This is a genomic window from Pararhodospirillum oryzae, assembly GCF_007992075.1.
Lineage (GTDB): Bacteria > Pseudomonadota > Alphaproteobacteria > Rhodospirillales > Rhodospirillaceae > Pararhodospirillum > Pararhodospirillum oryzae.
In genome coordinates this window covers 1-55,624 of sequence record NZ_BJZO01000016.1, presented here as the reverse complement: position 1 = coordinate 55,624, position 55,624 = coordinate 1, and the positions used below count along the sequence as shown (strand labels likewise).

At 67.9% G+C, this 55,624-nt stretch carries 41 protein-coding genes and 2 riboswitches; of the genes, 16 read left to right on the top strand and 25 right to left on the bottom strand.

Annotated features, from left to right (window positions below):
• From ROR02_RS04650 to thiC, 3 genes are all read right to left on the bottom strand, one after another.
• Positions 1 to 699 (bottom strand): right-handed parallel beta-helix repeat-containing protein (locus tag ROR02_RS04650; protein WP_147162847.1); only part of this gene is annotated, 699 nt, incomplete at its 3' end.
• Positions 700 to 980: 281 nt separating this feature from the next.
• On the bottom strand, positions 981 to 1,799 hold the full coding sequence (thiM, locus tag ROR02_RS04640) for a hydroxyethylthiazole kinase (RefSeq protein ID WP_147162846.1): 819 nt from the start codon (positions 1,797 to 1,799) through the stop codon (positions 981 to 983).
• A gap of 4 nt (positions 1,800 to 1,803) precedes the next feature.
• Complete coding sequence (gene thiC / locus ROR02_RS04635) at positions 1,804 to 3,690, bottom strand: phosphomethylpyrimidine synthase ThiC (RefSeq protein ID WP_456152346.1); 1,887 nt, start codon at positions 3,688 to 3,690, stop codon at positions 1,804 to 1,806.
• Positions 3,691 to 3,793: 103 nt separating this feature from the next.
• A riboswitch (TPP riboswitch) is annotated at positions 3,794 to 3,913 on the bottom strand.
• 399 nt (positions 3,914 to 4,312) lie between these two features.
• Here thiC and ROR02_RS04630 point away from each other — a divergent pair.
• The gene (locus ROR02_RS04630; RefSeq protein WP_147162845.1) at positions 4,313 to 6,118 is read left to right on the top strand and encodes an LTA synthase family protein; all 1,806 of its coding nucleotides are present in this window, start codon (positions 4,313 to 4,315) and stop codon (positions 6,116 to 6,118) included.
• Between the two features lie 112 nt (positions 6,119 to 6,230).
• Here the strand turns inward: ROR02_RS04630 and meaB are convergent, their stop codons facing one another.
• From meaB to ROR02_RS04615, 3 genes are all read right to left on the bottom strand, one after another.
• The gene (meaB, locus tag ROR02_RS04625) at positions 6,231 to 7,226 is read right to left on the bottom strand and encodes a methylmalonyl Co-A mutase-associated GTPase MeaB (RefSeq protein WP_147162844.1); all 996 of its coding nucleotides are present in this window, start codon (positions 7,224 to 7,226) and stop codon (positions 6,231 to 6,233) included.
• A 192-nt stretch (positions 7,227 to 7,418) separates the two neighbouring features.
• Complete coding sequence (gene scpA, locus ROR02_RS04620; protein WP_147162843.1) at positions 7,419 to 9,617, bottom strand: methylmalonyl-CoA mutase; 2,199 nt, start codon at positions 9,615 to 9,617, stop codon at positions 7,419 to 7,421.
• On the bottom strand, positions 9,614 to 11,710 hold the full coding sequence (locus ROR02_RS04615; RefSeq protein ID WP_147162842.1) for a methylmalonyl-CoA mutase family protein: 2,097 nt from the start codon (positions 11,708 to 11,710) through the stop codon (positions 9,614 to 9,616). Before ROR02_RS04615 ends, scpA begins: the two co-directional genes overlap by 4 nt.
• 210 nt (positions 11,711 to 11,920) lie before the next feature.
• Here ROR02_RS04615 and ROR02_RS04610 point away from each other — a divergent pair, with 210 nt between their 5' ends.
• A complete protein-coding gene (locus ROR02_RS04610) occupies positions 11,921 to 13,468 on the top strand; it encodes a bifunctional metallophosphatase/5'-nucleotidase (protein WP_246135399.1) in 1,548 nt (515 codons plus the stop codon).
• 147 nt (positions 13,469 to 13,615) lie between these two features.
• Here the strand turns inward: ROR02_RS04610 and ROR02_RS04605 are convergent, their stop codons facing one another.
• Positions 13,616 to 14,431 (bottom strand): helix-turn-helix domain-containing protein, encoded by an 816-nt coding sequence (locus tag ROR02_RS04605; RefSeq protein WP_147162841.1) that lies wholly within the window; start codon positions 14,429 to 14,431, stop codon positions 13,616 to 13,618.
• A 20-nt stretch (positions 14,432 to 14,451) separates the two neighbouring features.
• A complete protein-coding gene (locus tag ROR02_RS04600; RefSeq protein WP_147162840.1) occupies positions 14,452 to 14,829 on the bottom strand; it encodes a cupin domain-containing protein in 378 nt (125 codons plus the stop codon).
• A gap of 909 nt (positions 14,830 to 15,738) precedes the next feature.
• Between ROR02_RS04600 and acuR the strand changes: the two genes are divergently transcribed.
• From acuR to ROR02_RS04585, 3 genes are all read left to right on the top strand, one after another.
• Entirely contained in the window at positions 15,739 to 16,398 is a 660-nt protein-coding gene (gene acuR / locus ROR02_RS04595) for an acrylate utilization transcriptional regulator AcuR (protein ID WP_147162839.1), read from the top strand.
• A gap of 1 nt (position 16,399) precedes the next feature.
• Positions 16,400 to 17,386 carry an acrylyl-CoA reductase (NADPH) gene (acuI, locus tag ROR02_RS04590; protein WP_147162838.1) on the top strand — a complete coding sequence of 329 codons (987 nt, stop codon included), beginning with the start codon at positions 16,400 to 16,402 and terminating at the stop codon, positions 17,384 to 17,386.
• Between the two features lie 637 nt (positions 17,387 to 18,023).
• Entirely contained in the window at positions 18,024 to 19,538 is a 1,515-nt protein-coding gene (locus tag ROR02_RS04585; RefSeq protein WP_147162837.1) for an MFS transporter, read from the top strand.
• Positions 19,539 to 19,639: 101 nt separating this feature from the next.
• Here the strand turns inward: ROR02_RS04585 and ROR02_RS04580 are convergent, their stop codons facing one another.
• From ROR02_RS04580 to ROR02_RS04565, 4 genes are all read right to left on the bottom strand, one after another.
• Complete coding sequence (locus ROR02_RS04580; protein WP_147162836.1) at positions 19,640 to 21,088, bottom strand: tryptophanase; 1,449 nt, start codon at positions 21,086 to 21,088, stop codon at positions 19,640 to 19,642.
• 168 nt (positions 21,089 to 21,256) lie between these two features.
• Positions 21,257 to 22,882: a glycosyltransferase family 39 protein gene (locus tag ROR02_RS04575; RefSeq protein WP_170244961.1), complete on the bottom strand. Its 1,626-nt coding sequence runs from the start codon at positions 22,880 to 22,882 to the stop codon at positions 21,257 to 21,259.
• Positions 22,883 to 22,944: 62 nt separating this feature from the next.
• The gene (locus tag ROR02_RS04570; RefSeq protein ID WP_147162834.1) at positions 22,945 to 23,400 is read right to left on the bottom strand and encodes a GtrA family protein; all 456 of its coding nucleotides are present in this window, start codon (positions 23,398 to 23,400) and stop codon (positions 22,945 to 22,947) included.
• Positions 23,397 to 24,392, bottom strand: coding sequence for a glycosyltransferase family 2 protein (locus tag ROR02_RS04565; RefSeq protein ID WP_147162833.1), 996 nt, complete (start codon positions 24,390 to 24,392; stop codon positions 23,397 to 23,399). Before ROR02_RS04565 ends, ROR02_RS04570 begins: the two co-directional genes overlap by 4 nt.
• A 202-nt stretch (positions 24,393 to 24,594) precedes the next feature.
• Between ROR02_RS04565 and ROR02_RS04560 the strand changes: the two genes are divergently transcribed.
• The 4 genes from ROR02_RS04560 to ROR02_RS04545 all read left to right on the top strand — a co-directional run bounded on the left by ROR02_RS04560 (position 24,595) and on the right by ROR02_RS04545 (position 30,103).
• Positions 24,595 to 25,494 (top strand): ChbG/HpnK family deacetylase, encoded by a 900-nt coding sequence (locus ROR02_RS04560; protein WP_147162832.1) that lies wholly within the window; start codon positions 24,595 to 24,597, stop codon positions 25,492 to 25,494.
• 74 nt (positions 25,495 to 25,568) lie between these two features.
• On the top strand, positions 25,569 to 27,224 hold the full coding sequence (locus tag ROR02_RS04555) for an AMP-binding protein (RefSeq protein ID WP_147162831.1): 1,656 nt from the start codon (positions 25,569 to 25,571) through the stop codon (positions 27,222 to 27,224).
• 493 nt (positions 27,225 to 27,717) lie between these two features.
• Positions 27,718 to 29,193 (top strand): sensor histidine kinase, encoded by a 1,476-nt coding sequence (locus tag ROR02_RS04550; protein WP_218032764.1) that lies wholly within the window; start codon positions 27,718 to 27,720, stop codon positions 29,191 to 29,193.
• Positions 29,194 to 29,320: 127 nt separating this feature from the next.
• Positions 29,321 to 30,103, top strand: coding sequence for an undecaprenyl-diphosphate phosphatase (locus ROR02_RS04545; protein WP_147162849.1), 783 nt, complete (start codon positions 29,321 to 29,323; stop codon positions 30,101 to 30,103).
• Positions 30,104 to 30,251: 148 nt separating this feature from the next.
• Here the strand turns inward: ROR02_RS04545 and ROR02_RS04540 are convergent, their stop codons facing one another.
• The 4 genes from ROR02_RS04540 to ROR02_RS04525 form a co-directional block, all read right to left on the bottom strand.
• The gene (locus ROR02_RS04540) at positions 30,252 to 30,761 is read right to left on the bottom strand and encodes a DUF2141 domain-containing protein (protein ID WP_147162829.1); all 510 of its coding nucleotides are present in this window, start codon (positions 30,759 to 30,761) and stop codon (positions 30,252 to 30,254) included.
• Positions 30,731 to 31,774 carry a M23 family metallopeptidase gene (locus ROR02_RS04535; protein WP_147162828.1) on the bottom strand — a complete coding sequence of 348 codons (1,044 nt, stop codon included), beginning with the start codon at positions 31,772 to 31,774 and terminating at the stop codon, positions 30,731 to 30,733. Before ROR02_RS04535 ends, ROR02_RS04540 begins: the two co-directional genes overlap by 31 nt.
• Before the next feature lie 21 nt (positions 31,775 to 31,795).
• A complete protein-coding gene (locus ROR02_RS04530; protein WP_147162827.1) occupies positions 31,796 to 33,577 on the bottom strand; it encodes an EAL domain-containing protein in 1,782 nt (593 codons plus the stop codon).
• A 479-nt stretch (positions 33,578 to 34,056) separates the two neighbouring features.
• Positions 34,057 to 35,688 carry an acyl-CoA synthetase gene (locus ROR02_RS04525; RefSeq protein ID WP_147162826.1) on the bottom strand — a complete coding sequence of 544 codons (1,632 nt, stop codon included), beginning with the start codon at positions 35,686 to 35,688 and terminating at the stop codon, positions 34,057 to 34,059.
• A gap of 130 nt (positions 35,689 to 35,818) precedes the next feature.
• On the opposite strand from ROR02_RS04525, the gene ROR02_RS04520 reads away from it, so the two are divergent.
• Positions 35,819 to 36,979, top strand: coding sequence for an MFS transporter (locus tag ROR02_RS04520; protein ID WP_147162825.1), 1,161 nt, complete (start codon positions 35,819 to 35,821; stop codon positions 36,977 to 36,979).
• On the opposite strand, the gene ROR02_RS04515 is transcribed toward ROR02_RS04520, so the two are convergent.
• From ROR02_RS04515 to gph, 6 genes are all read right to left on the bottom strand, one after another.
• Positions 36,976 to 37,938, bottom strand: coding sequence for an energy transducer TonB (locus ROR02_RS04515; RefSeq protein ID WP_147162824.1), 963 nt, complete (start codon positions 37,936 to 37,938; stop codon positions 36,976 to 36,978). The two genes, ROR02_RS04520 and ROR02_RS04515, sit on opposite strands and share 4 nt — an antisense overlap.
• On the bottom strand, positions 37,935 to 38,717 hold the full coding sequence (locus ROR02_RS04510) for an ABC transporter ATP-binding protein (protein ID WP_147162823.1): 783 nt from the start codon (positions 38,715 to 38,717) through the stop codon (positions 37,935 to 37,937). The genes ROR02_RS04515 and ROR02_RS04510 overlap by 4 nt, the downstream gene beginning before the upstream one ends.
• Positions 38,714 to 39,706, bottom strand: a complete 993-nt coding sequence (locus ROR02_RS04505; protein ID WP_147162822.1) for a FecCD family ABC transporter permease — start codon at positions 39,704 to 39,706, stop codon at positions 38,714 to 38,716. The genes ROR02_RS04510 and ROR02_RS04505 overlap by 4 nt, the downstream gene beginning before the upstream one ends.
• Positions 39,703 to 40,665 carry an ABC transporter substrate-binding protein gene (locus ROR02_RS17380; protein WP_147162821.1) on the bottom strand — a complete coding sequence of 321 codons (963 nt, stop codon included), beginning with the start codon at positions 40,663 to 40,665 and terminating at the stop codon, positions 39,703 to 39,705. Before ROR02_RS17380 ends, ROR02_RS04505 begins: the two co-directional genes overlap by 4 nt.
• 54 nt (positions 40,666 to 40,719) lie before the next feature.
• Complete coding sequence (locus ROR02_RS04495; protein ID WP_170244960.1) at positions 40,720 to 42,675, bottom strand: TonB-dependent receptor plug domain-containing protein; 1,956 nt, start codon at positions 42,673 to 42,675, stop codon at positions 40,720 to 40,722.
• Between the two features lie 259 nt (positions 42,676 to 42,934).
• Positions 42,935 to 43,144: riboswitch (cobalamin riboswitch) on the bottom strand.
• A 139-nt stretch (positions 43,145 to 43,283) separates the two neighbouring features.
• Positions 43,284 to 43,979, bottom strand: coding sequence for a phosphoglycolate phosphatase (gph, locus tag ROR02_RS04490; protein ID WP_147162819.1), 696 nt, complete (start codon positions 43,977 to 43,979; stop codon positions 43,284 to 43,286).
• A 153-nt stretch (positions 43,980 to 44,132) separates the two neighbouring features.
• On the opposite strand from gph, the gene glmU reads away from it, so the two are divergent.
• The 3 genes from glmU to ROR02_RS04475 are packed head-to-tail and all read left to right on the top strand — an operon-like array spanning position 44,133 to position 48,044.
• Positions 44,133 to 45,470, top strand: a complete 1,338-nt coding sequence (gene glmU / locus ROR02_RS04485; RefSeq protein WP_147162848.1) for a bifunctional UDP-N-acetylglucosamine diphosphorylase/glucosamine-1-phosphate N-acetyltransferase GlmU — start codon at positions 44,133 to 44,135, stop codon at positions 45,468 to 45,470.
• Between the two features lie 58 nt (positions 45,471 to 45,528).
• Positions 45,529 to 47,352 (top strand): glutamine--fructose-6-phosphate transaminase (isomerizing), encoded by a 1,824-nt coding sequence (glmS, locus tag ROR02_RS04480; RefSeq protein ID WP_147162818.1) that lies wholly within the window; start codon positions 45,529 to 45,531, stop codon positions 47,350 to 47,352.
• Positions 47,353 to 47,354: 2 nt separating this feature from the next.
• Positions 47,355 to 48,044, top strand: coding sequence for a hypothetical protein (locus ROR02_RS04475; RefSeq protein WP_147162817.1), 690 nt, complete (start codon positions 47,355 to 47,357; stop codon positions 48,042 to 48,044).
• 143 nt (positions 48,045 to 48,187) lie between these two features.
• On the opposite strand, the gene ROR02_RS04470 is transcribed toward ROR02_RS04475, so the two are convergent.
• From ROR02_RS04470 to ROR02_RS04460, 3 genes are all read right to left on the bottom strand, one after another.
• Positions 48,188 to 48,445, bottom strand: a complete 258-nt coding sequence (locus ROR02_RS04470; RefSeq protein ID WP_147162816.1) for a YjhX family toxin — start codon at positions 48,443 to 48,445, stop codon at positions 48,188 to 48,190.
• A 372-nt stretch (positions 48,446 to 48,817) separates the two neighbouring features.
• Entirely contained in the window at positions 48,818 to 49,819 is a 1,002-nt protein-coding gene (locus ROR02_RS04465) for an SLAC1 anion channel family protein (RefSeq protein WP_147162815.1), read from the bottom strand.
• 189 nt (positions 49,820 to 50,008) lie between these two features.
• Positions 50,009 to 51,181, bottom strand: coding sequence for a 2-aminoethylphosphonate--pyruvate transaminase (locus tag ROR02_RS04460; RefSeq protein ID WP_246135397.1), 1,173 nt, complete (start codon positions 51,179 to 51,181; stop codon positions 50,009 to 50,011).
• Positions 51,182 to 51,574: 393 nt separating this feature from the next.
• On the opposite strand from ROR02_RS04460, the gene ROR02_RS04455 reads away from it, so the two are divergent.
• From ROR02_RS04455 to ROR02_RS04445, 3 genes are all read left to right on the top strand, one after another.
• The gene (locus ROR02_RS04455; protein ID WP_147162813.1) at positions 51,575 to 52,606 is read left to right on the top strand and encodes a putative 2-aminoethylphosphonate ABC transporter substrate-binding protein; all 1,032 of its coding nucleotides are present in this window, start codon (positions 51,575 to 51,577) and stop codon (positions 52,604 to 52,606) included.
• 94 nt (positions 52,607 to 52,700) lie between these two features.
• Positions 52,701 to 53,909, top strand: coding sequence for an ABC transporter ATP-binding protein (locus ROR02_RS04450; protein WP_147162812.1), 1,209 nt, complete (start codon positions 52,701 to 52,703; stop codon positions 53,907 to 53,909).
• Positions 53,906 to 55,615 (top strand): putative 2-aminoethylphosphonate ABC transporter permease subunit, encoded by a 1,710-nt coding sequence (locus ROR02_RS04445; protein ID WP_147162811.1) that lies wholly within the window; start codon positions 53,906 to 53,908, stop codon positions 55,613 to 55,615. The genes ROR02_RS04450 and ROR02_RS04445 overlap by 4 nt, the downstream gene beginning before the upstream one ends.
• Positions 55,616 to 55,624 lie beyond the last annotated feature (9 nt).

The window sequence follows — 55,624 nt, the reverse complement described above, 5'->3', positions numbered from 1 at the left end:
TTTGGAATCCCGCGCCACCGCGATGCCGTGGATTTTGTTCGCGCCGCAGTCGTTGCGGTCCAGGGTGGTGGTGTCGGTGGAGAAGAGGGCAATGCCGATCCCGTCATTGTCGTGGCAAGTGTTGGCGTGGAGGGTGGTGTGTGTGGCGGGGGTATCGGGGCTTCGGGGATCCCGCGCAATCTCGATACCGTTGCCCTTGTTCGCGCCGCAGTCGTTGCCGTCCACGGTTGCGGTTGTGGTGGAGAGAAGGGCGAGGGCCGTTCCGGCGAAATCCGAGGCGGTGACGGTGCGGATTTCGATGTTGGTGCCCTGGCGGCAGAGCACGCCGGCCGCATGTGTTCCTCCCCCGGTGAGGCGCCCGCCGTGAACCCGGGCGTTGGTCACGCTATCCAACAGAATCAGGGCCGACCACAACGGGTCTTCGTCCGGGCCTGGGGGCTGGGGGCGGCGGGCGTGGATAACGAGGTCGCGCAGGTGAACGCCGGTAAGGCCCCGGGCCAGGAAGACCGGGCCGGCGCCGGCGTGGAGGATTTCCGCCCCCGGCTCGGCGATTACGCTGAGTCCCGCCGACAGGGCTATGGGGATGTCGCCTTCGTATATCCCGGGGGCGAGAACCACCGTGTCGCCGGCCGTGGCGCGGGCCACCGTTTCTTGAATCCCGGCGGTTCCTTCCGCCGGCGCGCATCGCCAGTGTGCCACCCGCGCGTTCCCCCGTCCGAAAGCGTGACTTTCAATCTACCAGGGAATCAGGGGAGTCGCGCGCCTTTCTTGTGTCCGTCGGGCTCCCCTATCGCGGAGTAGTCCGGGCGTGGGCGAGGGCGTCGTGGAAGGCGCGGGCGGCGGCTTCCGGGTCGGGCTGGCCGCACAGGGCCGAGACAACCGCCACCCCCCGGCCACGGCCCGCACCGCCGTTTCCACCATCGAGTGCCGGCGGCATAAGTCGGGATCAAGCACCAGATAAAGCGAAAGATCGATCGGGTTCACGGCTGGTCGGGGGCCGCGAGGGAGGCGTTTTCATATGTCACCAGGGCATCGAGGGCCGCGCCGTTCACGCCGGGCAGGGCGTCGAGGAACGCAACGGCGAACGAGCCCGGGCCGGCGGCGGCTTCGTGGGCGATCCGGCCGGCGGCGCCAAACAGCGCCAGCGCCGCCACCGTGGCCGCGAACGGCTCGCGCGGGGCCACGGCGGCGAAAGCGGCGCACAGGGCGGAGAGCGCGCAGCCCAGCGCCGTGACCCGGGGCATCAGGGGCGAGCCCCCGGCCACCCAGGCGGCGCGGGTGCCATCGCTCACGTAATCCACCGCGCCGGTCACGGCCACCACCGCGCCGTGCTGGCGGGCCACCGCGCGGGCCAGGGCGGCGGCGTGTTCCACCGGGTCGCCGCTGTCCACGCCCTGGCCCTGGCTGCTGCCCCCTCCCAACGCGATGATTTCCGAGGCGTTGCCCCGGATGAGGGTGGGGTGCAAGGCCAGCAGCCCGGCCACCGTCGCGCGTCGGAAGGTGGTCGCCTGGTGGGCCACCGGATCCAGCACCCAGGGCTTGCCGTGGGCCCGCGCGGACTCGGCCGCCCGGTGCATTCCCTCGCGCCAGTCGGCGGAAAGGGTGCCGATATTAATCAGGGTCGCGCCGGCCAGGGCCGCGAACTCGCCCGCTTCCTCGGTCGCGTGGACCATGGCCGGCGAGGCCCCGGCCGCCAGCAGCACGTTCGCGGTGATGTTCATGGCCACGTAGTTGGTGATGCACTGCACCAGGGGCGCGGTGTCGCGCAGCCGGGCGAGCAGAAGGGATGGGGGCGTCATGGCCTCAAGTCTCCTCCTTCACGGGCATGTACAGATCCCCCCCCTTGCGGTATTTCGCGGCCATGGCCGCCATGCCTTCCTTTTGGGTTTGGGCCTTTTGGGTTTGGGCGCGCAGGTCGTGGGACAGGCGCATGGAACAGAATTTCGGCCCGCACATCGAGCAGAAGTGCGCGACCTTGTGGGCTTCCTGGGCCGGGGTCTTGTCGTGGAAGGCGTGGGCGGTGTCGGGGTCCAGCGACAGATTGAACTGGTCTTCCCAGCGGAACTCGAAGCGCGCCCGCGACAGGGCATCGTCGCGCGAGCGCGCGCCCGGATGGCCCTTGGCGAGATCGGCGGCGTGGGCCGCGATCTTGTAGGTGATGACCCCGGTTTTCACGTCGGTGCGATCGGGCAGGCCCAGGTGCTCCTTGGGGGTCACGTAGCACAGCATCGCGGTGCCGAACCACCCGATCATCGCGCCGCCGATGGCCGAGGTGATGTGATCGTAGCCGGGCGCGATATCGGTGGTCAGGGGGCCCAGGGTGTAGAACGGCGCCTCGCCACAGGTGGCCAGCTGCTTGTCCATGTTCTCCTTGATCTTGTGCATCGGCACATGGCCGGGGCCCTCGATCATCACCTGACAGTCCTTGGCCCAGGCGATTTGCGTCAGTTCGCCCAGGGTTTCCAACTCGGCGAACTGGGCGGCGTCGTTGGCATCGGCGATCGAGCCCGGGCGCAGGCCATCGCCCAGCGAGAACGCCACGTCGTAGGCGCGGGCGATGTCGCAGATCTCTTCGAAATGCTCGTACAGGAAGCTCTCGCGGTGATGGTGCAAGCACCAGCGGGCCATGATCGAGCCGCCCCGCGACACAATGCCGGTCACGCGCTCAATGGTCAGCGGCACATGGTGCAGGCGCAAGCCGGCGTGGATGGTGAAATAGTCCACGCCCTGTTCGGCCTGTTCAATCAAGGTGTCGCGGAAAATCTCCCAGTTCAGATCCTCGGCCACGCCCCCCACCTTTTCCAGGGCCTGGTACAAGGGCACCGTGCCAATCGGCACCGGCGCGTTGCGCAAGATCCATTCGCGGGTGTTGTGAATCTGGGGGCCGGTGGAAAGATCCATCACCGTGTCGGCGCCCCAGCGCGTGGCCCACACCATTTTTTCCACCTCCTCGGCCATCGACGAGGCCACGGCGGAATTGCCGATGTTGGCGTTGATCTTCACCAGGAAATTCCGCCCGATGATCATCGGTTCGGCTTCCGGGTGGTTGATGTTGGCGGGGATGATGGCCCGCCCGCGCGCCACTTCATCGCGCACGAACTCGGGCGTCACGATGTCGGGCAAGGTGGCGCCAAAGGCCTCGCCATCGCGCGCACCCGCCGCCCGGGCCGCCTCGCGCCCCTGGTTCTCGCGGATGGCCACGAATTCCATCTCGGGAGTAATGATCCCGGCCCGCGCGTAGGCCAGTTGGGTAACGGCCCGCCCGCCCTTCGCCCGCAGCGGCGGGTGCGACACGGGAAACGCCGGCGTTGCCGGGCCCTCGGTCTCGTTGGTCGCATCCGGCTCCGAGGAGGGGGCCGTGCGTGTCGGGCCGGGCTCCACGTCGCCCCGGGCGGCGATCCAGCCGGCGCGCAGGCAGGGCAGGCCCCGCGTGATGTCGATCACGGCATCCGGGTCGGTGTAGGGGCCCGAGGAATCGTACACCAGTACCGGTGGCTCGCCCGAACTGGGGTGGAGCGCGATGGAGCGCATGGGCACGCGCACGTCGGGGTGGCGCGAGCCGGCCAGGAACACCTTGGTCGAGGCGGGCAAGGCGCCCGTGGTGACCGCCGGACAGGAGTTCGCGGGGTGGGAGCCCGAGGGATCCAGATCCGAAGGCGTGGCGGCGGGCGGGGTCGGGGGACTCATCATGACTCAAGGCTCCTTGCTGGCGAGGCATGGGAGACCCAGTTTCGGACGGGAGGAAGACGGGGAAAAACCAAGGACACCAGCCAGAAAACAAAGGGCATCAGGCCCGCCAGCGTCCGCACCGTCCCTACGCCAGTATGAACTGGATCAGGTTCAACGGGTCGCTGCGCTGCCTTTCGGCCCAGCAGACTCTCAGCCCCTTGGCGGGACGCCCCTGGTGAAGCCCCCACTGTGCCCGCCCCCCGGAGGCTTGTCAATCAACGCCGGGAAGGCGCACGCAAGGGTGGTGGCCAGGGCACTCGGGTGAAGCCCTGGATGCCCTTGAAAGAGGGGTCCTCAACGCCGCGACGGCGGCGCGCGGCCCCTGCCGCATGAGTCAAGCGCACGGAGTGCGCGCCCAACGCTTGAGGGCATCGGACAAACGCCATGACAATCGGTTCACTCGATTGCCATGGCGTGATGGCTTTCCCCGCTATCCTGGGGGCGCGGGGTGGCGTATGGTCGGGGCGTCATACTTCTGTAATATTCAAATGGGTACCGAGTTGCGGATATCGGGGCAAGGGCGATCAGCGCCGGCGGTCCGGGAACGCGCTCAGGTGTTTTTACGAACAACAGAGGGGTACTAATGTCCTTTTCCTGGCGTCCGGTCGCGCGGTTTCTTGGTCCCCTGGCCGCGATCGCGGTGATTTACCTTGTGTTGCAAGCGGGGATTGACAGCGTTCTGGGGGTGGCCTTGTGGCGCGGGGCCCTGATCCGGGATCTGGGGCTGACCCTGGCGCTGGCCGCGCCGGCGCTGCTGCTCGCGCGCTCGCGGGTATGGTTCGTGGGGCTGGCCGCCGTGCTGTTGCTGGCCCTGCACGGGGGCAACGCCCTCAAGATCCGCATTCTTGGCGGGCCGATCATGCCCGACGATCTTTATGCCCTGCGTTCGCTGGTGCTGATCCTTGATAACCAGCGGCTGGCCCTGGCGGCTGTGTTCGTGGGCATTCTGGGGCTGGTCGGGGCCCGCGCCCTGACCTTTCGCGGGCGCCGCGCCCGGGCCGGGCTGGTCGCCTTGTGCCTCGTTGCCCTGCCGGTGGTGGCGAGCCCCAAGGCCACGGTGGGCGCGCTTGATGACCTGCTGGGCAACATCGTGTGGGACCAGCGCACCAACTACGAAAGCCGGGGGCCGCTGTTGCACATGGCCCAGGAAACCGCGCGTCACCTGGCCCACCTGAGCCCGCCCCCTCGCTGGGAGGCCGTGCGCACGGCCCAGGCCTTCTTGCATTCCAACGTGGTCAGCGCCCATTCCTCCGAACCCGCGTTCCAGGCCCAGGCCCCGTCGCGCCCCGTGGTCATGGTCGTGCTGGAATCCTTCTGGGATCCCTCGGTGCTGAAGAACGCGGGGCTGAGCCGCGATCCCCTGGACGAACGCTTCCGGGCATTGTGGGAGGCGGCCGGACACTCGCAGGCCCTGGTGCCCGTGTTTGGCGGCTATACCGCCAATTCCGAGTTCGAGGCCCTGTGCGGGTTTCCCATCGCCGAGGACACGGTGTTTTTCGAAACCCGGCTGCATAACAAGGTGCCGTGCCTCCCCCGTCTGCTGAGCGAGGCCGGCTACGCCGCCACCGCGTCGCACCCCAACATCCCCGTGTTCTGGAACCGGGTGAACGCCTACGACCGGGTGGGCTTCAACGCCTACCGTTCACGCGATGATTTCGTGCTGGACGACATGCACGGCGATTACCTGAGCGATGCCTCGTTGTACCGTCAGGTCCTTGACACCTTGCGGCCGATGCGCGAGTCCGGCACGCCTACGTTCACCTATATCCTTACCTTGTTCGGCCACCTGGATTTTCCGCTCAACGACGCCACGCCCCGGGTTGTGCGCGCGGCCGGCGGCGACGAACTGGTCGAGCGCTACGCCAATACCGTTTACGAAAAATCCCGGGCGTTCATGGCCTTTCTGGAAGAGGTCTACGCCCGTGATCCCGAAACCCTGGTGGTGGCGTTTGGCGATCACCTGCCGTACCTGGGCCCGGATTTCCAGGCCTATCAGGCGTCCGGGGTTCTGGCGGCCGACCGCGCCGAGTTCGACGACCGCATGTTCCGCGATCTGGTCGCCACGCCCTTGCTGATCATCGATGGCTCGCGTGGGCCGCTGCCCGTGGGCGCGCTGCCCTTGTACCAGGTGCCGGGCCTCGTCCTTTCCCTGCTCGGTCTCGACGCCTCGGCCCCGCTGGCCCTCACCCGCCCGCCCGACGGCGTGGCGCTGCGCCCCTTGCCCGGGCTCCACGTGGCCCTGGATTCCGACGGCACCGTGCACGTGTGCCGCCCGCCCGTGTTGTCGGAAACCTGTTTGGCCGAACAGGCGTGGCTCGACAAGGTCGATACCCTGTCGCGCGACCTTTTCCTGGGCCAGCAGCACGTCTTGCAGATCCGGGGGCAGTAGGGGAGGGGCCCGGCTTCCCGGGTCCCGGGGCCGAGGCCCCGGGCTCGGGAGCGCGAGGGGCGGGACGCCTCTCGCCCGGGCGAAGGCCGGACCTCGCGGATCCGGCCGCCCCTTACCCTTCCGCCGTGACGCCGAAGGCTTCCAGGATGCGGGTGGCGGCCAGGGTGGCGGTGGTGGTGCCGGAAACCACGCCTTGCGACAGGGTGGGGAGCAGGGCCCGCACATCCGGGTGGGCGCGCACGGCGTCCTTCAGGCGGTCCTCGACCATGGCCCACATCCAATCCACTTGCTGGGCGCGGCGGCGGGCGGCAAGGGCGCCGTTGGCTTCCATGCGGGTGCGGTGTTCGCGCACCATGTCCCACAGCTCGGGGAGGCCGGCGCCCGACAGGCCGGCGCACGACACCACCGGCGGCGTCCAGTCAGGATGCGCCGGGGTCATGATCGACAGCGCTGCCCGGTATTGGGTGACGGCAAGGCGGGCCTTGTCGCGGTTGGGGCCGTCGGCCTTGTTGACCGCGATCATGTCGGCCAGTTCCAGAATGCCCTTCTTGATGCCCTGCAACTCGTCGCCGGCCCCGGGCAGCATCAGCACAAGGAAAAAGTCCACCATGTCGGCGACCAGGGTTTCCGACTGGCCGGTGCCCACGGTTTCCACCAGCACCACGTCGTAGCCCGCCGCTTCCACCACGATCATGGTCTCGCGGGTGGCGCGGCCCACGCCGCCCAGGCGCCCGCCCGAGGGCGAGGGGCGGATGAAGGCGTTGGGGTCCACCGACAGGCGTTCCATGCGGGTTTTGTCGCCCAGGATCGAGCCGCCGGAGCGCGACGACGACGGATCGACCGCCAGCACCGCCACCTTGCTGCCCTGGGCGGTGAGCTGGCAGCCCAGGGCCTCGATGAACGTGGATTTGCCCACCCCGGGCACGCCGGAGAGGCCGACGCGGTGGGCGTGGCCCGAGAACGGCAGCAGGTGGGTGAGCAGGGTCTGGGCCAGGGCCTGATGGTCGGGACGGCGGCTTTCCACCAAGGTGATGGCACGCGCCAGGGTGGCCCGATCGCCGGCGCGCACGCCGTCCACGTAGGCCTGGAGGGAAAGGGGAGCAGCCATGACGATCCGTGAGGGGGGAGGAAACGAAAAACGGCCACCCCGGGCAAGGGGCGTGCCCTTGCGCGCGGTCCTTGAAACGGCGGCCGGCGGCGAAGCCAGGGCGAGGCCCAAGGCGCCGGGGGCGGAGCCCGGCGAGGCCCGCCCAGACCGGGCGGGGGGCGGGTCGCGCCCGTCCCCCGGAGTGCAAGGGCCTTACGCCGCTTTCGGCGCGTAGCCCAGGGCCAGGTTCAACTGGGCCAGCAGGTCGCTGGCCGCTTCGGCGATGTTGGTGCCGGGCGGGAAGATGGCAACGGCGCCGGCCTCGCGCAGGGCGTCGAAGTCCTGGGGCGGGATCACGCCGCCGACCACGACCAGGATGTCCTCGCGGCCCAGCTTGGCCAGCTCGGCCCGCAACTGCGGCACCAAGGTCAGGTGCCCGGCGGCCAGCGACGAGGCGCCAACCACGTGGACGTCGTTTTCCACCGCCTGGCGCGCCGTTTCCTCGGGCGTTTGGAACAGCGAGCCGATATCCACGTCGAAGCCCAGGTCGGCGAACGCGGTGGCGATCACCTTCTGGCCGCGATCGTGGCCATCCTGGCCCATCTTGGCGATGAGGATGCGCGGCCGGCGGCCGTCGTTGGCTTCGAACTCGGTGACTTGCTTCTTCACCCGGTCAACCGCGCCGCCCATGGTGCCCACCTCCGCGCTATACACGCCGGAAATCGCGCGGATCTCGGCCTTGTGGCGACCGTAGACCTTTTCCAGCGCGTCCGAGATTTCGCCCACCGAGGCCCGGGCGCGGGCCGCGTCCACGGCCAGGGCCAGCAGGTTGCCTTCGCCGGATTCAGCGGCGCGGGTGAGCGCGTGCAGCTTCTGTTCGACGTCGACCGCGTTGCGTTCGGCCCGCAGACGCTCCAGCTGGGCGATCTGCTGGCGGCGCACGGCGGCGTTTTCGACCTTCAGCACCTCGATCGCGGCGTCGGATTCCACCTGATACTTGTTGACGCCCACCACGGTCTGCCGGCCGGCGTCGATGCGTGCCTGGGTGCGGGCCGCCGCTTCCTCGATGCGCATCTTGGGGATGCCGGTTTCGATGGCCTTGGCCATGCCGCCGCTTTGCTCGACTTCCTGGATATGCTCCCAGGCGCGGGCGGCCAGATCGTGGGTCAGGCGTTCCACGTAATAGCTGCCGCCCCAGGGATCGATCACGCGGGTGGTGCCCGATTCCTGCTGCAAGAACAGCTGGGTGTTGCGCGCGATGCGGGCCGAGAAGTCGGTGGGCAGGGCCAGCGCCTCGTCCAGGGCGTTGGTGTGCAGCGACTGGGTATGCCCCTGGGTCGCCGCCATCGCCTCGATGCAGGTGCGGGTCACGTTGTTGAACACGTCTTGCGCGGTCAACGACCAGCCCGAGGTCTGGCAGTGGGTGCGCAGCGACAACGACTTGCTGTTCTTGGGATTGAACTGGTGAATCAGCTTGGCCCACAGCAGACGCGCGGCGCGCATCTTGGCCACTTCCATGTAGAAGTTCATGCCGATCGCCCAGAAGAACGACAGGCGCGGCGCGAAGGCATCGATGTCGAGGCCCGCCGCCATGCCGGCGCGGGCGTAGTCCACGCCGTCGGCCAGGGTGTAGGCCAGTTCCAGGTCGGCGGTCGCGCCGGCTTCTTGCATGTGATAGCCGGAAATCGAAATCGAGTTGAAGCGCGGCATGTTTTGCGAGGTGTACGCAAAAATGTCGCTGATGATCTTCATCGAGGGTTCGGGCGGATAAATGTAGGTGTTCCGCACCATGAACTCTTTCAGGATATCGTTCTGGATCGTTCCCGAAAGATCCTTGGGGCTGACGCCCTGCTCCTCGCCCGCGAGGATGAACAAGGCCATGATCGGCAAAACGGCGCCGTTCATGGTCATGGACACGCTCATTTTGTCGAGCGGGATCCCGTCGAACAAGGTGCGCATGTCCAGAATGCTGTCGATGGCCACGCCGGCCATGCCCACGTCGCCGGCCACGCGCGGGTGATCGGAATCATAGCCCCGGTGGGTGGCGAGGTCGAAGGCCACCGACAGGCCCTTTTGCCCGGCCGCCAGGTTGCGGCGGTAAAAGGCGTTGGATTCCTGCGCCGTGGAGAAGCCCGCGTACTGGCGCACGGTCCACGGCTGGTTCACGTACATGCTGGGATACGGCCCGCGCAGGAACGGGGCCAGACCCGGCCAGGTATCCAGGAAATCAAGCCCGGCCAGATCGGCGGCGTGATAGAGCGGGCGCACGTTCAGGTGTTCGGGGGTTTCCCACGCCTGGGCCTGGGGGTCCGATCCGGTGGCGGCGGCAAAACGGGCCGTCCACGCCTCGGCCCCGCCGGCGGCGGCACCGCCATCCAGGTCGATACGGGAAAAGTCGGGGATGCCGGTCATGGGGTCGATCCTTCAACGGGCAGGCCAAGGTGGGCGTGCAGGTCGCGCAGCGTGCCCAGCACGTCGCACCCGACGAAAATGTACTGGTCGATGCCGGCGGCCTTCCAGGCGTCGGCGGCCTCGCCGGGGCGCCCGGCCAGGTACAGCCGGCCGACCCCGGCCGCCTTCAGGGCGCGGGCCAGGCTTTCGGCCTGGGTCGCGTAGCGCTCGTCGGTGGCGCACAGCACGGCCACGCTGGTGCCGCTGGCCTTCCAGGCGGCCACGGCCTCGTCGTCGCTTTCCAGGACACCGCCGGGAAGGCCCTCGATGCCGCCGGCCTCGAACAGGTTGCGGGCAAAGGTGGCGCGCCCCGTGTGCTCGGACACCGGGCCCAGGGTAACCAGGAACACGCCGGGCCAGGCGCCGGTCTTGTCCTTGTGGGCGTCGGCGGCGTCGCGCAGGGCCTCGAAGTCCTCGCCCAGGGTGTGCGGGCGCACCGGCACCACGCAGGCCGCTTCGCCATCCGACAAGGCAGCGCTCAGCGCGCCCAGGGTGGCGCCCCGCGCCGCCGCCAGGATGGCGGTGCCGGTGTCGGCCACCTCGGCGGCGGCCGCGCGGTCGGCGGGCAGGCGCGCGCACCGGGCGGCGCGCAGCGCGTCGAGGTCCACGGCCACGGTCTCGACCGGGGCTTCCTTGAGGTTGGGGAACTCGTTGAGGCCGGTCAGCGCGTCGCGCCGGGTGGCCACGGCCTTGGCGCGGCCGGTCCAGGTTTCCTCGATCCGCGCCGGCCAGGATCCATCCGCCAGCACGGCCAGCAGGCCGCCGGCTTCCTCGATCCCCTGGAAGCGGCTCCAGGCGTCGCGGGTCAGGTGGTCGGTCAGGGTTTCGACGTACCACGAACCACCGGCCGGATCGATCACCCGCCCGACGTTGCTTTCTTCTTGCAACAGGATCTGGACGTTGCGCGCGATGCGTCGGCTGAAGTCCCCGGGGATGCCCAGGGCGCTGTCGAACGGCGCCACGGTCAGGCTGTCGGCCCCGCCCACGGCGCCCGCGAAGGCGGCGACGGTGGTGCGCAGCATGTTCACCCACGGATCGCGCCGGCTCAGCATGCGCCGCGCCGTGGTGGCGCCCACGCGCACGCAGCGCTCGGCCTCGGGGACGGCGCAGGCTTCGAGCACCCGGCCCCACAGGCGGCGCAACGCGCGCAGCTTGGCGATGCCCATGAAGAAGTCGGCGTCCATGGGGATCGAAAACACGATCTGCCCGGCGGCGGTGCCCAGGTCCAGGCCGGCCTTTTCCATGGCGCGCAGGTAGGCGATGCCGGTGGCCAGCATGGCGGCCAGGGTCTGGATCTCGCTGGCACCCCCGTCGTGGTAGGGGGCGCCGTCCACGCCCACGGCCGTGACCTTGGGCCAGGTGGCGGCGGTGTGGGCGGCCAGGGCGCCCACGCGCTCCAAGGCGCGCTCGGCGCTCATCGGCAAGGCGCCCACCCGGGCCAGGGTGCCCAGCGGATCGGCGTTGAACGCGCCCAGGGCCTTGCCCGGGGCCACGTCGCGGCGTTCCCACAACGCGCCCAGCAAGGCGGCGGCGGGCTCGAACGCCGCGCCGGCCTGCAGGGCAACGGGCGCGATGTCCAGATACACGCCGGCCAGGGCGCGGTCGAGATCGTCGAGGTCGGCGATCATCACGCCGTCCACCCCCACCAGGGGGGCGGCGGCCGGGGCATCGGGGTCGAGGCCCAGACGCCCGGCCATGTCCAGGCGCAGGCTGACGCTGGTGGCGCCGCGCTCCAGATCGCTCAGCAACAGGCGGTTGGCCTCGGCGGCGTCGGGATGGTCAACGTCCTGGCGCACGTCCCAGCCCGAAACGGCCGACCCGGCGGCGGTGGCGCCCCGGGTGAAGGGCACGCCGCCCGGGAAACCCGAGGGGTCGTCGGTGCCCGGCCAGTCGAGTCGGGTATAGAGGGGCTGAAGAACAAACCCCTCGTGCGTGCGCGTGACCATCTTCTTGTCGAACGGCGCGCCCTTCAGGGCCTTGTTCACCTGGGCCAGCCAATCCTCTTGGGTGGCGGCCGGAAAGTCCGCGGCCAGCGCGAGGGTATGTTCGGTCATGGGATCCTGATCACTTGTCAGTCCAAGGGGCAGCGGCCACGGTGGCGCGCGCCGCTTCCAACCATAGCAAACGGGCCGCCAGCCCTTCAATGGGAGAAGACCGCCTCAATTGTGGTTGAAGAAGGCCTCTTTTACCGGATCTTCCCTTGGGGCACAGTCCAAGGGCGAGGGGTTTTCATCCAAATGGGAGGCATCTTGATGAGGGAGTCCATGATATTGCGCATGCGAATACCAGGATTGACCGTCGCGGGCGCCCTGCTGCTGGCGGGGACGATGCTTTTCCCCGCCCTGGCCGGCGCCGCCGACCTCCGCGCGCCGGTCACGGTGCGCCTGCTCCACGTCAACGATGTGTACGAGGTCGCGCCCGATCGCCAGGGCCTGGGCGGGCTGGCCGAGCTGAAAACCCTGGTTGGCACCGAACGCGCCCGCTCCGGGGCCGATCAGGTGCTGGTGACGTTTGGCGGCGATCTGCTGTCGCCTTCGCTGCTGTCCAGCCTGGATCAGGGCGCCCACATGCTGGTGGCGCTGAACGAGGTGGGCGTGGACGTGGCCGTGCCCGGCAACCACGAATTCGACTTCGGGGCCGGGGTCGCCGCCCGCCTGCTGGGGGGCTCGCCCTTTCCCTGGCTGCTGGCCAATGCCCAGGATCCCACGGGCGCCCCCTTCGCCGGCCTCGCCCCCACCATGCTGAAAACCGTGGGGCCCTATCGGGTCGGTTTCCTGGGGGTGCTGACTCCCGATACCGAAACCCTGTCCAGCCCCGGCGCGGGGATCACCTTCCAGCCGGTGGAAGAACGCGCCCGCGCGGCCGTGCAGGCCCTGAAGGCCCAGGGCGCCGACGTGATCATTGCCCTGACCCATCAGGACATGGCCGACGACCGCAAGCTGGCCGACGCGCTGCCCGAGGTCGATGTCATCCTGGGCGGCCACGATCACGAAATCCTGGTGTGGGGCGACGACGGCCGCCTGATCGTCAAGGCCGGCAGCGACGCCCGCACCCTGGCGGCGGTGGACCTGCGGGTGAGCGAGCATGAAGGCAAGGAAGGCCCGGTGCTTGATCTGGTGCCCGCCCTGCGCCTGATCCCCAACCAGGGCCAGACGCCCGATCCCGCGCTTGCCCAGCGCATCCAGGGTTGGGAAAAAGCCCTGGACGACAGCCTGGGCCAGCCCCTGGGGGTGAGCGTCAAGCCCCTGGACAGCCGGCGCGCCGTGGTCCGGGGCGAGGAAAGCACCGTGGGCGATCTGATCGCCGACGCCCTGCGGACGGGCACCAGGGCCGACGTCGCGCTCACCAACGGCGGCGGCATCCGGGGCGACAAGCTGTACGAGGCCGGAACGACCCTGACCTTGCGCGACGTGGTCACCGAACTGCCGTTTGGCAACGTGGCCGTGGTGCTGACGCTCAGCGGCGCCGATCTCCGGGCCGCCCTCGAACACGGTTTCTCGGGCGTGGAAAACGGCGCCGGCCGCTTCCCGCAGGTCTCGGGCATGAGCGTGACCTGGACCCCCGACCGTCCCCCCGGCCAGCGGGTGCTCGCGGTCACGGTCAACGGCCAGCCCCTGCAAGACGGGCGCGCCTATCTGGTCGCCACCAACGACTTCATCGCCAACGGCGGCGACGGCTACGACATCCTCGTCAGGGCGCCTCGCCTCGTCGACGCCAGCGCCGCCCGCCTGATGACCACCCTGGTTGGCGAGTACATCAAGGCCCAAGGTACCGTGGACCTGGCCCCCGAAGGGCGGCTGGTGAAGCGGTAGGAAAGGGAAAGGGAGAGGGAAAGGGAGAGGGAAAGGGAGAGGGGAAAAAGCCGGGGAGGCGAGGCGCGGTCTCCCCGGACTCCTGATCCGCGCACGAGAGCGGGAAAAGCCGTGAAGGCCTTCGTGGCCGTGCGCGGCACGGCTGCTTCATGTCGTGTCGAGGGTGAGGGAGCGGCGGGCGAAGGCCGGCTTCCGGTTTTCCCGGGGCCGCATCTGTCGTGCCCACGCGCCGGGCGACACCCCCATCAGGCGGCGAAAGGCGCGGGTGAAATGGCTTTGGTCGGCGAAGCCGGTGGCGGCGGCGACGTCGGCCATCGCGGCGCCTTGCAAAATAAGGCCCCGGGCCTGGCGCAGGCGGGCTTCCAGGCGGTGTTCGGCCGGCGTCATGCCCCAGGTTCGCCGGTAGAGCCTGTGCAGATGGGAGGGCGACAGACCCACCCGGCGGGCCAGCTCCGCGAGAACAAGGCGTTCCTCAAGCCGGCCAACCGCCTCGCGCCGTGCCGCGTGCACGGGGCCGGGGGCCAGCGATGCCCTTCGGGCTGTCCCGGCGAGAGCGCCGGTCTGCTTCGACAGGGCTTCCATCAGGCCGGGCGCCGGCGTCCTTCCCTCCTCGATACAGGCGAAAACGGCGTCGAAAACCTGGTTCCAGGCGCTCTCACGGATCAATCCCGCGCTCCAGGCGGGCGCGTGGACGAAACGGGGAGGAAGAACCAGAACCCGGTGCCGGCCCTCTTGCGCCGCCGCCCAGGCGTGGGGGGTGTCGGGCGGGATCGCAAAGCCGTCCCCCGGGCCAAGGGACACGTCTCCAGCGTCGAGGTGGAGCGTGCGCGTGCCGCAATCGACCCGCCCCAGAATGAGGGACTCATGGGTATGGCGGGGCGTGGCGGCGGATCCCCCCTCGACCCGCACGGTGCCGATGGTCCCCGTTTCGTCGGTTCCATGGAACACCCGGTTGCCCATCATGCCTTCCTTGACGCGCCGGATCAGTTGATCGCGGGGGAGAACACCGCCATCACCACCATACCTTCCTGTCCCGCCGTCAGCGAGTGAAGGGTTGCCTGGGGGATCACCATCAAGGCGCCGGGGGCGTAGTCCACCACCTGCCCGGCGAGGTTTGCCTGTCCGTTGCCGCTGACCACGAAATGCTGCTCGACCTGTCCTTCGTGGACATGGGGCAGCATCGCCCCGCCCGGGGCAATCCGGACCATGAGGGTGCTGAAGGCTCCCCCGGTCGCCGCGCCCGTGACGAGCGCCTTCACCTCAACCCCGGGAAAGGTCGGGTGCGCGCTCCAGCCGGCTTCGGCCGCCGTCGGCTGGCGCCGGTTTCCCTCGGCCAGACGATTGATCAGTGTTGTTGTCATGTCCTTCCTCCTGACGCCCTGTGGTGCGGCATCGGCCCTACTGTCGCGCGGAACGGATGGGGGAGACTTGAAGGATCTTGCGCTTTTTTACCACCGGGAACAGGGACCCCCTGCCTTCGCAGGCGGGAGCGGCAGCCCTTGCAAGGTCGCAACGCCTTGTTCCCGGGGTCTGAAATTTAGAAGGCCCCCGGCCGGCGGAGGGATGCCGGGCCTGGGGGCCTTGGGGTGACCAACGACGTCGGGCTGGGCTAGAACCCTGAGCTGGTCTTCCGAGGGCTTCGGTTTCACCGGGAGGGATCGGTGTTGCGTCGTCCTCATGGGCTTATCTTCCCCGTTTTCCGCCCGGCCGTCAACATCTTAATCCGACCATAATGGTGGGGGAAATGCCTCAATCGTGCCCCGGCTCTGCCTTCATGGCCGGGCTCCGGCCTCCCCAGGCAGGAGTGCGGAGGGCGGCAGTCCTTGTAGGGCCGCAAGGCCTTGTTCCCGAGGCCTGAAATTTAGAAGGCCCCCGGCCGGCGGAGGGATGCCGGGCCTGGGGGCCTTGGGGTGACCAACGACGTCGGGCTGGGCTAGAACCCTGGGCTGGTCGTCCGAGGACTTCGGTTTCACCGGGAGGGATCGGTGTTGCGTCGTCCTCATGGGCTTATCTTCCCCGTTTTCCGCCCGGTCGTCAACATCTTAATCCGACCATAATGGTGGGGGAAATGCCCCAATCGTGCCCCGACTCTGCCTTCGTGCCGGAGGCTGGCCCGGCCCGGCCCCGCCTCCCTGGGTGGGAGCGTGGAAGAAACGTGGATGAGGACAAGAATCCGGTGCTGGTTCCCGGGTGGTTTCGCCCAAGGGTAGGGCGCCAGGGCGGTGAAGTTTCCCATTGATTTTTTGAGACGAGCGGTCTAATAAATGTGCATGAACCAGCCAGACCCCAAACTCCGTAAGCGTGGCCGGCCTCCGAAGGACCCTGACGCACTCGGATCAACCCGCGACAAGCTGTTGCGGGCCGGCGTCTCCATTTTAACCGAGAAGGGCTTCAGTGCCGTGGGAATAGAAGAAATTCTATCCACGGCTGGGGTGCCAAAAGGATCATTCTATCATTACTTTGATAATAAGGAGAGTTTTGGTCTGGCTCTAATAGATTCCTATGCAGAATATTTTAATCGTAAGTTGAGTTATTGGTTTGAGAGGGTGGATCAATCCCCGTTGCAGAGGTTCAGGGGATTCATCGCCGACGCTCGCGAGGGAATGTCTCGTCACGATTTCCGCCGTGGGTGCCTGGTGGGCAACCTCGGGCAGGAGATGGGCGTTTTGCCCGAGAGCTTCCGCCAGCGGATTTCAGGGGTTTTCGCGGATTGGGAGGCGCGAACGGCGGATTGCCTGCGCGCGGCGTGCGCGGCAGGTGAAATACCGCAAGGCGCTGATTGCAACGAATTGGCGGTCTTTTTTTGGATTGGTTGGGAAGGGGCGGTCCTGCGCGCGAAACTTGAGCGGAACGCGGATGCGCTCGACGCCTTTTCCCAAGGTTTTTTCAAGCTGTTGGGGGCGTTCCCTCAAGCAACGGAAAGGCGATGAGATGTTCAGGGCGATCATGATTTCAAAAGACGAGGCTGGGCACCGTGTCGCGTTGAGCGAGGTGGATCAAGACCAGTTGCCCGACGGCGACGTGACCGTCAAAGTGCAGTGCTCGACCTTGAACTACAAGGACGCCCTGGCGATTACCGGGAAAGGGCCTGTCGTGCGCAAATTCCCGATGGTGCCCGGCATCGATTTCGCCGGGGTGGTCGAGCAGTCGGACAATCCGGAATTTCATGCGGGTGATCGTGTCGTTTTGAATGGCTGGGGTGTGGGGGAAGTGCACTGGGGCGGTCTCGCGGAGCATGCCCGAGTGAAGGGAGACTGGCTGATCCCGCTTGACCCGGCTTTCAGCCCCGAGCAGGCCATGAGCATAGGAACCGCCGGGTACACGGCAATGCTGTGCGTGATGGCGCTGGAAAAGCATGGCGTCATGCCCGAAAGCGGCGAAATTCTCGTGACGGGCGCGGCAGGGGGCGTTGGGAGCGTGGCCACCGCCATTCTCGCGAAACGAGGCTACACTGTCGCCGCGTTGACCGGTCGGCCCGAGGAAGCGGGGTATCTGAAATCACTCGGCGCTTGCCGGATTGTCGATCGCGCGGACTACAGCGCACCTGGCAAGCCACTCGCGAAAGAGCAATGGGCGGGGGCTGTGGATGTGGTCGGCGGGCAAGTCCTGGCAAACGTTTGCGCCGCCATGAAATATCGCGGGGTGGTCGCGGCGTGCGGCCTTGCTGGCGGCATGGCGTTCCCCGCTACCGTTGCGCCCTTTATCTTGCGGGGGGTGACCTTGGCGGGTATCGACAGCGTGATGTGCCCCAAAGCCGAACGGATCGAGGCCTGGAGGCGTCTCGCGGTTGATCTCGACCCCGCCTTGCTCTCGTCCATGATAGAGCGCATCGCCCTTGAAGACGTCATTCCCGCCGCCGAGCGTCTCATCGCCGGCACGGTTCGCGGTCGCGTCATCGTTCCCATTGCTTCGGCTTGATAGGCGATTTTCAGCCGGAATGGCTACCGTTTCGGCGGTTTGAAAATGCGATGGTTCAATACGGTAGAGCGCATTCACTGATCCGGTTTGATCGAAATGCGCTCTGGACGTTTGTTCCGGCCAGCACGTCGGAGCAAGCATCGTGTTGCCGCTGAAGGGAGAAAGAGGGCACCGGAGCCGTCGCGACAGAGGCGCTAGCCCTCGCGAGGCCTTCTTCCCAAGGCCCGGAATTTTGAAGGCCCCCGGCCGGCGGAGGGATGCCGGGCCTGGGGGCCTTGGGGTGACCAACGACGTCGGGCTGGGCTAGAACCCTGAGCTGGTCGTCCGAGGGCTTCGGTTTCACCGGGAGGGATCGGTGTTGCGTCGTCCTCATGGGCTTATCTTCCCCGTTTCCCGCCCGGTCGTCAACGTCTTAATCCGACCATAATAGTGGGGAAAATGCCTTAATTCCGCCCTGGCTTCGCCCCGGAGAAATCCTGGGCCCGGGGAGGGGGCGGTTATTCCACGCGGCGCGAGCCTGCTTTGTCCCGCCGGCTGTTCCGGCGGGTTCCGGATCACGAAAGCGATGATCAAGCAGGCGCTCAAGCCGCGTTTGTCCTGGTGGCCATGGGCCGCCTTGTTTCTCAAAGGTGATGGAATGTCTCGGTTTCACCGCCGATGGTTTGTTTTGCTGGCCGTTCTTCTTGCCTTCCTGCCCGTGATTTTGGACATGACCATTCTGCATATCGCGGTCCCGTCGCTGTCCCTGGCCCTTGGCGCGAGCGCCACGGAGATCCTTTGGATCATCGACATCTACCCCCTGATGATGGCGGGCCTGCTGGTGCCGATGGGATCGCTCGCCGATCGGGTGGGGCATCGCCGCATGCTGCTCACGGGGTTGATGGTGTTCGGAGGGGCGTCCCTGGCGGCGGCTTTCGCGCCGACGGCCTTGCTGCTGATTGGCGCGCGCGCGCTGCTGGCGGTGGGAGCCGCCATGATCATGCCGTGCGTTCTGGCTCTCATTCGCCAGACCTTCGAGGATGACAGGGAGCGGGGCGTCGCGCTGGGCCTCTGGTCCACGTTCGCCGCCGCGGGCGGGGCGATGGGCCCCTTGGTTGGCGGCGCGCTTTTGGAGCATTTCTGGTGGGGTTCGGTGTTCTTGCTGAACGTGCCGGTGATGCTGGGCGTGTGGTCGTTTGCCTTTGCTGTCTTGCCCCGGCGCGTGTCCGGGGGGCTTGGGTCGTGGAATATCGGCCAGGCCCTTGTTCTGATCGTGGGTCTGATCACGGTGGTTTATGCCATCAAGGCAGCCTTCAAGGCGGATAACGCGCCGTTGCTCACGGGATTGTGTTTCCTGGTTGGCGTTTTTTTGCTTGCCTGGTTCGCGCGCAAGCAGGTTTGTTCGCGCTCGCCCATGCTTGATCTGTCCTTGTTCACCAGGCCGGCGATCGCGGCCGGCATGGTGATGGCGATCGTGGTTTCCGGGGCGCTGGCAGGGGCGGAACTGACCATTGCCCAGGAACTGCAGTTCGTGGTGGGCCTTTCGCCCCTGCAAGCGGGGATGTTCATTTTGCCCTTGATGATCGCGTCCGGGGTTGGCGGGCCGTTCGCGGGGTCGATCGCGGCCGCGATCGGCTTGCGTCCGGTCGCGGTTGTGTCGCTGCTTGTCGCCGCGGCCAGCCTTGCCGGCCTGGGGCTGAGCGATTTTCAAAGCGGGCACTGGAGCATCGTCGCGTTGCTGGCCCTTCTGGGCTTCGTGCTGGGCATCGGGCTGACCGCCTCGTCCATCGCGATCATGGACAGCGCTCCGGCCTCCAAGGCCGGGGCGGCCGGGGCGCTTGAGGGCACGGGGTACGAGCTTGGCGCGGGGCTTGGCATCACCGTTTTTGGTGTCTTGCTGGCGGCGAGCTACCAAAGCGCCATCGAGGTTCCGCAAGAACTGGTGGAGCGGATGGGGCCGGCGCCCTTCGCCTCCATCGGCGAGACCATTGCCGCCGCCGCGCTGGCCGGCGAGGAAGGCGCGGCCCTGATCCAAAGCGCCAACGCGGCCTTTGTCTCGGCGCACGCAACGGTGCTGCTGTCGGCGGCGGGGACGATCGCGCTGGTGGCCGCCGTGGTCATGGCCGCGCTGCGCACTGTCCCGTCGGCCCGCCGGGATCGGCTGGCGTCCTGACGCGGGACCTGGGGAGGCGGAGCCTGGAGAGGCACGGCCTGGAGAGGCACGGTCTGGGGAAATCCTGCCTCCCCAGGCCGTGCACGCCCGGCGTTCCGATCTTACAAGCTGTCGCCGAAGTCGGCGCGGAACTTGGCGATCAGGGCGGCGTGCCAGTCGGTGGTGGTTTCCAGCTTGCCGAAGAAGAAGCGCAGGAGCTTGGGTTCCTCGACGAAGCGCAGGCCGCCGACCAGGGCGCGGTTTTCGTACAGCCACACGATGCGATCGACGGCGTACTTGACCTGCGACAAGGTGAACACGCGCCGGGGCATGGCGAGGCGCAGCAACTCCATGTTGGAGTAGGTTTCGTTGCCCTCGGCGTCGCGCTGCTCGGAAACCGAGCCGCGCTCCATGCCGCGCACGCCGCTGACCAGGAACAGGGCCGAGGCCAGGGCGCCGGCCGGGTACTGGGTTTGCGGCACATGATCAAGGAAGCGCATGGCGTCCAGGTGGCAGCCCAGGCCGCCGGGCGGGGTGATCACCGGCACGCCCTGGCGGTCCAGGTCGTTGACCATGTATTCGATGAACTGGGGCCCTTGCGAGACCATGTCTTCGTCCATGGTTTCGTCGAGACCCACGGTCAGGGCTTCGATTTCGCGGATGGACATGCCGCCGTAGGTCAGGAAACCTTCGTACAGCGTGACCAGCTCGCGCATCTTCATGTAGTGGTCCTGGTTGCGCGTGCAGATGCCGCCGCCCCGGGCGCAGCCGAGCTTGCGCGCCGAGAAATAAAGAACGTCGGCCATGTCGGCGATGATGCGGGTGATCTCGCGCAGCGACAGGTTGGCCGCCTCGGGCTCGCGGGTCTTGATGAAGTACAGGTTATCGGCCAGCAAGCTGGCATCGAACACCAGCATGACGCCGTGGCGATCGCACACCGCGCGCACCTCGCGCAGGTTGGCGAGCGAATGGGGTTGGCCACCGATCAGGTTGGTGCCGGTTTCCACGCGCACGAAGGCGATGCGCTCGGCCCCGTGGGTCTTGATCAGGGCTTCCAGCTTGCCCACGTCCAGGTTGCCCTTGAACGGGTGGGTGCTGGTGACGGCCAAGCCCTCGTCGATCAGCAGTTCCTCGACCGTGCCGCCATTGAGGACCACATGGGCCTTCGACGTGGTGAAGTGGTAGTTCATGGGCACGATCGTGCCCGGCTTCACGAACACGCGCGAGATGATGTTCTCGGCCGCGCGGCCCTGGTGCACCGGCAGGAAGTATTCCGTGCCGAAGATCTCGCGGATTTTCTCTTCCAGCTTGGCGTAGGTTTCCGAGCCGGCGTAGCTGTCGTCGGATTCCATCATCGCGGCCAGCTGCCGGTCGCTCATGGCGTTGACGCCGCTGTCGGTGAGCATGTCCAGGTAGATGTCGCGGTTGCGCAGCAAGAACGTATTGTTGCCCGCCGCGCGGATGGCTTCCAGGCGACGCTCGATCGGGACCAGGTTCAGCTTCTGGACGATGCGGACTTTGTGCATTTCCAGGGGAATCCGTTCCCCCGAGTGGAAAGTAACCGTAGACATCCGGACGCGACTCCGTCAAAGGGCTGCACGGGGAAGGCGCCACCCCCCTTGAGGGAGGGCGGCGTGCGGGCCGGATGTCCGCTGGCACGGCGGAAAGCTCCGGCGCGGCGATCATAACAACACCGCCCCGCCACCTTCGAGCCGTAATCGTGCCATATTATGACAAATTCAGGGGTGCTCCGGCGAAAGGGGCCGGGAAACCGTGTCGGCCAGGGGCGGAAAGGCCCGCTGGTCGATGACCCACGACAAGGGCACGCCCTGGCGCTCCACCCGCGCCCATTCCCGCGTCGGGTCGGCGGGGGCCGGGCAATAGAACTGGGCGGTGCCCAGGGCGAACTCGGCCTCTTCCTCGTTGTCCACCGAAAGCAGGAACGAAGGAAAGTAGGCGTCGGCGGCCGTGGAGTCGCCGCACACCCACACCTTCCACGCCCGCCCCGGGGGGGGCATCAGATCGCGGGCCTTCAGGGCCTCGACGAAGCGGGCGGTCAGTTCCTTGAACGAGGTATCCCAATAGTCCATTTCATAGCGCTCGTAGGCGCCGGGCAGCCCCCCGGTCAGCAGGTTGTATGAAACGTACTGGTAGGGGTGGAGGACGACCAGACGGTTGACGGACAAGGCCACGCCCACGGCAAGGGTTGCGATCCCCAGCCCCCGGCGCCAGGGCCCGGGATCGCGCACGGCCCGTTCAAGGGCCAGCCCGCCGGCCACGGCCAGGGGCGGCAGCAGAAACAAGAAGTGACGCATGCCGTTGTACATCACGGGGCGGTCGAGCACGGCGAAGGCCAGGGGTTCCAGGACCGCGAGCGCCACCAGCGCGCCCTGGGCGCCCCGCGTGGCGAGCAGGATCCGGGGGCGGGTGACAACGGTCCACGCGCCCCAGAGACCGGCGGCCACGGCGGTCAGCAGCAGGATTTCGGGCAGCCGCACCGCCAGCATGGTGGGCAGGTACAGGCGGGGCAGGTCGGTGGTTTCCACCAGGGCGCCGTTGAAGGTGATCAGGGCATCGAAGGGAAAGCGCGAAAAAACCGTGAGCCCCTCGATCAGGTTGCCCCAGTCCTGCGCGACCCAGGGCCACAAGATCACGGTGACCAGCACCAGGGGCGGCAGGGCCAGGAGCAGGCGCCCGGTTCCCTGGGCGGTGTCGGCCCAGCCGAGGCGGCCGGGGCGGCTCCGCAGGTGGCCCGCGACCCGCAGCAGCCAGGCCCCGGCCAGCACCGGACCCAGGATCAAGGCGCCGATGCGCGTGCCCAGCATGAGGCCCAGCGCCATCCCCAACCCCAGAACCAGGGCCGCCGACGGACGCGGCCAGCGGTCTTGCACCGCCGCCAGGGCCCACAGGACCAGGGCGGCGGCGGTGGCAAGGGGGATGTCCTTGGGGTTGATGAACATGTGGCCGAACCACGAGGGCGTGACGGCCAGCAAGATCAGGGCAAACAACCCCGCCCACGGGCCGCCGATGCGCCGGCCCAGGCGCCACGTCGCGGCCAGCCCGACCACGCCCACCACGCCCCCCAGGGCATGGCGCACGCTGTAGGGGGGCGCGGTGGGAAACAGGCGGTCGAGCAGGGCGGCCACCATGTCGAAGCCGCCACCGTAGAAGGCCAGGTTGAGGTATCCGAAGGCGCTTTTGTCGTGGAAGCCGGATTCGTAGTAGCGCAGCAGCAAGCGCCCGTAGGCGCTTTGCACGGGCTCGTCGTAGGACAGGCCATAGTCACCCGCGCACAGGAAAACGACGAGCAGCAGGCTTGCCAGTGTTCCCCAGGCCAGGGCATCGGGCAGGGGCGGACCGCCCAAGGCTCCGCGCCCCCGGACCTTTGCATCAAAGGGCCGGGGGGCGACACGTCCACGAGGCAAGCTCATCCGGCCGCCCTGGCAACGAACAGGCGCCGCGAGGCCCCGTAGTTCCACACAAAGCCGGCCCCGATGGCGCACGCCTTGGCGGCCAGGACCGGCATCACGGGCGCGAGGGCAACCAGAACCACGGTGCTCACCACCAGCCCGCCCAGGTTGGCGAGCGCGAACAAGGCGCCCTGGCGCAGCGAGGGGGCGAACGCGGGGTGCCCCGGGCGGCGGAAGGTCCACGCCCCGTTCAGCAGGTAGCTGTTGATCACCGCGACCAGGAAGCCGGCGGTGTTGGCGAGGGGCAGGGGCCAGCCGGCCAGCCAGTGCAAGGCGGCGAACACCCCGGTGTCGATGCCCGAGTTGATCAGGCCGACCGAGGCGAAACGGGTCATTTCCAGAACAGACCGTCCGCGTTCACGCCAGCTCCGGGGAGGGCGCGCGGGGGAGGGCGGCGGCAGAAGGCGGGTCATGGGGTGTATCCGGGCGTGGGACGGGAGTCGGGGGCGGCGTGATCGGGCGGCGCGTCGGGGAAGCCATGTTCCTCGGCAACAAGATACAAGGGACGTTGTTTCACCTCGGTAAAGACGCGCCCCAAATATTCGCCGATGATGCCCAGGCCGATCAGCTGCACGCCGGCAAAAAAGGTGATGGCAATGATCAAGGACGGAAAACCGGGCAGGTCAACCCCGTACACCAAGGTCCGGACAAAGAAATGCGCGGCGTACAACAGGGCGCCCAACGAGACCAGGGTACCGACATAAGTCCAGATACGCAAGGGGAGTGTGCTAAAGGCTGTAATGGCATCGACGGCAAAACGCCACAACGCGCCCAGGCGCCACCCCGACCGCCCGCCGGCCCGCTCGCCCACGTCGAAGGGCACGGCGATGCTGCGAAAGCCGATCCAGGCGTACAGGCCCTTGGTGAAGCGGGTGCGTTCGGCCAGGGCGTTGAGGGCATCGACCGCGCGCCGGTCCATGAGGCGGAAATCCCCGGCTCCGGGAGGCAGGGGGGTTTGCGACAAGGCGCCGAACAGGCGGTAGAACATCCGCGCCGCCCAGCGTCGGATCCAGGTATCGGTGTCGCGGGTGCGGCGTTGCCCATACACCACCGGCCAGCCCTCGCGCCACAGGGAAACGAAGCGTTCAAGGAGTTCGGGCGGGTGCTGCAAGTCGGCGTCCATCAGGATCACCGCCTGGCCCGACGCGCGGCGCAGGCCGGCGGCGAGCGCCGCTTCCTTGCCGAAGTTGCGCGACAGGGCCAGCACCTTCACGCGCGGTTCATCCGCCTGAAGGGCCTTGAGGCGGGCCAGCGTGTCGTCCGTGCTGCCATCATCGACGCACACCATCTCGGCTTCCAGGCCGATGTGGTCGAGCACCGGTAGAAGCCGGGCCATCAGGGCGTCAAGAACCAAGGCTTCGTTGTGCATGGGCACAACAACCGACAAAGCCGCGTTGCGAGACATGGGAGAAGAACCCTCGGGGGGACTAAAGGACCGTTCTTCCTACCTTGTGGCCAGCGGGGCGACAAGCTAAATGCGAAGGCGGCCCCTGGCTCCCCAAACACCGGTGGGGCCGGCCCGCACGGGGTGAGTCCGTTCCGTGTCTTGCGGGAAAACGGTGCCACAATCCCGAAAAGCGGGATCATTAGGCCGGAAGGAGGGGGAAATGTCTACCCTTGATCGTATTGTCTTTGTGTATGCCGATGACTTCGGCCTGGCGGATGGGGTCAGCCGGGCCATCGTGGCCCTGATCGAGGCCGGCCGTTTAAGCGGGACCGGCTGCATGAGCGTGTTTCCCGACTGGGCGCCCCGGGCCCGCTGGCTGGATGGCCTGGAGGACCGGGCCGACATCGGCCTGCATCTGACCTTGACCGACCATCCTCCCCTGACCGGTGTTTCGGCCCTGGCGCCCCGGGGGTGCTTGCCGCCCCTGAAGCGGCTTTTGCGCCTGTCCCTGGCCGGACGGCTGGACCAGGCGGCGCTGCGAGCCGAGATCCGCGCCCAGGTGGACGCCTTTGTCCAGGCCCGGGGCCAGTGGCCGGCGTTCGTGGACGGGCACCACCATGCGCATGTGCTGCCCGGGGTGCGCGAGGCGGTACTGGCGGAACTGGCCGCCCCGCTGGCCGCCGGAACCCTGGCGGTGCGCGATTGCTGGGAGCCCCCGGCGCGGGTGGTGGCCCGGGGGGTGGCGGTACCCCGGGCCCTGGTCCTGAGCGCCCTGGCGTGGGGGATGCACCGGCGGCTGGGGGCCCTGGGAGTCCGGCGCAACGAGGGCTTTTCGGGGGTGCACGCCTTCGCGCCCGGCGCCCCGTACCGGCCCTTGTTCCAGCGTTTCTTGAGAGTGGGCGGCCCCCGGGCCCTGATCGGCTGTCATCCGGGCTGGGTGGACGACACGTTGAGTGCCCGCGATCGGGTGGTCGACTCGCGTCCCGGCGAATACACCTATCTGGCCAGCCCCGCTTTCCTGGAAGACCTGGCGGACATCAACGCACGGTTGGGTCGTTTGTCCCGGGACCCTTCTTTCGAGGCGAAACGTGTTGATCCTCCGCCACCCCTCTGGACATAGCGCTTGCGCCGCCCCACTTCTTGAATGATTTCTATTTGTTTAAAGCGCGTGGGTGCGGACCGGAGGATGGGGGCATGATGGGCGCGGGGATCGCCGAGAGCGACGCGGACGGACTGCGTGGCTTTGCCTTGTCCATTCCCTTTCATTTCAACATCGGCGTCGATGTGTGCGACCGGCACGCCGCCAACCCGGCGCGGGCCAACATGCCCGCGCTGATTGTCGAGGATGCGCGGGGCCAGGTTCAGACCATCACCTTCGCCCGCCTGAAGAGCGGATCCGACCGCATGGCCAACGTGCTGCGCGGGCTGGGCATCGAAAGCGGCGACCGGGTGGCGGTGTATCTTTCGCAACGCCTGGAAACGGCGCTGGCGTTGATTGCGATCCTCAAGCTCGGGGCGGTGGCCGTTCCCCTGTTTCCGCTGTTCAATGGTGACGGCCTGGGCGGGCGCCTGACCGATTCGGGGGCCGAAGTGGTGGTGACCGACGCCGAGGGCGCCGTCCGGGTCATGGACCTGGATCTTCCGACGCGCCCGACCGTGGTGTCGGTGGACCCGGATCCCCCGGCGGGCGTGCGCAATCTCGACGATCTCATGGGGCGGGGCAGCGGATACTTCCGGTCGGTGGAAACCATGGCCGAGGATCCGGCCCTTTTGCTTTATACCTCGGGCACCACCGGCACCCCGCGCGGAGCCCTTCTCGCGCACCGGGCGCTGCCCGCCCACTGGCCCGGGTTCGGCATGGCGTTTCCCTCGCCGTTCCTCGCCGACGAACTGTTCTGGACCCCGGCGGATTGGGCCTGGGTCGGCGGATTGCTGAGCGTCTTGTTCCCGGCCCTGTCGCGGGGGCTGCCGGTCCTGGGCTGCCGGGGACCCCGCTTCGACCCCGAGGAGACCTTGGCCATGATGAGCCGGCACCGGGTGCGCAGCGCCTTTTTCCCGCCCACCGCGCTTCGTCTGCTGCGCCAGCTGCCCGTGGCCCAGGTGCGGGCCAGCAGCCCCTTGCGGGCGGTGGTGGCGGGGGGCGAGCCCCTGGGCGGGGCCCTTCTGGACTGGGGGCGCGAGGCCCTGGGCCTGACCATCAACGAGGTGTACGGGCAAACCGAGGCCAACCTGGTCATCGGCAACGGCTTTCCATGCCATCCGGTGCGCCCGGGGTCGATGGGGCGGGTGATTCCCGGTCACCGGGTGGAAATCGTCGACGACGAAGGGCGGGTTCTGGCCCCCGGGGAGCTGGGCGAGATTGCCGTGGCCCGCTCCGATCCTTCCATGTTCCTGGGCTATTGGAACAATCCCGAGGCGACGGCGGAAAAATTCCGGGGCGAATGGATGCTGACCGGTGATACCGGGCGCAAGGACTCTGATGGATCGTTCTGGTTCCTGGGGCGCGAGGACGATGTGATCATTTCGGCCGGCTACCGCATCGGTCCGGGCGAGGTCGAGGACGTGCTGATGCGCCATCCCGGCGTGGATCAGGTGGCCGTGGTCGGCATTCCCGACCCCGAGCGCACGGAAATCGTCAAGGCGTTCGTGGTGCCGCGTGACCGGGGCCTGCTGGACAACGGAACGGCCAGCGGCGTCCTGGCCCAGGATCTGCAACAGTTTGCCCGCCAGCGTTATGGGGCCCATGCCTATCCCCGCCAGGTTGCTTTTTTAGGCGAACTGCCGGTTTCGGCCACCGGCAAGATCCGGCGGCGCGATCTGCGTCACCTTGATCCGGGCCAGGATCTTTGAGTGGTCCTTGCCGTGCGCGGGAAGTGCTCCCTTCCTTTTTTCGCCATGAAGGGCGCTGGTCGCGCTCGCTCGCCTTGGAACGGGAGTGGGGGTGTATCGCGTATCGCGCGAGATGCGGGACGGGCGATATACATCTAAAGTTCATGGTGACGGGAAGGGGTAAACCTCGTATTTATAGAATCGGAATATGGTCGAAAGATTGTATCCGCGGCAACGAAGGCGTGAAGGCCCGTTGCCCCGGGGCATCAGGGGGCGCATCGGAATCAGAAAGCCTCCGCCCTGAAGGCTACGATTGATCCGCCTGGGATCCCGCCCCTTCGGGTGGCGTGCCACGTCCCAGGGCGGGAGCGAGGTCGCCATGGTCGTTTCCTTCCTTGTCCCGGAATTTCCTGGAAGCCAGGCGGAAAGGCCTGCCCCCGCCGCCTTGGAAGGCGGGCCCGCTTTTGGGGGCTCCGGGCCGGGCGCATCGATTTTCGGAGCATGGGCGATACCGATGTCTGATCCCCTCCTTGACCAGCCATTCGTGGGGATCGGCTTCGTCGAGGCGATGACCGGACGCTGGACAACGCTCACCCCGGGGTTATGCACCCTGCTGGGCGTGCCCGCCCGGGATCTGGAAGAAGGGGTTTGGCCCTATCCTTTCGAGGAAGAGGTGTCCCTGGCCTTGCTGCGCGATCTGGCCGGGCGCCAGGCCCGTGCCTCCACCCCCCTTGTTCACGAATGGACGGCGCGCTCGGCGAGCGGCGAGCGGCTGATCGTGCAGGCCCATGTGTCCTGGGCCATGGGGCCGGGGGCCGTCCTTCCCCTGGTGCGGGTGGTGCTGCGCGACGTGACCGGGGAACGGCGGGCGCAAAACGCCCTGCACGAGAGCGAGAACCGGTTCGCCACGCTGGCCAACAACGCCTCCGTCCTGGTGTGGATGGCGGGCACGGACAAACTTTGTTTCTATTTCAACCAGGTCTGGCTGGCGTTCACGGGGCGGACCCACGAACAGGAATACGGCAACGGCTGGACCGAGGGGGTTCATCCCGATGATTTCGAGCAATGCCTTGCCACCTACGTGACGGCCTTTGACCGGCACGAGGAATTCACCATGGAATACCGGCTGCGCCATGCCAGTGGGGAATATCGCTGGCTGCTGGACCATGGCGTTCCCACCTACGACGCCCGGGGAACGTTCCTGGGCTACATCGGGTCGTGCCTGGATATTTCCGAAAAAAAGAAAAACGAAACCGACATCCTGGAAGCAAACCAGAAACTTCTGAGCCTGACCGACTCCCTGAGGAAGGCGAACGAGGACCTGGAACGCTTCGCCTACGTGGCCTCGCACGACTTGCGCGAACCCTTGCGCATGATCAGCTGCTATCTGTCGCTGATCGAAAGGCGCCTTGGGTCCGCGATGACCGGGGAACTGGCCGAGTTTTTTGGGTTCGCGGTCGATGGCGCCCGGCGCATGGACCGGATGGTGCTTGATCTCCTGGCCTACTCGCGGGTGGGCCGGCGCGGCGAGGACCGCATGCCCGTGCCCCTGGGGGAGGTGGTGCAAGAAGGCCTGCTCAATCTCAAGGTCGCGGTGGCCGAGGCCGGCGCGGTGGTCGAGGTTGCCGCTCCCCTGCCGGTCGTGCGGGGCCATCGTTCCGAGCTGGCGCGCCTGTTCCAGAACCTTCTGGAAAACGCGATCAAATACCGTGCCTTGGATCGTCCCTGCCGGATCGAGGTGGGCGGACGCGAGGACGCCTGCGAGAACATGGTGTGGGTCAAGGACAACGGTCCCGGGATCGAGCCCGCCTATCATGCGCGGGTGTTCGAGCTGTTCCAGCGCCTGGTGCCGCGCGAGGCCTGCGAGGGCACGGGACTCGGGTTGGCCCTGTGCAAGAAAATCGTGGAGTCGCACGGCGGAAGGGTATGGATCGAGTCCCAGGCCGGCCAGGGCTGCGCGTTTTGGATGGCTTTCCCCAAGCCCTCCTAAACCCGCAAGGGAAGAGCGGTTGCTTCCGGGAGCCAGACCAAAGTCTCCGTTTGCGTCCAGGGCGGGGGGCGGGCATCATCGCCCCTTCCCATTTCCGCCGGAGGGTTTTCCCTTGGACGCCGTTCTCATGGCCGCCTTCTTGGGCTTGGTCGAAGGCCTGACCGAATTCCTGCCCGTTTCCTCCACCGGCCACCTGGTGCTTCTGGGCGATCTGCTGCACTTCAAGGGGCCGCCGGGCAAGGCGTTCGAGATCGTCATCCAGCTGGGTGCCATTCTGGCGGTGTGCGTCGTGTACTGGCGCCGTTTGTGGACGGCCGCCGTGGGGCTGCGCCACGACTGGCGCCAGCGGGCCTTCGTGCGCAACATCCTGATTGCGTTCCTGCCCGCCGCGGTGATCGGCGCCGTGGCCTACAAGGGGATCCGCGCGCTTCTCGACAGCCCGCTGGTGATCGCCATCGCCCTGGTGGTGGGGGGCGTCGCGATCCTCGCGATCGAACGCCTGGTGCGGCACCCGCGTTTCGCCACGATCGAAGGCATTTCGCCCCGGCTGGCGCTGGGCATCGGCGTGATTCAGACGGTTGCCATGATTCCCGGGGTGTCGCGCTCGGGCGCCACCATCATGGGCGCCCTGCTCATGGGCGTGGAACGGCGCACCGCCGCCGAGTTCTCGTTCTTCCTGGCCATTCCCACCATGGTCGCGGCCACGGCCTATTCCCTGTACAAGAACCGCAACGACCTGAGCTTCGACGACACGACCTTGATCCTGGTCGGGTTCGTCATGGCGTTTCTCACCGCCTTGGTGGTGGTGAAGGCGGCCGTGGGCTTTATTTCGCGCCACGGCTTCACGCCGTTCGCCGTGTACCGGATCGTGGTCGGCAGCGCCATGATCGCCTTGCTGACCTTGCGCTAGAGTTTGTCAGGGAAAAGTGGGCACCGCTTTTCCCGAAAAGACAAACTCAGACAAAAGGATTCAGAGTCCGTTCGCTTCACCGTGAAACGGACGGACTCCAGACAAGGAGACCGGGCCCTGAGCAAGGCGGCTGGCGTGCTCGCGGCCGTCAGGGAGCGAGGGCGGTGTCCTTGGAGTCCGCGACCGGATAGCGCATGATGATGGTGAGCTGGGCGCCCTTGGCCGGCAGGGGGAACTGGCTTTTCTCCCAGGTCGGCGGAGCCGGCAGGCCCGTTTCCTGGCCAATGCCATAGCCTTCCGTGGGCAGCAGCCCGAGCAGGCGGTCCATGCGTCCGTTGTTGTTCTGGTCGTGGTGGGCCAGCACCGCCACCGGGCCAACCGGCAGGTCATGGAAAACCACCCGCACGGTGGGGGCGTCGGCGGGCACCGCCTTGCCAACGGTGACTCCCTCGGGGGTCGCGAAGCCCTTGGGGCCGGTGTAGACCGCGATCCGCAAGGGCCCCGGTCCGGGCTGGACGCCGGTGAGGATGACCGTCAGGTCGGCGCCCTGGGCGGCCCGTGCCAGGCCCAGGCCGGTCCCCAGGCAGATCCCCAGGGCGAGGGCCAGGGCGTGGGCGACGGTGCGCCCTACTCGACGACGCCGCGCGCTTCCTGCCACAGCACCACCCCCTTGCCCGGGCGTTCCACGGTAATCACTCCGGTGTACGTGCCCCGGGGCCAGGGGCCCTTGGTTCGTTTCTTGCCGGCCAATCCAAACCACTGCATCCATCCCTTATCGTCAAACGTGTAATCCGTGGTGACAAACGGGCTGCCGTCGGGGGCGGTGATGCTCACCGTCAACCGGTCGCCGCGTTCGATTGCCAGCAGATCCACGAACAGCACCAGAACCTGCGCGTCGGCGGCAACAATGCCGCTTTTGTAGCGCCCGGCCCGCACCCCGACCCGGTCGGGGGTGTCGCCCGCGAAGCCCGTATTGTACAGCAAGGGAGTAGGATAAGCCAGGAGACCGTCCACGTTGCCTTGCCACAGGGGATGGGCGGCGACATGGCAGCCGTTGGCGGCGGGGGCGCCGGTGAACGGATCGATGATTGCGTCGCCGTGCCGGACCTCGAAATGGACATGGGGATGCTCCGTTTGTCCGGACAATCCCACCAGCCCCAGCACCGTTCCGGCCTCGACCGGTTCGCCCGGATGCACGCGGATGCTGTTCTTGCGCAGGTGGCAGTATTGCGTCACCCAGCCGTCCCCGTGTTCGATCACCACCCCGTTGCCGCATTCCTTGTCCTTGACCGAGGGAGCGCCGGGAGAACGAACATTGATGTCGTCCATGTCGGAGCGCATGCGGGCCACCACGCCGGGAGCGGCGGCCAGGACCGGCACCTCCTCGGTGGGAGCCAGGGCGCCCACGCCAAAGTCGGTGCCCTTGTGGCCGTCGTAGCTGCGGGTGCCACACTTGAAATCAGAGACCCCGGGGCTGGGGTCGGTGTCGGCGTAGGTGGTGATCCAGCAGGTTTTCCCCAAGGTGCAGGCGATCGGCAGGCCGAAGGGCTGGGGCGGCTGGTCGGAGGCTCCGGCCGGGGGCAGGGTCCCGAACGCCCCCAGGATCAGCAACACGGCGAGCCGGGCCAAGAAGAGCCAGGACAGGCCACGGGCACGGGCAAAGGCTGGCAACGGAGGTCTCCCGGGAAGGCCTCAGGCGCGCGGTGGGGTCGCCGAGGGCAGGGCAGGGGCGTTTGAAGTCACCGTGACGCGTCGGCGCGGTGGTTTCAAGAACAGATCCTCGTGCGGGAGGGGGGAAAAGTCCTTGATGTTGAGGGACGGCCGGCCAAACAGGAAACCTTGCACGTAATCGCAGCCACAATCGCGCACGAAATGGAGACTTTCGGGGCTGTCGATCATCTCGGCGATGGTGCTGACCCCCAAGCGCCGGCACAGTTCGGTGAGCGCGCTCAGGAAGGCCTTGCCCTTGGCCACCTTCATGGCGTTGCGCACGGCGCTGCCATCGATCTTGACCACGTCCACTTCCAGGGCGCTCAGGTACTGAAAACTGGCCGCGCCGGCCCCGAAATCGTCCAGGCACACACGGTAGTGCAGGCCGCGCAACACCTGGATGAACTGATTCGCGGCATCCAGGTCGGTCATGCGCGCGGATTCGGTGATTTCGAACATCAGGCGTCCGCGCGTCCACGGATTGTTCTCCAGCAACGCCAGCAATCCATCGACGTAGCGGGAAATCCCGATCGAATAGCCCGAGATGTTGACGGCAAGCTGGTAGGCGTCGGAATTGCGTGGCTTCGATCCCAGCCATTCCAGTGCCTTGTGCGCCATGGCCAGGTCGAACTCATGGATCAGGCCGGTTTCCTCGGCAAACGTGATGGCGCGAAACGGCGAGGCGTCGGGCTGGGTGGCCTCGAAGCGGCACAGGGCCTCGTAATGGTGAATGTTGCCGGTGGTCGCGCTGAGGATGGGTTGCACCGCGATGTGAAACCGCCGGTCGGCGACGAGGCGGCGAAAATCGGTGACCTCGCTTGCCGCCTGCGCAACCAGCTTCAGCAAGGTGGTCGGCAAGGTGCGCAAGGAAAGAGCGCCGGTGCTGGTGCGCTGCATCTGGTTCATGGCGTACAGCAGGCCCCGGGCCAGATCCTCCTCGCGGACCTCCCCGCTTCCGTGCAGATCCAGGGCGGCGGTTTCCACCTCCACCCCTTCGCCGCTGGGATCATGCCCCCGGGCCAGGGCCTCCAGGCGTGCCTCCAGCGCGCCGACGTCGAGCGAGGCATCATGCAGCAGGCCGTAGCGTCCCTCGGCGACCAGGGCCGCGGAGTCGGCATCCAGGGCGGCGGTGCGCAGGCTTTCTCCCAAGGCGCCCAGCAAGGTCGAGGCGCGCGATTCATCCAGACGCCCTTGCAGGTCCTCGAACCCTTTCAGGTTGACCAGGGTTACCCCCACGTCGCGGCCGGCCTCGCGCGCCGCCTTGACCCGTCGTCCGGCGGTTTCGCTGAAGGCCTCGGCCGACAAAAGACCCGTCCGCTGGTCCCGGCTGGCCCGGTCGTGGGCCCGGTCGGGGGAGTGGGCCCGCAGGCGCAACGCCACGTAACAATGCCCATCCAGGGTATACGCCGACAGATCCATGGGCAGCGGCAGGCCCTGCTGCCGGCTCAGGCGCACAATGGCCCCTTCCAGGCGCCCGCGTCCGTGCGTCTGCTTCAGGTAGCCCAGGGCCTTGGGACCGTCCTCCGGCGTGATCAAGGAAAGGAAATGCTCCCCAACCAGGCTGGGAGGCGTTCGTCCCGTGAACGCCGAAAAGGCCCCGGCGGCGAACTGGATGACACCGGCTTCGTCGAGGTGCAACAGGAGATCGGCCCAGCAGAAGGCAAGAGCGGCGAAGCGATCGCGGTCGCTGCGGGGCGCGACACTTGCCGAGGAAGGAACGCTCGGTGCGGGGGGACTCCCTGCGTGCGCTGTTGCCGAAACCATGCCGGTTTTTGTCCTTGTTGCCGCGGTTTCACTTTTCCTCCCAACCTGGCTTCAGGAGGGAGACGAATCGCCCTTCACGAAAGGGATCCTCGGGGTGTTTCCGGCCGCTGTATCCAGGAAGGTGAAGAGATTCTTGTTTTTTGAAACCAGGGTGGCTTCCCATCAAGCGCATTGACCCGTGGGGGGGGAAGCCCTTTCCCGCGTGGGCGTTCTGGTCGGCACTTCGAAAGGGGGCCCGACCCATGGGGCACCGGGAAAGCCAGGATGGAAGGACCCTGGAACGAGGAAGCCGGGCCCGGATCCCGGCGACAGGTCCCGCACGTTTGGGGGATGCGCCGCATGGCCCGAAAAATTCTTTCCCTCTTTCGGGCGGTGCGGGAAAGCGCGTGGCTTTGAAATACCTGGGCCAGCGTGCTTTCCCGCTTGTTTTTCACGGTTCACTGCCCCGAAAAGCGGTTCTCGCCTTTCGGGGCCTGCCCTCAAAGGGCGTTTTCACGAGCCTGACGGCGCAAAATAAACTTCTGAATTTTGCCCGTCGAGGTCTTTGGCAGGGGACCAAAAACGATTTCCCGGGGGCACTTGTAATGGGCGAGGCCTTCCCGGCAAAAGGCGATCAGCTCCTTTTCGGTTACCGTGGCCCCGTCGCGCAACTCCACATAGGCGAGGGGCGTTTCCCCCCATTTTTCATCGGGGCGCGCCACCACCGCCGCCGCCACCACATCGGGATGCCTGTGAAGGGCTCCCTCGACTTCGATCGACGAGATGTTCTCGCCTCCCGAGATGATGATGTCCTTCGAGCGATCCTTTAGTTGAATATACCCGTCGGGATGAACAACACCAAGATCTCCCGTATGGAACCATCCTCCCCGGAAAGCCTCCTCGGTCGCGGCCGGGTTCTTCAGGTAGCCCTTCATGGTGATGTTGCCCCGGAAGAAAACCTCGCCCAAGGTCTCGCCATCGGCGGGCACTGGTTCCATGGTCTCGGGATCTCCCACCATCAGCCCATCTTGCACGACATAGCGCACTCCCTGGCGGGCCTTCAAGCGGGCTTGTTCATCGATGGGCAGGGCGTTCCATTCCTCCTTCCAGAAACACACGGTCGAGGGGCCATAGGTCTCGGTCAGGCCATACACATGCGATACCTGGAAGCCCTCGCGCTGCATGCGTTCAAGCACCACCGCCGGCGGCGGCGCGGCGGCCGTCATCACGTGCACGGTATGGGAGAACTCGCGGCGCTCGGCGGGGCCCGCGTTGATCAGGAAGCCCAGCACGATCGGCGCCCCGCAGAAGTGGGTCACCTTTTCGTCGGCGATCGCCTGGAAAATCCCCGCCGCCGAGACCCGGCGCAGGCACACGTTGGTGCCCATGTTGGCGGCCATGGTCCACGGGAAGCACCAGCCGTTGCAGTGGAACATGGGCAGCGTCCACAGGTATCGCGCCCCCGACGGCATGCCCCAGGTGATGATGTTCGACAAGGCATTGAGGGTGGCCCCCCGGTGGTGATACACCACGCCCTTCGGGTTGCCGGTGGTGCCCGAGGTGTAGTTGAGCGCGATGGCGTCCCACTCGTCGGCCGGGCCCTGCCAGGCAAAGGCGGGATCCCCCCCGGCCAGCAGGGTTTCGTAATCGGTTTCGCCCAGGCGTTCGCCCGGGCCGGTGTATTCCGAATCCACGATGTCGATCACCCGGACCGGATGATCGAGCAACGGCAAGGCCGCCTTGATGGTGGGGGCGAATTCGGTGTCGGTGAGAAGGATCCGGGCCTCGCCGTGGTTCAGGATGAAGGCGATTTCCTCGGCGTTCAGGCGAATGTTCAGCGCGTTAAGCACCGCCCCGGCCATCGGGACCCCGAAGTGGGCTTCGTACAGCTCCGGCGTGTTGGCGCCCATGACCGCGACCGTTTCGCCCTCCTCGATTCCCAGGTTCCTGAGGGCCGAGGCCAGGCGCAAGGCCCGCTCCCGGGTTTGCGACCACGTGTATCGGCGCGCGCCATGCACGATCGACGGCCGGTCGGGACAGGTCTGGGCCGCCCGGTCCAGGAAGCCGAGCGGCGAAAGGGGCACGTAATTGGCGGGAGTGCGGTCTAGTCCGGTCCGGTAGGGTGATGCCATCGGCGTGAGTCTCCCCTGTTGTGGGAACTGGTTATCGCTGTGTCATGCAACTGCCCAGCTTACATGAAGTCGTAACGCGCCGCCCGCCACGGTTCAATGGGGGTGCGAATGCCCTTTTTTTGGAACTGTCATGCGTCCCGTGAACCTCCAGGCGTTGCGCCTGTCTTTTCAATACGCTGCCCTGTTTGGGGTGGTGGGAATCATGCTGCCCTACTGGCCGGTGTGGCTGGCCTCGCGGGGGCTGGGGCCGGTCGAGATCGGCCTGGTGACCGGGATCACGGCCTGGGGCAAGATGCTGATCAATCCGCTCGCGGGCCAGGCCGCCGACGCGCTTGGCCGGCCGCGTCTGGTCATGGCCGCGCTGGCCGCCGGGAGCCTGGCTCTCTACGCCGTGATTTCCGGGGTTTCGGGGGTCTGGGGCCTGGCCCTGGTCACCTTGATGGCCAGCGGCCTGTTCGCGGCCCTCATGCCGCTGACCGAAACCATGACCCTGGCCCAGGCCCGTTCCCAAGGGGTCGAGTATGGCCGCGTGCGTTTGTGGGGCTCGATCTCCTTCATCGTCTTGTCCACCACCATGGGGCCGCTGATCGATACCCTGGGCCCGGCCCTGGTGCCCTGGGTGGTGGTGGGGTTCCTGGCCCTGGTCCTGGCCGGGGTCGCGGGCCTGCCGGCCGGGCCCGGGCGTTCCCGGCCCGCGAGCGGCCAGGCGCGGCGTTTCCTGACCAGCGGCCCCTTCTTGCTGTTCTTGCTGTCGTCGGGCCTGATCCAGGCCGGTCATGCCACCTACTACACCTTTGCCACCTTGCACTGGCGGGCCGCCGGCCTGGATGGCCTGACCATCGGCTTGTTGTGGGCCGAGGGCGTGGTGGCCGAGGTGATCTTGTTCCTGGTCGGGGCGGGGCTGGTGCGCCGGATTGGTCCCCTGGGCCTGATGGGCGTGGGGGCCGCCTGTGGCATCGTGCGCTGGAGCATCACGGCCACGACCACCGATCCCCAGGTGCTGATGGTCACGCAGGTGCTGCACGCGGGCACGTTTGCCTGCGCGCATCTGGGGGCGATGCATCATCTGGCCCGCACCGTGCCCGTGGCCGTGGCCAACCGCGCCCAGGCCCTTTATTCCACCATCTGCCAGGGGGTGATCATGGGCGCGGCCATGTCGTTCGCCGGCCCGCTTTATGGCGCGCTGGGGGGGCACGCCTTTTTCGTGGACGCGGGATGGTGCGCACTGGGGGGCGGCTGCGCCCTTCTCCTGGCGCTCCGCTACCGGCACCGCCCGGCCGAGGCGGTCTAATAATCCTCTTCGTCGAGTCGGAAGGCGATCGACAGGGCGAGGGTGAGGGTCGGGGTCCCCAGCCCGGCGGGCAGCGGCCCAAAGGGCTGGGCCGCGCGCACCGTGGCCAGGGCCGCCTCGTCGAGCACCGCGAGCCCCGAGCCCCGGATCACCGCCACGTCGGCGAGCGAGCCATCGCGCGCGATCGCGAAGCGGACCTTGGTGCTGCCCTCCCAGCCGGCGCGGCGCGCCTCGCCCGGATAGCGTTTCGCGCGCGCGAGCCGGGCCTGGACCGCGCGCAGGTAGGCCTGGCCTTGGGCTTCGGCTTCAAGCGCGGCGGCACCGGAAGCGCGCGCGGCCGCCTCGCCCGATCCCGCCGCCGTCCCCGCTTCTGCCGAGGGGGCCGGCGGCACGGCCGGGGAGGCCGCTTCATCCCCAGGAGACGAGACCACGCCGTCCCGAGGGGGAGCCGGAGTCGGATGGCGGGGGGCGGGGGCGACGACGGAAGCCACGGGCGCGGGCGTCGCCCGGCGCGGCGGCGTGGGACGGGGCGGGGGGACGGGCGGAGGCGCCGGCGGGGGAGCGGCGACAGGCGGCCGGGGCGTTGGCTCGGGGGGGGAGTCCTCCGGGGCAGGGGGCGGCGCGTTTGCCGGCTCCACGGGCGCGGACGACGCGACGGGGGGAACCTGAAGCGGGGAGGCGGCCGGCTCCACGGGCGCGGACGAAGCCGGCGCCCCGGCATCGGCGGGTTCCAAAGCCGTCTCGGGCCGGGGCGCCTCGGGGGCGGAAGACGCGGGGGAACCAGGTGAACCAGGACCGGCGGCGGGCGGCGCCTCGACCAGGGCCACGGTCATCACTCCGTGCGCGTCGGCCGGCGGCGGGGGCGCGGCCCGGTGTCCGGCCAGGCCGCCCAGCACGGCGGCATGGACCGACAGCGATACCGCGAGCCCCGTGAACAGCGTCGGTCGCCCCGCCCTCATGGCCCCAGGGTCTCCCACGCCAGGGGCAGGGCCTGGGTTCCGACCTGGGGAAACACGGCCCGCACCCGGTAATGGGTGGCCAGGGTGGGCTCGGTCAGCACCGCGTCCGGCGGGCCATCGGCGACCACGCCCCCCCGGTCCAGCAAAATCAGCCGATGGCAAAAGCGGGCCGCGCTGATCAGGTCGTGCACCACCACCATCACCAGCGCTCCCGCCTCGGCATGGCGGCGCAACAGGCCCATCATCGCAAGCTGATGGTGGGGATCCAGGGCCGCCACCGGTTCGTCGGCCAGCAAAACCGGGGCTTCCACCGCCAGGGCGCGGGCCAGCAGCACCCGCGCCCGCTCGCCTCCCGACAGGTGGCCGATCGGGCGATCCGCGAACGCCCGCACTCCTGTTTCGTCCAGGGCGCGGTCGATCGCCGCCTGGTCGTCGTGGCCCTGGCCGCGATGGGGCAGGCGGCCCAGGGCCACCACCTCGCGCACGCTCAAGGGCCAGTGCACCGCGCGCTCCTGGGCGAGGTAGGCGACCTGTCGCGCCCGCTCGGCCGGCGACAGCCTCGCCAGCGGCTGGCCGTTCATCAGCACCCGCCCCTGGCTGGCGACCAGCCCGGCCAGCGCGCGCAGCAAGGTGGTCTTGCCCGCTCCGTTGGGCCCGATCAGACCCACCAGCCCCGGCGCGCCCAGGCTCGCGGTGACGTTGGCCAGGACCGGCCGGCCGTCCAGGACCACGCCCACGTTTTCCAGATCGATCCGGGCGAAACCGGCGGCGGGGATCATGCGGCCTCCCGCGCGCGGGCCAGGATCAGGCTCAGGAAGAACGGAGCCCCGATCAGGGCGGTAACGACTCCCAATTGCAGCTCGGGCCCCACCGAGATCATCCGCACCACCGCGTCGGCCACCACCAGCAGCAAGGCGCCCCCCAGCGCGCTGGGCAGCAACAGGCGGCTGGGCCGCGCGCCGACCAGGGGGCGCAGCAGGTGAGGGATAACCAATCCCACGAAACCGATGGCTCCGGCCACGGCCACCGAGGCCCCCACGGCCAGCGCGGTTCCCAGAACCACGCGCGCGCGCAGGCGCCCCAGGGCCACCCCCAGGCTGCGGGCGGTTTCGTCCCCCAGGGCCAGCGCGTCCAGCCCGCCCCCGGTGCCCCACAAGGCCAGCGCGCCGGCGGACAGGAAGGGCAGGCACAGCAAGACATCGTCGAAGCCCCGGTCGCGCACCGAGCCCAGCAGCCACAACACCAGTTCACTGAGCGCGAACGGGTTGGGCGACAGGTTCATGGCCAGCGAGGTGAGGGCGATGGCGGCATTCGAAAGCGCCACTCCGGCCAGGATCAGGGTCAAGGGGCCGGCGCCTCGCCCGACCAGGACCAGCAAGGCCACGGCGGCCAGCGCGGCCCCCACGAGCCCGGCACCCGGCACCAGCCAGGGCGACACGGCCGCGCCCCCGCAATAAAGCGCGATCACCGCGCCCAGGGCGGCGCTCGCGGAAATGCCGGTCAGGCCCGGTTCGGCCAGGGGATTGTGCAACAGCCCCTGCAAGGCCGCGCCCGAAAGGCCGAGCGCGCCCCCGACCAGGGCGGCCAGCACGATGCGGGGCAGGCGGATTTCACGCACGATGATCCCGGTGGGATCGTCGGGCGCGGCGATCAGCGCGCGCGCGATGTCGCCGGCCGACAAGGCGGTGTAGCCCAGGCCCAGCGACACCAGACCCGCCAGCACCAGGGCCAGGGTCAGCCCCGGCACGACCACGGCCGCCCGGGTCATGGCCGGTCCCCGGGCCCGGAATGGCCGTCCCCGGGAAGGTCGAGGGGGGCGCGGGCCCGGGCCAGCTGGCGGGCCGCCTCGGCCAGGATCCAGGAGGAGCACACCCAGGCCCGGCTTTCCACCACCGTGGGCGGGGTGCGGGCCAGCAGGCGGCGCAGCACCGGATGGCGCGAGGACAGGCGCTGGCGTGACGGCGGCGCGTTTTCAAAGAAGCTGGTCACGAACCGGTCGGGGGGGTGGCGCACCAGAAGCTCCAGATCCAGCGGGCCCCAGCCGGTTCGCCCCAGGCGCGCGCCCAGGTTGTCGAGGCCGACTTCCCGCATCAAGGTATCCACGAACGTGTCCCGGCCGGCACTGCCGCCCCCGGGGGTGAGATAGGCGGCGACCACGGGCCGGGCCGGCGGAGCGGCGGTTGCCACGGTTCCGGCCGCCGGATCGGCGGCCACGGCCGCGTGCAAGGCGCGTCCGGCGGCGATCAGGGCCGCGCCCTCGGCCGGGCGCCCGATCAAGGCGGCGACCCGGGCCGTTTCCCGGTCAACCGCCGCCAGATCCGTGTGCAGGCCCAGGGCGTGGGTGCGCACGCCCAGGCGGGTCAGCAGGTCGAGGGTGGCGGCGTTCAGGCCGGCGTCGCCGATCACCACCTGGGCCCCGGCCTTCAGCACCTCCTCGGCCGAGCCCCGGTTTCGCGCGAAGCCCCGGGCCCGGCCGGCCAGCAACGACAAGGCCGGGTCCCGGGCCTGGAAGGAGAGCGACACGATCTGTTCGGGCGCGGCCAGGGCCAGCACCAGCTGATCGGCGCACACGCTGAGCGACGCCACCCGGGGCAGGGCGGGGGGCCCGGCGCAGGCTTCCCCCCCGGCCAGAACCAGCGTCAGCGCGGCCAGCCCGGCCCGCGCGGTCGCCGTGCCCAAGGCCCGGGGCCGGCTTCGCCAACGCCCGCGTTCCCGCCAAGGCTTCATGCCCGCTCTCCCTTCACCAAGACGGCGGCTCGCCCCCGCGAGCCCGCGTTCGGCCTACAGCTTGAACCGGATGCCGGCGAAGCCGCCGATGCCCGGGGTGCCGTAGCTGAACAGCTCCTCGTACTTTTCGTCGAAGGCGTTTTCGACCCGGCCGAACAGTTCCACCTTGTCCTTCACCACCTCGTAGGACCCGCCCACGTCGACAACCGTGTAGCCGTCCAGCGTGGTCCGGCCCGAGGCATAGCTCAGGTCATAGGTGGAATCCTGACGCTCGCCGTTGTAGTGGACCGACGAAAACACGTTGGCCCGTTCCTCAAGGAAACGGTACGACACGTTCACGCTGCCCGCGTGCTGGGGCCGGCGCACCAGGTTCTTGCCCTCGGCGTCCTCGGCTTTCTGGAAGGTGTAGCTGGCCGCGACCCGCAGGTTGTCGATCGGCTCGGCGCTGGCGGTCAGTTCCACGCCATTGATGTGCGAGACCCCCGAAACGTTGTCGGCCGACACGCCGCTGCCTTGAATCAGCTTGTCGATTTCGTTGTGGAAGAACGTGGCGCCCACGGTCAGGCGGTGCGACAGCAAGGGCTGCTCCACGCCCACGTCCCAGCCAAACGAGGTTTCGGGCCGAAGGTCGGGATTGCCCCGGAAGGTCGAGGTGTAGCCATACAGCTGGAACAAGGTCGGATTCTTCACGCCGGTGCCCACCGAGCCGCGCAGCTTGGTTTCCGATCCCGGCACGGTGTAGGCCGTGGTCACGCGGTAGGTGGTGGCGTTGTCGAACATCTCGTTCAGGTCATGGCGCACCGAGCCCGACACCGACAGCCGCTTGAACAGATCCACCCGGTATTCGGCCACCAGCCCGGTGCTTTCCACGTCGGGCGCCACCTTCGACCAGTTGCTTTTGTAGAACACGGATTCCTTTTCGTGCTCGACCAGGCCGGTCAGGGTGTGGTGGGCGGCGACCCCCAGGGTCGTGTCCGCTTCATAGGTGGACTGGTAGGCGTATTTCACCTTGGTGCCGTTCTGGGTGTAATCCCAAAGATCATCTTCCTCGCCCCGGCTGTTGTAGTCGGTGACCGAGAAGTCCAGGCGGTTGCGCCAATGGTCATCGAAGGCGCGCAACTCGGCGCCCACCCGGCCGAAGGCTTGCAAACGGTATTCCGTGATGTCGGCGTCCGTGGCCCGTTGCAGGCCCAAGGCGGGATCGGCGGAGAACGTATCGTAGTCCAGAACCGCCGAAACCAGACGCCCGGCCACGTCCAGGGTCACGTTCTCGGAGGGCGACACATCGCCCCGGAAAATCACGCTGGTGTTCTGGTAGCCGTCCTCCTCGGTGTTGCCGCGTCGGGAATTGGCGGAGGAAATGCCATCGGTGCGGCTGTAACTGGCGCCCAGGGCATAGTGCGTGCGTCCACCGGCCCCCGATCTGTTCACCCCGGCCTCGACGTGGGCCGAGCCCAGCGAGCCGCCTTCAACCAGGCCGTGCGCCGAGGCCGCCCCCTTGCCCTTGCGGGTGATGATGTTGATCACGCCACCCACGGCGTCGCTGCCCCACAGGGCGCTTTGCGGGCCACGCAGGATTTCGATGCGCTCGATTTCCGTGGTCATCAGGTCGGCGAAGTCGAACGACGAGCCGCCCACCGGGTTGTTGACCTCGATGCCATCGATCAGCACCAGGGTCTGGTTGGACTTGGCGCCGCGAATGTACACCTCGGTCTGGTTGCCACGTCCGCCCGAGCGGGTGACCGTCACCCCGGGCACGTCGCGGAGCGCGTCGGCGACCTCGCGCACCTGACGCGTTTCCAGTTCCTGGCGGGTGATCACGGTCACCGCGCTGCCCACCTTGTCGGTGGCCACCGGAACCCGGCTGGCCGACACCACCAGATCAGGAAGCTCGGTCGCATTGGCCGGAGTCTCGGCCCACGCGGGGAGGGCTCCCAGCCCCGGGAGGGCTCCCAGCCCGGGGAGAGTGGAGAGCGCCAGCAGGCGCCGGGTTTTACGAAACATGCGCATCGGTTGCATTCCTTGCCGAGGCCCGGCCGGCTTCCCGGCCGTTGAAAAGGCGCCCCCACCGGGAGCGCCCGAACGGGTCGGAACGGAACGCAAGGACACGAAAAAGGCGGCATCCGCGCGTTTGCTCGCGCGGATTGTCTTCCTCGATGACAAAATGATCAGGATTGGGCATCGCCCGCCCCCTTGAACAGCCCTTACGAACCTTCCGGTCGTCGCCATTCAAGATGGCCTTGTACCGAGGGATCACCCGTCCCACGGTGCGGCGACGTGCGCCCCGGCCGGTTTCCTGGCTTGCGGGTCCTGGCGCGCGCCCAGCCTTCCCAGTTGCCCAGTGGCCTTGAATCGAGCGCGCGCTCGCCGGTTACAGTTGCGGGGACAGCCCCGGATTATCCCCCCCCCGTCGTGCAAGGGGGTGTCACCGGGTTCCCGATTAAGCCCCTTTCAGGGCACCGTGGCGCGGCCACACTTTGGGTGAAGGCTGTTCCGGTGGTCAACACCTTTTCCGGGCGTCGGACACGGCGTTTGAGAGCATCGTGCGGTAAAGCGGATCCAGGCACGATGCTCTGACGCGTTGTCTTGACCTTCGGCTTATCCCGCTTTTCGGGTCTTTAGTCCCCGGCGCCGTCCGTCACCCACCGGGCCAGGGCGGGGAGGGAGTCGAACACCCGCTTCGCCCCCAGGGTTTCCACCGGAACCCGGCTGTAGCCATGGGAAAGCAGGGCCAGCGTGACCCCGGCCGCCTGGGCACAGGCCGCGTCGGTGGGGCTGTCGCCCACGTACAGGGCCTGGTCGGGCGTGGCCCCCAGGTGATCAAGCACATGACGCAAGGGCAGGGGATCGGGCTTGCGCCGGGGCAAGGTGTCGCCGCCCACCACGACATCCAGGAACGGCGCCAGTCCCGTGGCCTCGATCAGGACGAGGGTGGGGGCCTCGGGCTTGTTGGTGCACAGGCCAAGCCGGATCCCCTGGTCCTTCAAGGCGCGCAAGGTTTCGACCGCGCCGGGATACACCCGCGCGTCGGTGACGGGATCGGCGTTGTAGCGGGCCGAGAACCGCGCGAGCCGGGCCGCGTGGCCGGGGTCGTGGATGTCGCCGCCCCCGATCCCCCGCGCGCCATAGGCCCGGGCGACCAGCAGGCCCACCCCTTCACCGACCATCAGCCCCACCTCGGCCTCGCTCAGGGGTGCTATCCCGTCCTCGGCGAACTGAACGTTAAGGGTGCGTGTCAGGCTGGGAACGCTTTGCAAAAGAGTACCATCCAGGTCGAAGACCACGACCGGGAACGGCACGGCAGGCGCAATCATGGAAAACCTCGCGCGTAAGAACGATAATGACAGGGGACGGGGCGCTGCAACGATCCGTCATAAACTTTGATTTTGCCCGCCGCCACCCTTGTGGCACCGTGCGGGCCTTGCGTTTCTCATATTGCCCTTCCACCCCGGGAATTCATGTCTCAGATGACCGAAATCGCCGCCGTCGTCCTTGCCGCGGGCCAAGGGACCCGCATGCGCTCGGCCCTGCCCAAGGTGCTGCACCCCCTGGCCGGCCGCCCCCTGATCGGCCACGTGCTGGCCGCCCTGGCTCCGCTGGCGCCGGCCCGCACCGTGGTGGTGGTCGGGCCCGAGGGCGCGGCCGTGGAACAGGCGGTGGCGCCCCTGCCCACCGCGACCCAGGCCGAGCGCCTGGGCACCGCGCATGCCGTGCTGCAAGCGCGCGAGGTCCTGGCCGGCTTCACCGGTACCGTGCTGGTGCTCTATGGCGACACGCCGCTGGTGCCGACCGAAACCCTGGCCCGCCTGGTGGCCGCGCGCGAGGCGTCCACGAACCCGGCGGCGGTGGTGCTGGGCTTCCGGCCCCGGAATCCCACCGGCTACGGCCGCCTGGTCACCGGCCCCGACGGGCTCGACGCCATCGTCGAGGAAAAGGACGCCTCGCCCGAGCAAAAGGCCCTGACCTTGTGCAACTCCGGGGTCATGGCCCTGGACGGCGCGATTTTGTTCTCCTTGCTCGATCAGGTGGGCAACGCCAACGCCAAGGGCGAATATTACCTGACCGACGTGGTCGCCCTGGCCCGCGCCCGGGGCCGGCGGGTGGACGTGATCGAAAGCTGCCCCGAGGATCTGCTGGGCGTCAACGACCGCGCCGACCTTGCCGCCGCCGAGGCGGTGGTGCAAACCCGCCTGCGCCGGGCCGCGATGGCGGCGGGCGTGACCCTGACCGCCCCCGAAACCGTGTTTTTGAGCTGGGATACGCAATTGGGGCCGGACGTGAGCATCGGCCCCTTCGTCACCTTCGGGCCCGGGGTGACCCTGGAAGCGGGGGTCACGGTCAAGGGCTTCTGTCACTTTGAGAACTGCACGGTCGCCACGGGCGCGATCGTGGGGCCGTATGCCCGCCTGCGCCCCGGCGCCCGGGTGGCCGAGAACGCCCACATCGGCAACTTCGTGGAAATCAAGAACGCCACCGTCGAGGCCGGGGCCAAGGTCAACCACCTGACCTATATCGGCGACGCCCGGGTGGGCGCGAAGGCCAACGTGGGCGCGGGCACCATCACCTGCAATTACGATGGCTTTTCCAAGTACCACACCGACATCGGGGCCGGGGCCTTCATCGGTTCCAACACCGCCCTGGTCGCGCCGGTGCGCATTGGCGACGGCGCCATGATCGGCGCGGGATCGACCATCACCGCCGACGTGCCCGACGGCGCCCTGGCCCTGACCCGCGCCCCCCAGGACACCCGGCCCGGGTGGGTGGCCAAGTTCGTGGCCCGGCTCCGGCCCGCGCGCAAAAGCTGAAACCCCGGCCCGGTCCGGGATCGTCTGACGTTTTTTCATTATCTGGAAGGCATGGCCCATGTGCGGCATCATCGGCATGATTGGTTCCGGCGACGTCGTTCCCGCCTTGATCGAAGGCCTGCGACGGCTGGAATACCGGGGATATGACTCCACCGGCATTGCCACCTTGACCGGAACCGGCCTGGAACGGCGCCGGGCCGAGGGGCGCCTGGTCAACCTGGAACGCCGGCTGGCCGAGGTTCCCCTGGCGGGCACGCTGGGCATCGGTCATACCCGCTGGGCCACCCACGGCGTGCCCAACGAGCGCAACGCCCACCCGCACGCCTCCGACCGGGTGGCGGTGGTCCACAATGGCATCATCGAGAACTTCCTGGCCTTGCGCGAACGCCTGACGGCGCGCGGGCACGTGTTCGCCACCGACACCGACACCGAGGCGGTGGTGCACCTGATCTCGGATTACCTGCGCGATGGCCTGGGCCCCGACGAGGCGGTGGGTCGGGCGCTGGGCGAGCTGGAAGGGGCCTTTGCCCTGGGCATCCTGGTGGTGGGCTATCCCGATCGCCTGTACGCCGCGCGCAAGGGCAGCCCGCTGGCCATCGGCTACGCCGACGACGCCATGGTCCTGGGCTCGGACGCCCTGACGCTGGCTCCCCTGACCCGGCGCCTGACCTATCTGGAGGATGGCGATTGGGCCTGCCTGACCCGATCGGGCGCCATCATCCGCGACGCGAAGGGCGCCGTGGTCGAACGCCCCATCAGCCTGTCGGCGGTGTCGGGCGCCATGATCGGCAAGGGCGAATACCGCCACTTCATGCTGAAGGAAATCTACGAACAGCCGCAGGTGATCGGCGATACCCTGAACGCCCTGTTCAATCCGGCCGAACGCACCATCACCTTGCCGGCGCTGCCCTTCGCCCTGGAAACGGTGGAGCGGGTGACCATCGTGGCCTGCGGCACCTCGTACTACGCCGGGCTGGTGGCGCGTTACTGGCTGGAATCGGTGGCCCGGGTGCCGGTGGACATCGACGTGGCGAGCGAATTCCGCTACCGGGCCCCGCCGTTGCAAAAGGGCGGGCTGGCCTTGTTCATCAGCCAGTCGGGCGAAACCGCCGATACCCTGGCCGCGCTGCGCCACTGCAAGGCCCAGGGGCTTTGGTGCGTGGCCGTGGTCAACGTGCCTGAAAGCACCATGGCGCGCGAGGCGCACGCGGTGTTGCCCACCCTGGCCGGGCCCGAGATCGGGGTGGCGTCGACCAAGGCGTTCACCACCCAGCTGGTGGTGATGGCGGCCTTGTGCCTGGCGCTGGCCCGCGCGCGTCACGCCATCGACCGCGCGACCGAGGCCAGGCTGTCGCGCGGCCTCGCCGAGGTGCCGGCCCGCGCCGCCGAGGTGCTCAAATACGACGATGCCTTGCACGCCCTGGCCCAGGAAGTGGCCGAGGCGCGCGACGTGTTGTACCTGGGCCGGGGCACGTCCCACGCCGTGGCCCTTGAAGGGGCCTTGAAGCTCAAGGAAATCAGCTATATCCACGCCGAAGGCTATCCGGCGGGCGAAATGAAGCACGGCCCTATCGCCCTGATCGACGAAACCGTGCCCGTGATCGTGATCGCGCCCCATGATGGGTTGTTCGATAAAACGGCGGGCAACGTTCAGGAGGTGATCGCGCGCGGCGGCCGGATTATCCTGCTGTCGGATGCCGAAGGCATCGCGCACGTGGGCGCGGGCGTGGCCCACGCGGTGACCTTGCCGGTGGTGGATCCGTTCGTGGCCCCCATATTGTATGCGATCCCCGTGCAGTTGCTCGCGTATCACGTGGCGGTGATCAAGGGGACCGATGTCGATCAGCCGCGCAACCTGGCCAAGAGTGTCACCGTGGAGTAGCCATGTCCCGCCGCCCCGTTTCCTTCCGCCGCCGTTCCCCCCTGTCCCGGGTTTTGGCCTGGGCCGTGCTTGCGGGGGCGCTCGGACCGGGGAGCGGGGCGGTCTGGGCCCAGGAGGATCCGGCCCGGCTTGATGCGTGCAAAACCGCGCTCATGGCCTGCGTGAACGCGTGCGAAAGCCTGGAAAAGGACGAAGCCGCCCGCAACGGCTGCCAGGCCCGCTGCGCCGCCGATCGCGCCTTGTGCCAGGGCGAGCAGAGCCTGGGAGAGCTTTCGCGTCAGGTGGACCGGTTCAAGGGCTTCCTGGAAGGCTTCACCACGCCCCCCGGGGGCGACCGGGCGGCGGAGCGCTGCGCGACCGGGCGGGCGCGCTGCGAAGGACGCTGCGCGGGGACCTTCCCCGAAGGCTCCGACGAACGGGCCGGGTGCGAAGGCCGCTGCACCGCCGAAAACGCCCTGTGCGAGGCCCGGGCCGGGCTGGACGCGGCCACCCCGCAGGCGCGCGAAGGGGTCGAGGACCTGGGGCGTGCCTTGAAGGGCTTCCTGGACCGCAAGGGCGGCTTCGCGCCTCCCTCCGACGATCTGTACGATTTCGCTCCCGACGAGCCGGGCACGCCCACCCCCCTGGTGCCTCCCAGCGACCCCGAGCCCTCGCCCGTCCCCAAGGGATCGGGCAAGGAACTGGCCATCTGACGGAAGGGGCGGGAGCCCGGGGGGGCGGAAGCCCGGGGGGCGGGAGCCCGGAACCGGTTGGGGCGGGAGCCCGGAACCGGTTCGCGGCCCTTCGGCTCCCGCCTTGCGCCGGGAAGGGTGGGGGCCTTGCTCCTGGCAACCGGTCAGCGGTTGTCGGGTTGCGGGCGCACCGCCTCGCGGCCCAGGCGGGTCAGGCGGTAGGGCCTGCCTTCCTGGGACCCGATCAGGCGCTTGGCCTTCAGGGCCTTGAACACGCCCACGGTGCAGTCGCCCAGGCCCAGCCCATCACGGGTGATGCACTCGACTTCAACGACATGGCCCTTGGTGTCACGGTAATGGCGGATGAAGCCGCCTTGCGCCAGCACGTGCAGCACGCGCTGTTCGGCACGGGAAAGATTCATGGGTCGTCCTGTAGGATAATGCCGACACGCACTTCTCCCTTCGCGCCTTTCGACAAAGGCACGCTCTTTCAGAAGGAAGAAGCCGGAATCGGTTTCGAATGAACGAAACCGTTAGCGGCGTCCCACAGTCTCCAACATGAATTTCCCCATCACTCTTCCAGGGGCTCCATGCCCCCGGGAAGGATCCTGGCACCTTACGGCCGCGCGGCCTTGTTTTCAAGCCGCGTGCGGGAAAAGGGGACGGGGGTAAAACCGATCGCCTTGGCGATAAGTCCGCGCCCGCGTCTTCTCGGAAACGACAAGAAGACGCGGGCGCGGACGAAGATCCCCGGGCCCCCAAGGCCACGGCCCGGGAGCAGGCACGGGGGATTGTTAGTCGGGCACGAACAGCTCGCCGCCCAGCAAGGCCTTGGTGGTGCGGACGAACACCGAGGCGATGATCAAGGTGGTCACCACGAGAAGGGTCCACGACACGGCGGTGATGCCATCGTTGGGGACGTGGTGATTGTATTCCAAGGTGGCGATGGTGATCGCGGCCATGGGGAAGGTGTAGGCCCACCACGACACAAAGAACGGCACCTTGAGGAAGTGGCGCGCCATGCTGAAGTTGAGAAGGGTCAGGAAAAGGCCGCTGTACAGCAACACCCGGGTGAACAGGTCAATCTGACCGCCCATCAGGGCCAGGTACGAAACCGTGCCAATGCCGGGCGGGGCCACCAGGATGAACAAAGTGGGGAAAAAGCGCCCTGGCAGAGGGTTGTGGAAGACAATTCGGTAGAACACAATGGTGAAAAGGATAATCCAGAACACCAGGCCAATCGAAAAGAAGAACCACGATAGTTCGATGAAGCCAAGTTTGACGCCCGACAGGGGGACGATGATATTGCCGACCACGGGAATGAACCAGGCCGGGTTGATCATGGTGATTTCGTGGGCCCGGGTGATCCAGCGCCCGATCAGGTACACCGTCGCCGCCAGATGAAGGGCCGCGCCCACGCCCCACAAGGTCAGGCCCAAGGTCCGCTCGTAGGGCAGGGCGGCAATCGAGAGCAAAAGCAGGCTGATGGAAATGGTGGGGAAGAAGTTCACCCGGATGGGGTTGTTGAACTCCGCCTTGACCTCGGAAAAATGACGGACGGCCTTGCTCAGGTACAAGGCGGCCACCAGCACGAACATGGTGGCGGCAAAGCCCAGCAGGCTTTCGCCCACCGCGCCCGGCACGCCCAGAACGTCGTGGGCCTTGCGCCAGGCCAGGCCCAGGCCGGTCAGGCCCATGATCATGGCAAACAGGGGGATGGGAACGTGCATCAGCCAGTGGGCCGCCCCGGCCTCGTCGTGCGCGGGAGCGGCGGAAGGAACGGCGGCATCGACCATGAGAAAGAACCTCTCGGTTGGATCGAACGAAGGAGCTGGCCGCGAGGCCTTGAACATTAGCAAATTATAATGTCCAGCCCGTCAGGGGAAGCGCCTTGATGATCATCAACCGAAAGCGGGCCCCAAAAAACCGCGTCCCCGGAACCGGGGACGCGGGGCAGGGGGCCAAAAGGCGGGGGAGGCGGGCGTTTAGTCCTGGACCTCGACCCCGATTTCCTTGAGCGCGGCAACGCACGCGCGGGTGCACTCCTCCATCACCGGCACGTCGATGGCGCCAATGCAGCCCAGGCGGAAACTCTCCACGCGGGTCATCTTGCCCGGATAAATGATGAAGCCGCGCCGCTTCATGGCATCGTAGAAGGCGGTGAAGCTGTAGGCGGGATGGACGGGGGCCAGGAAGGTGACAATGATCGGCGAGCGCAGGGCCTCGGGCAGCAGGGGCTTGATCCCCGCCCAGGCCATGCCGGCAATCAGGACATCGTAATTGCGCCGGTAGCGGGCGTAGCGGGCGGTGCGCCCGCCCTCGGCGTCGAACTCGTCCAGGGCCTGGCGGAAGGCGGCCAGCACATGGGTCGCGGGGGTGTAGCGGAACTGCCCGGTGCGCTCCATGTAGGCCCACTGGTCGACGAGGTCGAGCGACAAGGAGCGCCCGGGACCCCGCGCCCGCGCCTCTTCCAGCGCCGAAACCCGGGTCAGCACGAAGCCCATGCCCGGCACGCCTTCCAGGCACTTGTTGGTGGAGAATACCAGGGCCTCGTAGGGGGCCTTGGCCGGATCGATCCACAAGGCGCCAAACGCGCTCATGGCATCGACGATCAGGCGCCGACCGGCGGCGGCGGTAACCTGGGCCACCTCGTCCACCGGATTGAGAATCCCGGTCGAGGTTTCCACCTGGACCAGGGCCACGTGGCTGAGCGTGGGATCGTCGGCAAGGCGCTGTGCCACCGCCTGCGGATCAAGAGCGCTGGTTTCCTCGATCTCCAGCACCGCGTGGCGCACGCCGGCGCGGCGGCAGATTTCCACCATGCGCTGGCCATAGGCGCCGTTGACCGGGATCAAGACCCCTCCGTCGGGCGGAACCAGCGTGGTCAGGGCCGATTCCACGGCGAAGGTGCCGCTGCCTTGCATGGGAACCACCGTGTAGTCCTCGCCCACGCCGGCGATATCGCGCAGCCGGTGGCGGATGCTGGCGGTCAGGGCGCGGAAGTCACCGTCCCACGAGCCCCAGTCATGAAGCATCGCCCGCTTGACCGTTGCCGTGGTGGTCAGCGGGCCCGGCGTCAAAAGCCAGTGAGAGGGCGCCGCGGGCGCCTCGGCCGGATCGGGCAGGGGGTCGAGCAGGGGATAAAGAAGCGACGTCATGGGGGACTCCTTAACCTTAAGGTCATTCCAGCCTGAACCCGTGCGATCCATCAGTCAATTCGGTATCTCTCATACATCCATAGGGGAAACCTATAAATGAGCGCGACCAATCGACGGGTTTCCAATCAACGCCCTGGGGAAGGTCGAGGTGTTCGGGTACCCCGGCCCAGAGCGCACGAGGCGCTCAATGATCCGGGAATCCGGGGCGGGAGCGTCATGAAATCATCGGGTGCCTGTCATCAAAGTGTCGCGGCTCGCGGGTCATAGTCCGCCCCGGTGAAGCAACCCGTTGGCGCGCCAGCCCTGTTCGCTCAGAGGGCCGCCCGCTTCGCCCCCCGCCCGCCGGCGACCGCCTGCCGGTGTCCTCGCTCCCAGGTTGGACGGATCGATCCCATGAGACGCTCGCTCATCCCCCTTTTCGCGGCCACGCTGGGCCTGGCCGCCCTTGGCCTTGGCGCGGCTGCCCAGGCGCGCACGCCGTTGACCGTCTACACCGCCGTCGAGCCGGAAGAGCTGGATGGCTTCAAGCAGGCCTTCGAGGCCGATTATCCCGACATCGAAGTGCGGTGGGTGCGCGACTCGACGGGTATTATCACCGCCAAGCTGCTGGCGGAAAAAGACAACCCGCACGCCGACATGATCTGGGGCCTGGCCGCGACCAGCCTTCTGGTCATGGACAAGGAAGGCATGCTGGAGCCCTACGCCCCCAAGGGCCTGGAAGCCCTGTCGCCCCAGTACTACGACGCCACCAACCAGCCCCCGCACTGGGTCGGGCAACGGGCCTGGATCGCCTCGTTGTGCGTGAACACCATCGAGGCTGAAAAGCGCAACCTGCCCTTGCCCGCCACCTGGGCCGACCTGACCGACCCCAAGTACCAGGGTCTGATCGTGATGCCGAACCCGGCCTCGTCGGGCACCGGCTTCCTGGATGTGTCGTCGTGGATCCAGATGTGGGGCGAGGAAAAAGCCTGGGCCTTCATGGACGGCCTGCACCAGAACGTGGGCGTGTACACCCATTCCGGATCCAAGCCCTGCAAGATGGCGGCCCAGGGCGAGTTCCCGATCGGGATTTCGTTTGCCTACAAGGGCGCCCAGCTCAAGGGCCAGGGCGCGCCGGTCGCGGTGATCACGCCGGCCGAGGGCCTGGGCTGGGATCTGGAATCCTTCGCCCTGGTCAAGGGCTCGCCCAACCTCGATGCCGCGAGGAAGCTGGCCGACTGGTCGGTCTCCCACAAGGCCAACGAAATGTACAACGAAGCCTACGCCGTGGTCGCCATGCCCGGCGTGGCCAAGCCCGTGGCGCACTTCCCCGAGAACATCGAGGCGAAGATGATCAGGAATGACTTCGCCTGGGCCGCGGCCAACCGGGCGCGCATCCTGGAAACCTGGCAGACGCGCTATGGCGCCAAGTCCGAGCCCAAGTAAGCACCCCATTCCTTTCCTGCCACGCCTGCAAGCCGGGAAGGCCCTCAGTGGGGCCTTCCCGATCCCTGCTGTTCGACGCTCCAGGAGTCCCGCCATGACCGATCGCCCCGCCGCCCTGGCCCTTGAGGGCATCCACAAGACGTTCGGCTCCTTCGTGGCCCTGGCCGATGTCTCGCTGCGGGTCGAGGAAGGGGCGTTCGTCGCCTTCCTGGGGCCGTCGGGCTGCGGGAAAACCACCTTGCTGCGCATTATCGCCGGCCTGGACCGCCAGAGCGCCGGGCAGGTGTGGCAGCAAGGCCGCGAGGTCTCCGACCTGCCGCCGGCGCGCCGGGATTTTGGCATCGTCTTTCAATCCTACGCCCTGTTTCCCAATCTGACGGTGGAACGCAACGTGGGCTTCGGCCTGGAAAACGGCCCGCGTGCCACCCGTCTTGCTCCGGCCCAACGCCGCCAGCGGGTGGCCGAGCTGCTTGATCTGGTGGGGCTGGCCGATCAGGCGCGCAAGTATCCGGCCCAGCTTTCCGGCGGCCAGCAGCAAAGGGTGGGCCTGGCCCGCGCGCTCGCGTCGTCGCCGTCGCTGCTGTTGCTGGACGAACCGCTCTCGGCCCTGGATGCCAAGGTGCGCCAGCGCCTGCGCGGCGAAATCAAGGCCCTGCAACGGTGCCTGGGCCTCACCACCATCATGGTCACCCACGACCAGGAGGAAGCCTTGTCGATGGCCGACCAGGTGGTGGTGATGAACAAGGGGCGCCTGGAACAGGTGGGGGCGCCGCGCGACATCTACCGCCATCCCGCCAATGCCTTCGTCGCCGGCTTCGTGGGCACCATCAACGTTCTGGCCGGGCACCGCACGCCCGACGGCCACCTGCGTCCGGGGGCGCCCAACGGCGCCGGCGGCACGCCGGTGACCGTGTGCCTGCGCCCCGAGGATATCCAGTGTCAGCCCCTGGAGGCGGACGCGCCCGACGCCGATGCCCTGGCCGAGGGCCATGTGCACGGCATTCTTCAGGAAACCGAGTTCCTGGGGCCGGTGCTGCGCGCCCATGTGCGGGTGCCCGCCCTGTGGCCGGCCGCCCTGGGATCGGGGATTCCCGGGCCCGAGGCCCCTGGGTCCGAGGCCCCTGGGTCCGAGGCCCCTGGGTCCGAGGCGCCGGGACCTCAGGCCCTGATCGCCGACCTGCCCGCCGCCCAGGCTCACGCGTTTCAGCCCGGGCGCCCGGTGCGGGTGTTCCTGCCGGCCGAGCGGCTGCGCTGCTTCCCGCCCGAGGGGGGCACGGGTCTGGGCCGGGGGGCGGGTTCATGACGGTCCAGGCCCTGGACGGGCGGGTTGCCGTGCGCGCGGGCCCCGATGCCGAAACCTGGGTGTTGCGCGGTGCCCTGGCCGCCTTGTTCCTGATGATGGCCGTGTTCATCCTGGCGCCGCTCGGCACCATGGTTCACAAGAGCCTGACCGGGGCCGACGGCGCCTTTGTCGGCTTCGACAATTACGCGGTCTACCTGCGTTCGCACGGGTTGGGGCGTTCCCTGGTCCATTCCCTGGCCATCGCCCTGGGGACCACCGCCCTGGTGGTGCCCACCGCCTTCTTTTTTGCCTATGGGGTCATGCGCTCCACCGTGCCCGGGCGCGCGGTGTTCAAGACCATTGCCCTGCTGCCGCTTCTCGCGCCCTCGCTGCTGCCTGCCTTGTCCTTGGTGTACCTGTTTGGCAATCAGGGCCTGCTCAAGGCCCTGGTGCCCGGCGGCACCATTTACGGGCCGCTGGGGATCATGCTGGGCATGAGCTTTTATGTCTTTCCCCATGTTTTCCTTATTCTGCTGGCCGCCCTGGCCCATGCCGACGGCCGCTTGTACGAGGCGGCCGAGGTCCTGGGCGCCGGCCGCCTGCGCCGCTTCGCCGTCGTCACCTTGCCCGGGGTGCGCTATGGCCTGGTGTCGGCGGTGTTCGTGGCCTTTACCCTGGCCATCACCGATTTCGGCGTGCCCAAGGTGATCGGCGGCGGTTACGACGTGCTGGCCACCGACATTTACAAACAGGTGGTGGGCCAGCAGAATTTCGCCATGGGCGCCGCTGTTGGCATGATCTTGCTGATTCCCTCGGCCCTGGCCTTTGCCGCCGACCGTCTGGCCCAGCGCCGTCAGGCCGCCGCGATCAGCGCCCGCTCGCAGCCGTTCCACCCCCGGCCCAGCCCCCTGCGCGACGCGGTGTTGCTGATGCTGTGCCTGGGGGTGTCGGCGGCGATCCTGGGGATCCTCGGGTGCGCGGCGTGGGCGTCGCTGATCCGCTTCTGGCCCTATGATCTGTCGCTGACCCTGGCCCATTACGACTTCACGGCCGTGTCGCCCCAGGGCTGGCGGCCCTATGGCAACAGCCTGATCCTGGCCTCGGGCACGGCTGTGGTGGGCGCCGGGGTCATTTTCGCGGGGGCCTATCTGATCGAGCGCGGGCGCGGCCTGGAGGTCTGGCGCCGGGCCCTTCATGCCATTGCCATGATCCCCCTGGCCGTGCCCGGGATGGTGCTGGGCATTGCCTACATCTTTTTCTTCAACGCGCCGGGCAACCCCCTGGGGGGGCTGTACGGGACCATGGCGATCTTGATCTTCTGCACCGTGGCCCACTTCTACACCGTGGGTCACCTGACCGCGCTGGCGGCGCTCAAGCAGATCGATCCGGAATACGAATCCGTCTCCGCCTCGCTGCGGGTACCGTTCTGGACCACCGCCTTCAAGGTCGTGGTGCCGGTGTGCCTGCCGGCCATTCTGGAAATCGCGCTTTACCTGTTCGTCAACGCCCTGACCACCGTGTCGGCGGTGGTGTTCTTGTACGCGCCCGATACGCTGGTGGCCTCGATCGCGGTTTTGAACATGGATGACGTGGGTGATTCCGCGCCGGCCGCCGCCCTGGCGACCTTGATTTTTCTCACCGCGCTGGCGGCCCGCTTGCTGTTCCAAGGCGCGGTGCGCGGCCTGCTCGCGCGCTCGCAGGCGTGGCGGGCCTCCGGCGGGGGGTAAGCCCCCGGT

Excerpts from the sequence above, each read along its gene's own strand:
- ROR02_RS04555 (WP_147162831.1), top strand. The coding sequence starts at position 25,569 with ATGATGGGCGCGGGGATCGCCGAGAGCGACGCGGACGGACTGCGTGGC.
- ROR02_RS04580 (WP_147162836.1), bottom strand. The coding sequence starts at position 21,088 with ATGTCTACGGTTACTTTCCACTCGGGGGAACGGATTCCCCTGGAAATG.
- ROR02_RS04530 (WP_147162827.1), bottom strand. The coding sequence starts at position 33,577 with ATGGTTTCGGCAACAGCGCACGCAGGGAGTCCCCCCGCACCGAGCGTT.
- ROR02_RS04455 (WP_147162813.1), top strand. The coding sequence starts at position 51,575 with ATGAGACGCTCGCTCATCCCCCTTTTCGCGGCCACGCTGGGCCTGGCC.
- ROR02_RS04565 (WP_147162833.1), bottom strand. The coding sequence starts at position 24,392 with ATGTCTCGCAACGCGGCTTTGTCGGTTGTTGTGCCCATGCACAACGAA.
- ROR02_RS04545 (WP_147162849.1), top strand. The coding sequence starts at position 29,321 with ATGGCCGCCTTCTTGGGCTTGGTCGAAGGCCTGACCGAATTCCTGCCC.
- thiC (WP_456152346.1), bottom strand. The coding sequence starts at position 3,690 with ATGATGAGTCCCCCGACCCCGCCCGCCGCCACGCCTTCGGATCTGGAT.
- ROR02_RS04510 (WP_147162823.1), bottom strand. The coding sequence starts at position 38,717 with ATGATCCCCGCCGCCGGTTTCGCCCGGATCGATCTGGAAAACGTGGGC.
- ROR02_RS04465 (WP_147162815.1), bottom strand. The coding sequence starts at position 49,819 with ATGGTCGATGCCGCCGTTCCTTCCGCCGCTCCCGCGCACGACGAGGCC.
- thiM (WP_147162846.1), bottom strand. The coding sequence starts at position 1,799 with ATGACGCCCCCATCCCTTCTGCTCGCCCGGCTGCGCGACACCGCGCCC.
- ROR02_RS04475 (WP_147162817.1), top strand. The coding sequence starts at position 47,355 with ATGTCCCGCCGCCCCGTTTCCTTCCGCCGCCGTTCCCCCCTGTCCCGG.
- glmU (WP_147162848.1), top strand. The coding sequence starts at position 44,133 with ATGACCGAAATCGCCGCCGTCGTCCTTGCCGCGGGCCAAGGGACCCGC.
- ROR02_RS04525 (WP_147162826.1), bottom strand. The coding sequence starts at position 35,688 with ATGGCATCACCCTACCGGACCGGACTAGACCGCACTCCCGCCAATTAC.
- scpA (WP_147162843.1), bottom strand. The coding sequence starts at position 9,617 with ATGACCGGCATCCCCGACTTTTCCCGTATCGACCTGGATGGCGGTGCC.
- ROR02_RS04560 (WP_147162832.1), top strand. The coding sequence starts at position 24,595 with ATGTCTACCCTTGATCGTATTGTCTTTGTGTATGCCGATGACTTCGGC.
- ROR02_RS04445 (WP_147162811.1), top strand. The coding sequence starts at position 53,906 with ATGACGGTCCAGGCCCTGGACGGGCGGGTTGCCGTGCGCGCGGGCCCC.
- ROR02_RS04570 (WP_147162834.1), bottom strand. The coding sequence starts at position 23,400 with ATGACCCGCCTTCTGCCGCCGCCCTCCCCCGCGCGCCCTCCCCGGAGC.
- ROR02_RS04495 (WP_170244960.1), bottom strand. The coding sequence starts at position 42,675 with ATGCGCATGTTTCGTAAAACCCGGCGCCTGCTGGCGCTCTCCACTCTC.
- ROR02_RS04470 (WP_147162816.1), bottom strand. The coding sequence starts at position 48,445 with ATGAATCTTTCCCGTGCCGAACAGCGCGTGCTGCACGTGCTGGCGCAA.
- ROR02_RS04605 (WP_147162841.1), bottom strand. The coding sequence starts at position 14,431 with ATGATGGGCAACCGGGTGTTCCATGGAACCGACGAAACGGGGACCATC.
- ROR02_RS04460 (WP_246135397.1), bottom strand. The coding sequence starts at position 51,181 with ATGACGTCGCTTCTTTATCCCCTGCTCGACCCCCTGCCCGATCCGGCC.
- ROR02_RS04600 (WP_147162840.1), bottom strand. The coding sequence starts at position 14,829 with ATGACAACAACACTGATCAATCGTCTGGCCGAGGGAAACCGGCGCCAG.
- gph (WP_147162819.1), bottom strand. The coding sequence starts at position 43,979 with ATGATTGCGCCTGCCGTGCCGTTCCCGGTCGTGGTCTTCGACCTGGAT.
- ROR02_RS04630 (WP_147162845.1), top strand. The coding sequence starts at position 4,313 with ATGTCCTTTTCCTGGCGTCCGGTCGCGCGGTTTCTTGGTCCCCTGGCC.
- ROR02_RS04550 (WP_218032764.1), top strand. The coding sequence starts at position 27,718 with ATGTCTGATCCCCTCCTTGACCAGCCATTCGTGGGGATCGGCTTCGTC.
- ROR02_RS04515 (WP_147162824.1), bottom strand. The coding sequence starts at position 37,938 with ATGAGGGCGGGGCGACCGACGCTGTTCACGGGGCTCGCGGTATCGCTG.
- acuI (WP_147162838.1), top strand. The coding sequence starts at position 16,400 with ATGTTCAGGGCGATCATGATTTCAAAAGACGAGGCTGGGCACCGTGTC.
- ROR02_RS04615 (WP_147162842.1), bottom strand. The coding sequence starts at position 11,710 with ATGACCGAACATACCCTCGCGCTGGCCGCGGACTTTCCGGCCGCCACC.
- ROR02_RS04520 (WP_147162825.1), top strand. The coding sequence starts at position 35,819 with ATGCGTCCCGTGAACCTCCAGGCGTTGCGCCTGTCTTTTCAATACGCT.
- ROR02_RS04585 (WP_147162837.1), top strand. The coding sequence starts at position 18,024 with ATGTCTCGGTTTCACCGCCGATGGTTTGTTTTGCTGGCCGTTCTTCTT.
- ROR02_RS17380 (WP_147162821.1), bottom strand. The coding sequence starts at position 40,665 with ATGAAGCCTTGGCGGGAACGCGGGCGTTGGCGAAGCCGGCCCCGGGCC.
- ROR02_RS04505 (WP_147162822.1), bottom strand. The coding sequence starts at position 39,706 with ATGACCCGGGCGGCCGTGGTCGTGCCGGGGCTGACCCTGGCCCTGGTG.
- acuR (WP_147162839.1), top strand. The coding sequence starts at position 15,739 with ATGAACCAGCCAGACCCCAAACTCCGTAAGCGTGGCCGGCCTCCGAAG.
- glmS (WP_147162818.1), top strand. The coding sequence starts at position 45,529 with ATGTGCGGCATCATCGGCATGATTGGTTCCGGCGACGTCGTTCCCGCC.
- meaB (WP_147162844.1), bottom strand. The coding sequence starts at position 7,226 with ATGGCTGCTCCCCTTTCCCTCCAGGCCTACGTGGACGGCGTGCGCGCC.
- ROR02_RS04450 (WP_147162812.1), top strand. The coding sequence starts at position 52,701 with ATGACCGATCGCCCCGCCGCCCTGGCCCTTGAGGGCATCCACAAGACG.
- ROR02_RS04610 (WP_246135399.1), top strand. The coding sequence starts at position 11,921 with ATGATATTGCGCATGCGAATACCAGGATTGACCGTCGCGGGCGCCCTG.